The organism is Comamonas humi (assembly GCF_054782535.1).
In genome coordinates this window covers 111811-166895 of sequence record NZ_BAAGSH010000007.1, presented here as the reverse complement: position 1 = coordinate 166895, position 55085 = coordinate 111811, and the positions used below count along the sequence as shown (strand labels likewise).

At 67.2% G+C, this 55085-nt stretch carries 56 protein-coding genes (2 of these 56 only partly in view); 32 read left to right on the top strand and 24 right to left on the bottom strand.

Annotated elements, in window-relative coordinates; genetic code table 11:
• The 10 genes from ACYVKR_RS07940 to nagZ all read left to right on the top strand — a co-directional run.
• A protein-coding gene (locus ACYVKR_RS07940) for a Do family serine endopeptidase (RefSeq protein ID WP_460480266.1) crosses the window boundary here: on the top strand, positions 1-468 show its final stretch. It extends 1005 nt beyond the left edge of the window; 468 of the gene's 1473 nt are visible here — the last part of the coding sequence; its start codon lies beyond the left edge, outside the window; its stop codon occupies positions 466-468.
• Positions 469-573: 105 nt separating this feature from the next.
• Positions 574-2382: an elongation factor 4 gene (gene lepA / locus ACYVKR_RS07935; protein WP_460480265.1), complete on the top strand. Its 1809-nt coding sequence runs from the start codon at positions 574-576 to the stop codon at positions 2380-2382.
• Between the two features lie 14 nt (positions 2383-2396).
• On the top strand, positions 2397-3362 hold the full coding sequence (lepB, locus tag ACYVKR_RS07930; protein WP_460480264.1) for a S26 family signal peptidase: 966 nt from the start codon (positions 2397-2399) through the stop codon (positions 3360-3362).
• A gap of 18 nt (positions 3363-3380) precedes the next feature.
• Positions 3381-3746 carry a DUF4845 domain-containing protein gene (locus ACYVKR_RS07925; protein WP_460480263.1) on the top strand — a complete coding sequence of 122 codons (366 nt, stop codon included), beginning with the start codon at positions 3381-3383 and terminating at the stop codon, positions 3744-3746.
• Positions 3747-4433, top strand: a complete 687-nt coding sequence (rnc, locus tag ACYVKR_RS07920) for a ribonuclease III family protein (protein WP_460480262.1) — start codon at positions 3747-3749, stop codon at positions 4431-4433.
• Between the two features lie 7 nt (positions 4434-4440).
• Positions 4441-5469 carry a GTPase Era gene (era, locus tag ACYVKR_RS07915; RefSeq protein WP_460480261.1) on the top strand — a complete coding sequence of 343 codons (1029 nt, stop codon included), beginning with the start codon at positions 4441-4443 and terminating at the stop codon, positions 5467-5469.
• A 122-nt stretch (positions 5470-5591) separates the two neighbouring features.
• Positions 5592-6353, top strand: coding sequence for a DNA repair protein RecO (gene recO, locus ACYVKR_RS07910; protein WP_460480260.1), 762 nt, complete (start codon positions 5592-5594; stop codon positions 6351-6353).
• Positions 6350-7135 (top strand): pyridoxine 5'-phosphate synthase, encoded by a 786-nt coding sequence (locus ACYVKR_RS07905; protein ID WP_460480259.1) that lies wholly within the window; start codon positions 6350-6352, stop codon positions 7133-7135. Before recO ends, ACYVKR_RS07905 begins: the two co-directional genes overlap by 4 nt.
• A gap of 52 nt (positions 7136-7187) precedes the next feature.
• Positions 7188-7580 carry a holo-ACP synthase gene (acpS, locus tag ACYVKR_RS07900; protein WP_460480258.1) on the top strand — a complete coding sequence of 131 codons (393 nt, stop codon included), beginning with the start codon at positions 7188-7190 and terminating at the stop codon, positions 7578-7580.
• A gap of 70 nt (positions 7581-7650) precedes the next feature.
• Positions 7651-8733 carry a beta-hexosaminidase gene (nagZ, locus tag ACYVKR_RS07895; RefSeq protein ID WP_460480257.1) on the top strand — a complete coding sequence of 361 codons (1083 nt, stop codon included), beginning with the start codon at positions 7651-7653 and terminating at the stop codon, positions 8731-8733.
• Positions 8734-8836: 103 nt separating this feature from the next.
• On the opposite strand, the gene ACYVKR_RS07890 is transcribed toward nagZ, so the two are convergent.
• The gene (locus tag ACYVKR_RS07890) at positions 8837-9442 is read right to left on the bottom strand and encodes a mechanosensitive ion channel domain-containing protein (protein WP_460480256.1); all 606 of its coding nucleotides are present in this window, start codon (positions 9440-9442) and stop codon (positions 8837-8839) included.
• 32 nt (positions 9443-9474) lie between these two features.
• On the bottom strand, positions 9475-10902 hold the full coding sequence (locus ACYVKR_RS07885) for a CHASE3 domain-containing protein (RefSeq protein ID WP_460480255.1): 1428 nt from the start codon (positions 10900-10902) through the stop codon (positions 9475-9477).
• An 84-nt stretch (positions 10903-10986) separates the two neighbouring features.
• On the opposite strand from ACYVKR_RS07885, the gene ACYVKR_RS07880 reads away from it, so the two are divergent.
• Positions 10987-11619: a response regulator transcription factor gene (locus ACYVKR_RS07880; protein WP_460480254.1), complete on the top strand. Its 633-nt coding sequence runs from the start codon at positions 10987-10989 to the stop codon at positions 11617-11619.
• A 5-nt stretch (positions 11620-11624) separates the two neighbouring features.
• Here ACYVKR_RS07880 and ACYVKR_RS07875 read toward each other — a convergent pair whose 3' ends face one another.
• The 4 genes from ACYVKR_RS07875 to gpmA form a co-directional block, all read right to left on the bottom strand.
• Positions 11625-12023 (bottom strand): response regulator, encoded by a 399-nt coding sequence (locus ACYVKR_RS07875; protein WP_460480253.1) that lies wholly within the window; start codon positions 12021-12023, stop codon positions 11625-11627.
• Between the two features lie 105 nt (positions 12024-12128).
• A complete protein-coding gene (locus tag ACYVKR_RS07870; protein WP_460480252.1) occupies positions 12129-12890 on the bottom strand; it encodes a HesA/MoeB/ThiF family protein in 762 nt (253 codons plus the stop codon).
• 70 nt (positions 12891-12960) lie between these two features.
• A complete protein-coding gene (locus ACYVKR_RS07865; protein WP_460480251.1) occupies positions 12961-14454 on the bottom strand; it encodes a S41 family peptidase in 1494 nt (497 codons plus the stop codon).
• Positions 14455-14564: 110 nt separating this feature from the next.
• Positions 14565-15308 (bottom strand): 2,3-diphosphoglycerate-dependent phosphoglycerate mutase, encoded by a 744-nt coding sequence (gpmA, locus tag ACYVKR_RS07860; RefSeq protein WP_460480250.1) that lies wholly within the window; start codon positions 15306-15308, stop codon positions 14565-14567.
• Positions 15309-15476: 168 nt separating this feature from the next.
• Here gpmA and ACYVKR_RS07855 point away from each other — a divergent pair, with 168 nt between their 5' ends.
• The 4 genes from ACYVKR_RS07855 (at position 15477) to ACYVKR_RS07840 (ending at position 17819) form a co-directional block, all read left to right on the top strand.
• On the top strand, positions 15477-15884 hold the full coding sequence (locus tag ACYVKR_RS07855) for a rhodanese-like domain-containing protein (protein ID WP_460480249.1): 408 nt from the start codon (positions 15477-15479) through the stop codon (positions 15882-15884).
• A gap of 13 nt (positions 15885-15897) precedes the next feature.
• Positions 15898-16155, top strand: a complete 258-nt coding sequence (gene grxC, locus ACYVKR_RS07850) for a glutaredoxin (RefSeq protein ID WP_460480248.1) — start codon at positions 15898-15900, stop codon at positions 16153-16155.
• A gap of 97 nt (positions 16156-16252) precedes the next feature.
• Positions 16253-16708, top strand: coding sequence for a protein-export chaperone SecB (secB, locus tag ACYVKR_RS07845; protein WP_460480247.1), 456 nt, complete (start codon positions 16253-16255; stop codon positions 16706-16708).
• Positions 16709-16817: 109 nt separating this feature from the next.
• Positions 16818-17819 (top strand): NAD(P)H-dependent glycerol-3-phosphate dehydrogenase, encoded by a 1002-nt coding sequence (locus ACYVKR_RS07840; protein ID WP_460480246.1) that lies wholly within the window; start codon positions 16818-16820, stop codon positions 17817-17819.
• A gap of 6 nt (positions 17820-17825) precedes the next feature.
• On the opposite strand, the gene ACYVKR_RS07835 is transcribed toward ACYVKR_RS07840, so the two are convergent.
• The 4 genes from ACYVKR_RS07835 to ACYVKR_RS07820 are packed head-to-tail and all read right to left on the bottom strand — an operon-like array spanning position 17826 to position 20585.
• Positions 17826-18254, bottom strand: coding sequence for a pyrimidine dimer DNA glycosylase/endonuclease V (locus ACYVKR_RS07835; protein WP_460480245.1), 429 nt, complete (start codon positions 18252-18254; stop codon positions 17826-17828).
• Positions 18255-18260: 6 nt separating this feature from the next.
• Positions 18261-19148: an NAD(P)-dependent oxidoreductase gene (locus ACYVKR_RS07830; protein ID WP_460480244.1), complete on the bottom strand. Its 888-nt coding sequence runs from the start codon at positions 19146-19148 to the stop codon at positions 18261-18263.
• Positions 19149-19173: 25 nt separating this feature from the next.
• Entirely contained in the window at positions 19174-20430 is a 1257-nt protein-coding gene (gene lysA, locus ACYVKR_RS07825; RefSeq protein ID WP_460480243.1) for a diaminopimelate decarboxylase family protein, read from the bottom strand.
• Positions 20427-20585, bottom strand: a complete 159-nt coding sequence (locus tag ACYVKR_RS07820; protein ID WP_460480242.1) for a hypothetical protein — start codon at positions 20583-20585, stop codon at positions 20427-20429. Before ACYVKR_RS07820 ends, lysA begins: the two co-directional genes overlap by 4 nt.
• On the opposite strand from ACYVKR_RS07820, the gene ACYVKR_RS07815 reads away from it, so the two are divergent.
• On the top strand, positions 20584-21522 hold the full coding sequence (locus ACYVKR_RS07815) for a LysR family transcriptional regulator (protein WP_460480241.1): 939 nt from the start codon (positions 20584-20586) through the stop codon (positions 21520-21522). The two genes, ACYVKR_RS07820 and ACYVKR_RS07815, sit on opposite strands and share 2 nt — an antisense overlap.
• A 111-nt stretch (positions 21523-21633) precedes the next feature.
• On the opposite strand, the gene panC is transcribed toward ACYVKR_RS07815, so the two are convergent.
• Both panC and panB read right to left on the bottom strand, forming a co-directional pair.
• Positions 21634-22491, bottom strand: coding sequence for a 4-phosphopantoate--beta-alanine ligase (gene panC / locus ACYVKR_RS07810; RefSeq protein WP_460480240.1), 858 nt, complete (start codon positions 22489-22491; stop codon positions 21634-21636).
• Between the two features lie 21 nt (positions 22492-22512).
• On the bottom strand, positions 22513-23385 hold the full coding sequence (panB, locus tag ACYVKR_RS07805; RefSeq protein WP_460480239.1) for a 3-methyl-2-oxobutanoate hydroxymethyltransferase: 873 nt from the start codon (positions 23383-23385) through the stop codon (positions 22513-22515).
• Positions 23386-23533: 148 nt separating this feature from the next.
• On the opposite strand from panB, the gene pabB reads away from it, so the two are divergent.
• Positions 23534-24688: an aminodeoxychorismate synthase component I gene (pabB, locus tag ACYVKR_RS07800; RefSeq protein ID WP_460480238.1), complete on the top strand. Its 1155-nt coding sequence runs from the start codon at positions 23534-23536 to the stop codon at positions 24686-24688.
• On the top strand, positions 24688-25314 hold the full coding sequence (locus ACYVKR_RS07795) for an aminotransferase class IV (RefSeq protein WP_460480237.1): 627 nt from the start codon (positions 24688-24690) through the stop codon (positions 25312-25314). Before pabB ends, ACYVKR_RS07795 begins: the two co-directional genes overlap by 1 nt.
• 3 nt (positions 25315-25317) lie before the next feature.
• Here the strand turns inward: ACYVKR_RS07795 and ACYVKR_RS07790 are convergent, their stop codons facing one another.
• From ACYVKR_RS07790 to rpsU, 4 genes are all read right to left on the bottom strand, one after another.
• Positions 25318-25686 (bottom strand): 5-carboxymethyl-2-hydroxymuconate Delta-isomerase, encoded by a 369-nt coding sequence (locus ACYVKR_RS07790; protein WP_460480236.1) that lies wholly within the window; start codon positions 25684-25686, stop codon positions 25318-25320.
• Positions 25687-25849: 163 nt separating this feature from the next.
• Positions 25850-28036, bottom strand: coding sequence for a hypothetical protein (locus tag ACYVKR_RS07785; protein ID WP_460480235.1), 2187 nt, complete (start codon positions 28034-28036; stop codon positions 25850-25852).
• A gap of 100 nt (positions 28037-28136) precedes the next feature.
• Entirely contained in the window at positions 28137-28583 is a 447-nt protein-coding gene (locus ACYVKR_RS07780; RefSeq protein ID WP_460480234.1) for a GatB/YqeY domain-containing protein, read from the bottom strand.
• Between the two features lie 102 nt (positions 28584-28685).
• Entirely contained in the window at positions 28686-28898 is a 213-nt protein-coding gene (rpsU, locus tag ACYVKR_RS07775; RefSeq protein WP_007833691.1) for a 30S ribosomal protein S21, read from the bottom strand.
• A 270-nt stretch (positions 28899-29168) separates the two neighbouring features.
• Between rpsU and ACYVKR_RS07770 the strand changes: the two genes are divergently transcribed.
• Positions 29169-30197, top strand: a complete 1029-nt coding sequence (locus ACYVKR_RS07770; RefSeq protein ID WP_460480233.1) for a BMP family protein — start codon at positions 29169-29171, stop codon at positions 30195-30197.
• 5 nt (positions 30198-30202) lie between these two features.
• Here ACYVKR_RS07770 and ACYVKR_RS07765 read toward each other — a convergent pair whose 3' ends face one another.
• Positions 30203-31450, bottom strand: a complete 1248-nt coding sequence (locus ACYVKR_RS07765; protein WP_460480232.1) for a BaiN/RdsA family NAD(P)/FAD-dependent oxidoreductase — start codon at positions 31448-31450, stop codon at positions 30203-30205.
• A 35-nt stretch (positions 31451-31485) separates the two neighbouring features.
• Positions 31486-32370 carry a DUF3626 domain-containing protein gene (locus ACYVKR_RS07760; RefSeq protein ID WP_460480231.1) on the bottom strand — a complete coding sequence of 295 codons (885 nt, stop codon included), beginning with the start codon at positions 32368-32370 and terminating at the stop codon, positions 31486-31488.
• A gap of 116 nt (positions 32371-32486) precedes the next feature.
• Between ACYVKR_RS07760 and ACYVKR_RS07755 the strand changes: the two genes are divergently transcribed.
• On the top strand, positions 32487-32963 hold the full coding sequence (locus ACYVKR_RS07755; RefSeq protein WP_460480230.1) for an acyl-CoA thioesterase: 477 nt from the start codon (positions 32487-32489) through the stop codon (positions 32961-32963).
• Between the two features lie 7 nt (positions 32964-32970).
• On the opposite strand, the gene cobA is transcribed toward ACYVKR_RS07755, so the two are convergent.
• The 3 genes from cobA to ACYVKR_RS07740 all read right to left on the bottom strand — a co-directional run bounded on the left by cobA (position 32971) and on the right by ACYVKR_RS07740 (position 35226).
• The gene (gene cobA, locus ACYVKR_RS07750; RefSeq protein WP_460480229.1) at positions 32971-33756 is read right to left on the bottom strand and encodes a uroporphyrinogen-III C-methyltransferase; all 786 of its coding nucleotides are present in this window, start codon (positions 33754-33756) and stop codon (positions 32971-32973) included.
• 2 nt (positions 33757-33758) lie between these two features.
• Entirely contained in the window at positions 33759-34712 is a 954-nt protein-coding gene (ybiB, locus tag ACYVKR_RS07745; protein WP_460480228.1) for a DNA-binding protein YbiB, read from the bottom strand.
• Positions 34713-34782: 70 nt separating this feature from the next.
• Positions 34783-35226 (bottom strand): HIT family protein, encoded by a 444-nt coding sequence (locus tag ACYVKR_RS07740; protein WP_460480227.1) that lies wholly within the window; start codon positions 35224-35226, stop codon positions 34783-34785.
• 398 nt (positions 35227-35624) lie between these two features.
• Here ACYVKR_RS07740 and guaD point away from each other — a divergent pair, with 398 nt between their 5' ends.
• The 4 genes from guaD to ACYVKR_RS07720 all read left to right on the top strand — a co-directional run bounded on the left by guaD (position 35625) and on the right by ACYVKR_RS07720 (position 40114).
• Positions 35625-36920, top strand: a complete 1296-nt coding sequence (gene guaD, locus ACYVKR_RS07735; protein WP_460480226.1) for a guanine deaminase — start codon at positions 35625-35627, stop codon at positions 36918-36920.
• 100 nt (positions 36921-37020) lie between these two features.
• Positions 37021-37587, top strand: a complete 567-nt coding sequence (gene dcd / locus ACYVKR_RS07730) for a dCTP deaminase (RefSeq protein WP_460480225.1) — start codon at positions 37021-37023, stop codon at positions 37585-37587.
• Positions 37588-37711: 124 nt separating this feature from the next.
• Positions 37712-38587 carry a neutral zinc metallopeptidase gene (ypfJ, locus tag ACYVKR_RS07725; RefSeq protein ID WP_460480224.1) on the top strand — a complete coding sequence of 292 codons (876 nt, stop codon included), beginning with the start codon at positions 37712-37714 and terminating at the stop codon, positions 38585-38587.
• A 93-nt stretch (positions 38588-38680) separates the two neighbouring features.
• Positions 38681-40114, top strand: coding sequence for a DEAD/DEAH box helicase (locus ACYVKR_RS07720; protein ID WP_460480223.1), 1434 nt, complete (start codon positions 38681-38683; stop codon positions 40112-40114).
• 110 nt (positions 40115-40224) lie between these two features.
• On the opposite strand, the gene ACYVKR_RS07715 is transcribed toward ACYVKR_RS07720, so the two are convergent.
• Positions 40225-41070, bottom strand: a complete 846-nt coding sequence (locus ACYVKR_RS07715; protein ID WP_460480222.1) for a diadenosine tetraphosphatase — start codon at positions 41068-41070, stop codon at positions 40225-40227.
• A gap of 24 nt (positions 41071-41094) precedes the next feature.
• Here ACYVKR_RS07715 and ACYVKR_RS07710 point away from each other — a divergent pair, with 24 nt between their 5' ends.
• The 5 genes from ACYVKR_RS07710 to ACYVKR_RS07690 all read left to right on the top strand — a co-directional run bounded on the left by ACYVKR_RS07710 (position 41095) and on the right by ACYVKR_RS07690 (position 49484).
• Positions 41095-42402 carry a hemolysin family protein gene (locus ACYVKR_RS07710; protein ID WP_460480221.1) on the top strand — a complete coding sequence of 436 codons (1308 nt, stop codon included), beginning with the start codon at positions 41095-41097 and terminating at the stop codon, positions 42400-42402.
• Between the two features lie 85 nt (positions 42403-42487).
• On the top strand, positions 42488-42778 hold the full coding sequence (locus ACYVKR_RS07705; protein WP_460480220.1) for an H-NS histone family protein: 291 nt from the start codon (positions 42488-42490) through the stop codon (positions 42776-42778).
• Positions 42779-43034: 256 nt separating this feature from the next.
• Positions 43035-45932 (top strand): aconitate hydratase, encoded by a 2898-nt coding sequence (locus ACYVKR_RS07700; protein WP_460480219.1) that lies wholly within the window; start codon positions 43035-43037, stop codon positions 45930-45932.
• Positions 45933-46099: 167 nt separating this feature from the next.
• The gene (locus ACYVKR_RS07695) at positions 46100-48217 is read left to right on the top strand and encodes a putative bifunctional diguanylate cyclase/phosphodiesterase (protein WP_460480218.1); all 2118 of its coding nucleotides are present in this window, start codon (positions 46100-46102) and stop codon (positions 48215-48217) included.
• Positions 48218-48275: 58 nt separating this feature from the next.
• Complete coding sequence (locus ACYVKR_RS07690) at positions 48276-49484, top strand: FAD-dependent monooxygenase (protein ID WP_460480217.1); 1209 nt, start codon at positions 48276-48278, stop codon at positions 49482-49484.
• A 41-nt stretch (positions 49485-49525) separates the two neighbouring features.
• Here ACYVKR_RS07690 and ACYVKR_RS07685 read toward each other — a convergent pair whose 3' ends face one another.
• Together ACYVKR_RS07685 and kynA are read right to left on the bottom strand one after the other, a co-directional pair.
• Complete coding sequence (locus ACYVKR_RS07685; RefSeq protein ID WP_460480216.1) at positions 49526-50740, bottom strand: MFS transporter; 1215 nt, start codon at positions 50738-50740, stop codon at positions 49526-49528.
• 84 nt (positions 50741-50824) lie between these two features.
• Complete coding sequence (gene kynA / locus ACYVKR_RS07680) at positions 50825-51682, bottom strand: tryptophan 2,3-dioxygenase (protein ID WP_460480215.1); 858 nt, start codon at positions 51680-51682, stop codon at positions 50825-50827.
• A 130-nt stretch (positions 51683-51812) separates the two neighbouring features.
• Here kynA and ACYVKR_RS07675 point away from each other — a divergent pair, with 130 nt between their 5' ends.
• The 3 genes in view from ACYVKR_RS07675 to pgsA are tightly spaced (at most 38 nt apart) and all read left to right on the top strand, a layout consistent with a single transcriptional unit that may run on beyond the window.
• A complete protein-coding gene (locus ACYVKR_RS07675) occupies positions 51813-52703 on the top strand; it encodes a DNA-3-methyladenine glycosylase 2 (protein WP_460480214.1) in 891 nt (296 codons plus the stop codon).
• A 29-nt stretch (positions 52704-52732) separates the two neighbouring features.
• Positions 52733-54685, top strand: coding sequence for an excinuclease ABC subunit UvrC (gene uvrC, locus ACYVKR_RS07670; RefSeq protein ID WP_460480213.1), 1953 nt, complete (start codon positions 52733-52735; stop codon positions 54683-54685).
• A 38-nt stretch (positions 54686-54723) separates the two neighbouring features.
• Positions 54724-55085, top strand: partial view of a CDP-diacylglycerol--glycerol-3-phosphate 3-phosphatidyltransferase gene (gene pgsA / locus ACYVKR_RS07665; protein ID WP_460480672.1) — the 5' portion only. It continues 205 nt past the right edge of the window; 362 of the gene's 567 nt are visible here — the first part of the coding sequence; its start codon is at positions 54724-54726; the stop codon falls past the right edge of the window.

Genomic DNA, 55085 nt, shown 5'->3' with positions numbered 1-55085 from the left:
CCGCTGGAAAAGCTCGCTGACCTGCCGCGCTGGGTGGGCAACACCAAGCCTGGCAACAAGAGCACGGTGACCGTGTTCCGCCGCGGCAAGTCGCTGGACCTGCCCATCACCATCGTCGAGGTGCCCGCCGAGGGCACGGCCACCGCCAAGGCGGCGCCCAAGCCTTCCGACAAGGCCAAGGCCTCGGCATCGGCCCAGCAGCTGGGCCTGGTGGTGACGGACCTGGCCGATGCGCAGAAGAAGTCGCTCAAGGTCAAGGGCGGCGTGCAGATCGTTTCGGCCGACGAAGGTGCGGCGCGCGCGGGCCTGAAGGCCGGCGATGTCATCCTGGCCATCGCCAACATCGAGATCCACGACACGAAGGAGTTCGAGGCGGCCGTGGCCAAGGCGGACAAGGCCAAGCCGGTGAATGTGCTGTTCCGGCGCGGTGAATGGGCGCAATACGTGCTGATTCGCCCGGTGAAGTAAGGCGTTGCTACAATGCCAGCTTCTGCCGCTTGCCGGGCGGCCCCTGGGAAAGACGCCTTGCGAGGCGTCTTTTTTCGCTAAAGCGTATTTTTTGATCGTTGGTTGATGCAGCACATCCGCAATTTCTCCATCATTGCCCATATCGACCATGGCAAGTCCACACTGGCCGACCGCCTGATCCAGCGCTGCGGCGGCCTGGCCGAGCGTGACATGGAGGCCCAGGTGCTGGACTCGATGGACATCGAGAAGGAGCGCGGCATCACCATCAAGGCCCAGACCGCGGCCCTGCAGTACAAGGCGCAGGACGGCAAGGTCTACAACCTGAACCTGATCGACACCCCCGGCCACGTCGACTTCTCGTACGAGGTGAGCCGTTCGCTGTCCGCCTGCGAGGGTGCGCTGCTGGTGGTCGACGCCTCGCAGGGCGTCGAGGCCCAGACCGTGGCCAACTGCTACACCGCGCTCGACCTGGGCGTGGAAGTGATGGCGGTGCTCAACAAGATGGACCTGCCCCAGGCCGACCCGGACAACGCCAAGGCCGAGATCGAGGACGTGATCGGCATCGACGCCAGCGACGCCATTCCCTGCTCGGCCAAGACCGGCATGGGCATCGACGAGATCCTCGAGGCCGTGGTGGCCAAGGTGCCGCCGCCCAAGGGCAACCCCGACGGCCCGCTGCGCGCCATGATCATCGACAGCTGGTTCGACAGCTACGTCGGCGTGGTCATGCTGGTGCGCGTGGTCGACGGCGAACTCAAGAAGAACGAGCGCTTCAAGATGATGGCCACGGGCGCCGCCTACGAGGCCAACAGCCTGGGCGTGTTCACGCCGGCCAACCAGCCGCGCGACAGCCTGAGGGCGGGCGAGGTGGGCTACATCATCGCCGGCATCAAGGAGCTGAAGGCCGCCAAGGTGGGCGACACCATCACGCTCGAGAAGAAGCTGCCCAACAACCTGGGCCCTGCCGACAAGGCGCTGCCCGGCTTCAAGGAAATCAAGCCCCAGGTGTTCGCGGGCCTGTACCCCACCGAGGCTTCGGAATACGACCAACTGCGCGATGCGCTCGAAAAGCTGCAGCTCAACGATTCGTCGCTGCAGTTCGAGCCCGAGGTGTCGCAGGCACTGGGCTTCGGCTTCCGCTGCGGCTTCCTGGGCCTGCTGCACATGGAGATCGTGCAGGAGCGCCTCGAGCGCGAATTCGACCAGGACCTGATCACCACCGCGCCCAGCGTGGTCTACCAGGTGGTCAAGGGCGATGGCGAGGTCATCGACGTGGAGAACCCCTCGAAGATGCCCGATGTCGGCCGCATCCAGGAGATTCGCGAGCCCATCGTGACCGTGCACCTGTACATGCCGCAGGACTACGTGGGCCCGGTGATGACGCTGGCCAACCAGAAGCGCGGCGTGCAGATGAACATGCAGTACCACGGCCGCCAGGTCATGCTGACCTACGAGCTGCCGCTGGGCGAGATCGTGCTGGACTTCTTCGACAAGCTCAAGTCGGTGTCGCGCGGCTATGCGTCGATGGACTACGAGTTCAAGGAATACCGCGCATCCGACGTGGTCAAGGTGGACATCCTGCTCAATGGCGAGAAGGTCGATGCGCTGTCCATCATCGTGCACCGCAGCCAGTCCACCTACCGCGGCCGCGCCGTGGTGGCCAAGATGCGCGAGATCATCAGCCGCCAGCAGTTCGACGTGGCCATCCAGGCGGCGATCGGCGCCAACATCATTGCGCGCGAGACCGTCAAGGCGCTGCGCAAGAACGTGCTGGCCAAGTGCTACGGTGGCGACATCACCCGCAAGCGCAAGCTGCTCGAAAAGCAGAAGGCCGGCAAGAAGCGCATGAAGCAGATTGGCTCGGTGGAAGTGCCGCAGGAAGCCTTCCTGGCAATCCTGCAGGTCGAAGAATAACAACCCAGATTTCTATGCAAATCCTGACATCGCTGATCCTGGCCGCGTTCGTGGCCTACATGGGGGCCTGGTACGCTGGCGCCATCGAAGGCAACTTCGCGCTGCTGCTGCTGCTGGCCACCGTGGTGACCGGGGCGTACTGGCTGGCCGAGCGTTTCCACTTTCTGCCGCGCCGCCGCGCCGCCGCCGCCGCGCTTGAGGCCTCGGCTGCCAAGCGGCGTGCCGAGCTGGACCAGCAAGGCATCCAGAAAGTGGACACCGACGTCGAGGAAGGCAAGCAGCGCATCCTGATGCAGCCCTGGTGGCTGGACTGGACCGCGGGCCTGTTCCCGGTGATCGCCGTGGTGTTCGTGCTGCGCTCCTTCCTGTTCGAGCCGTTCAAGATCCCGTCGGGCTCGATGATCCCCACGCTGCAGATCGGCGACCTGATCCTGGTCAACAAGTTCACCTACGGTGTGCGCCTGCCGGTGATCAACAAGAAGATCTCCGACGGCACGCCGCCCCAGCGCGGCGACGTGATGGTGTTCCGCTACCCGCCGCAGCCCAGCATGGACTACATCAAGCGTGTGGTGGGCGTGCCCGGCGACGAGGTGGCCTACCTGAACAAGCGCCTGACCATCAACGGCAAGCCGGTGGCCACCGCCAACATGCCGGACTATTTCGAGCCGGATGCGATGCGCTACTTCAAGCAGATCGAGGAACAGCTCGGCGACAAGAAGCACCGCGCCATCATCAACCCCGACGTGCCCAACTTCGTGCAGGGCGCGTCCGACTTCAAGTACAAGGACCAGTGCCGCTACAGCGTGGAAGGCGTGGTCTGCAAGGTGCCGGCGGGGCATTACTTCATGATGGGCGACAATCGCGACAATTCGCTGGATTCTCGCTACTGGGGCTTCGTGCCCGATGAGAACATCGTCGGCAAGGCCTTCTTCGTGTGGATGAATTTCGGCAATCTCAAGCGTATCGGCTCGTTCAATTAAAAAATGGGGGGAGTGGCCATGCATGCAGGTGCGACGGGGCTGCGTTCGCGGCAGAGGGGCATCACGTTCGTGGGGCTGGTGTTCTGGGGATTCCTGATCGTGGCCGGTGCCATCATCGGCAGCAAGGCCGTTCCCATCTTCATCGAGCACCAGGCCATCCACAAGGCGGCGCAGAAGGCGGCGCGCGAAGGCACGACGGTGGTCGAGGTCCGCAACATCTACGACCGGGCCGCGGCGATCGACGACATGACCTCGGTCACCGCCCGCGACCTGGAGATCACCAAGGAAAACAACCAGGTGGTGGTGTCGTACCGCTACGAGCGCGACATTCCGCTCTTTGGCCCGGCCTACCTGGTGTTCCGCTTCCATGACAGCGTGAAGTAGGTGGAAGACGCCAGCCTGCAAGCGCTGCAGCAGCGGCTGCAGCACCCCTTCAAGGACCCGGCCCTGGTGCGCCGGGCGCTGACGCACCGCAGCTTTTCGTCCGAGCATTACGAACGCCTGGAATTCCTGGGCGACTCGGTGCTGGGCCTGGCCGTGTCCACCATGCTGTTCCAGCAGCTCAAGGGCACGCCCGAGGGCGAGCTGTCGCGCATCCGCGCCAACCTGGTCAAGCAGGACACCCTGCACCAGATCGCCAAACGCCTGCAGCTGGCGCCGCTGCTGCGCCTGGGCGAGGGCGAGGCCAAGTCCGGCGGCCGCGAGCGGCCCTCGATCCTGGCGGATGCGGTGGAGGCGCTGATCGGCGCCGTCTACCTCGACGCGGGCTACGGCAGCGCCGAGGCTGTGGTGCACCGGCTGTACGCGGGCCTCGAGATCTCGAAGGCCATGCCCGCCGCTTCGAAGGACCCCAAGACCGCGCTGCAGGAATGGTTGCAGGCCCGCCGCAAGCCGGTGCCGCAGTACGAAGTGGCGAACATCTCCGGCGCGGCCCATGCGCAGACCTTCCATGTGCAGTGCACGGTGCCCGAGCTGCAGGCCCAGACCCTGGGCCAGGGCCCGTCGCGGCGCGCCGCCGAGCAGGATGCCGCCGCCGCCATGTTGCAACAGCTGCAAGCGCAGCACCGATAATGTGTGAATGACTGATCCCAAGCCTCAACCGCAATCCGCCGCCGACCTCGATGCCATGCTGGCCGCCGCCAAGCCCGGTGCGGGCACGGTGCGCGTAGACACTGTCGCCGAGCCCGAGGCGCAGCCCGCCGCAGCGACGGGACCGCAGCGCTGCGGCCTCATCGCCATCGTGGGCAAGCCCAACGTGGGCAAGTCCACGCTGATGAACGCGCTGGTGGGCCAGAAGATCAGCATCACCTCGCGCAAGGCGCAGACCACGCGCCACCGCATCACCGGCATCCGCTCCGAGGGCAACACGCAATTCGTGTTCGTCGATACGCCGGGCTTCCAGACCAAGCACAGCACGGCGCTGAACAAGTCGCTGAACAAGACGGTGATGGGCGCGATCGGCGACGTGGACCTGATCCTCTTCGTGGTCGAGGCCGGCAACTTCACGCTGGCCGACGCCAAGGTGCTGTCGCTGTTCAAGCCTGGCATCCCCACGCTGCTGATCGCCAACAAGCTCGACCAGGTGCACCGCCGCGCCGAGATCGCGCCGTGGCTGAAGAGCATGCAGGAGCGCCATCCCTTCGCCGAGTTCGTGCCCATGTCGGCCAAGAACAAGGGCGACATCCAGCGCCTGTTCGGCATCTGCGAGAAATACCTGCCCGAGCAGGCCTGGTGGTACGCCGAGGACGAGCTGACCGACCGCAGCGAGAAATTCCTGGCCAGCGAAACCGTGCGCGAGAAGCTTTTCCGCTTCACCGGCGACGAGCTGCCCTATACCTCCACCGTGGTCATCGACAAGTTCGACGAAGAGCCCAGCAAGCTGCACAAGCGCTTCATGCGCATCGCCGCGACCATCGTGGTCGAGCGCGACGGCCACAAGGCCATGGTGATCGGCGAGAAGGGCGAGCGCCTCAAGCGCATCAGCACCGAGGCCCGCCAGGAGCTGGAAAAGCTCCTGGATGCCAAGGTCTTCCTCGAGGTCTGGGTCAAGGTGCGTTCCGGCTGGGCCGACGACGAGGCCCGCGTGCGCTCCTTCGGCTACGAATGAACGATGGCCCCCACGCTTCCTCACTGCGTGTAGTCGCTGCCCCCCGAGGGGGCCGCGTTTCGCCTTGGGGCGGCCCGGCGCCGAAACCACAGCGCCCTCTGGCACACACTGCGCCGTAGCTTATGGCGATCAAACGCGTCTCCGAAGAGCCGGCCTTCATCCTGCACCGCTACGACTGGAGCGAGTCCAGCCTGATCCTGGAGTGCTTCACCCGCCACCGCGGCCGGGTGGCGCTGGTGGCCAAGGGGGCGAAGAAGCCCACGTCCAGCTTCCGCCCGGTGCTGCTGGCGCTGCAGCCGCTGCGCCTGTCCTATGGCATGGCTGCCGAGGGCAGCTCCGACATCCACACGCTGAAAAGCGCCGAATGGGCAGGCGGCCATGTGATGCCCAGCGGCGACAGCCTGCTCGCCGGCCTGTACCTGAACGAGCTGCTCATGCGCCTGCTGGCGCGCGAAGACCCGTTCGCCGCGCTGTTCGACGTGTATGCCGGCGTGGTGCGCGTGCTGGCCAGCGACCATGGCGACGCCCTGGAGCCGGTGCTGCGCGCCTTCGAGCTGCTGCTGCTGCGCGAGCTGGGCCTGCTGCCCGCGCTCGATGCGCAGACGCTGTCGCTGCAGGCGCTCGCGCCCGCGCAGCGCTACGTGATCACGCCCGAGGCCGGGCTGCGCGCCGCCGGCGATGCCGAGCGTTCGGGCCTGGCCGGCGCGCGCTGGCTGGAACTCGAGGCGGCGCTGGCGGCTCCAAATCCCTATCCGGCCGTGCTGCGGGCTTGCGCGTTGTGTGCCGGCGAGTTAAAAGCCCAATTGAGGACCTTGCTGCAACACCACTGCGGACAGACGGTGTTGCGCACCCGCCAGCTGATGATGGACATTCAATCGCTATGACGCCTACTGCTTCCAAGACCGCCAGGACTGCGCTGTCGGTCAATCTCAACAAGGTCGCCCTGGTGCGCAATACGCGCCACCTGGGCATTCCCAGCGTGACCCGGGCCGCGCGCCTGTGCCTGGAGGCCGGTGCGCAGGGCATCACCGTGCACCCGCGGCCGGACGAGCGCCACATCCGTCCCGACGACGTGTACAAGCTCGCCGAGGTGCTGGCCACCTGGCCCGAGCCGCGCGAGTTCAACATCGAGGGCAACCCCTTCCACAACCTGATGGACTTCGTGCGCGAGCTGCGGCCCTCGCAGGCCACCTTCGTGCCCGACAGCGAAGGCCAGTTCACCAGCGACCATGGCTGGAGCTTTCCGCAGGACGCCGAGCGCCTCAAGCCCCTGATCGCCGAGTGCAAGGCCCTGGGCGTGCGCGTGAGCCTGTTCATGGACCCGGCGCCCGAGCAGATGGCCGCGGCCAAGGCCGTGGACGCGGACCGGGTCGAGCTGTACACCGAGCCCTATGCCGCGGCCTTCGGCACCGCGCAGCAGGCGGTCGAGCTGCGCCGCTATGCCGAAGCGGCCAAGGCCGCGCAGCAGGCCGGCCTGGGCGTGAACGCCGGGCACGACCTGAGCCTGCGCAACCTCACGCCCTTTGTCTCGCAGGTGCCGGGCGTGCTCGAGGTGTCCATCGGCCATGCCTTCGTCGCCGACGCGCTGGAGATCGGCTACGCCGAGGCCGTGCGCGCCTACCTGCGCTGCCTGGAGGCGCGGCCGGACGGCGTGCTACTGGGTTGATAGCTGCTGGCGCTTGCTGCATGGGCACCAGAGGCCAATTTCCTTCAAAACCATGATCTACGGCATAGGCACCGACATCTGCGACATCCGCCGCATTCGCGCGGCGCTCGAGCGCAACGGCGACCGCTTTGCACGCAAGGTGCTGGCCGAGGGCGAGTGGCAGGTCTGGCAGGCGCGCTCGGCGCGCTGGCCCGAGCGCGGCGTGCGCTACCTGGCGACGCGCTTCTCGGCCAAGGAGGCGTTCTCCAAGGCCGTGGGCCTGGGCATGCGCATGCCCATGACCTGGCGGCTCTGCGAGATCATCAACCTGCGCTCGGGCAAGCCTGAGATCCGCCTGCACGGCGAACTCAAGACCTGGTTCGAGGCCCAGGGGCTGAAGGCGCACATCACCGTCACCGACGAGTCCGAGTACGCCGCCAGCTTCTGCGTGGTCGAGAAGGATTGATAGCCAAATCGACCGATGGCGCTTATCCAGCAAGCGTCAATAGCTCATTTTTTCATAGTATCCATCTGCCATGACTTTGCACGCGCCCCTGATCATCGACATTGCCGGCACCGCACTGACCGACGCGGACCGGCGGCGCCTGGCCCATCCGCTGGTGGGCGGCATCATCCTCTTCGCCCGCAACTGGAGCAGTCGCGCGGCGCTGGTGCAGCTGTGCGCCGAGATCAAGGCCATCAAGCCCGACCTGCTGGTCTGCGTGGACCACGAAGGCGGCCGCGTGCAGCGCTTTCGCACCGATGGCTTCACGCACATCCCGGCGATGCGCGCCTTCGGCGAGCTGTGGATGCAGGACGGCAAGGCCGGCGCGGGCAGTGGCGCGATGCGGGCCATGAACGCCGCCACCGCCGCCGGCTACGTGTTGGGCAGCGAGCTGCGCGCTTGCGGCGTGGATTTCAGCTTCACGCCCGTGCTCGACCTCGATTACGGCGAGAGCAGCGTCATCGGCGACCGCAGTTTCCACCGCGACCCGCGCGTGGTCGCGGCGCTGGCCAAGAGCCTGATGCACGGCCTGCTGCAGGCCGGCATGGGCAACTGCGGCAAGCACTTTCCCGGCCACGGCTACGTCAAGGCCGATTCGCATGTGGACATTCCCGTCGACCGGCGCAGCCTCTCGGCCATCCTGGCCGAAGACGCGGCGCCGTACCCCTGGCTGTCGTCCGTGCTCACCGCAGTGATGCCGGCGCACGTGGTCTATCCCAAGGTCGATGCGCGCCCCGCGGGTTTCAGCGAGAAGTGGCTCAAGGACGTGCTGCGCGGCCGCCTGGGCTACGACGGCGCAATCTTCAGCGACGACCTGAGCATGGAGGGCGCGCGGCGCATCGGTGGCCAACTGATCGGCTACACCGACGCGGCGCTGGCCGCGCTCTCGGCCGGCTGCGACCTGGTGCTGTTGTGCAACCAGAGCCTGGGCTTCGGCGAGCACCTGGACGGGCTGCTGGCCGGCATGGAAGATGCCCAGCGCAGCGGCCGCTGGACGCCCGACGAGGACAGCGAATCGCGCCGCCTGGCGCTGCTGCCCGACACCCCGCCGCAGGTGTGGGACGAGCTGATGGTGCAGCCGGCCTACATGCGCGCGCTGGACCTGCTGCCCTGAGCCAGGGCGGGCGCTTCAAAACAAGGAGCTGCTGGCGCTTGATAGATAGGGATTTCCAATGCATTTGTATTGGAAATCCTTGTGCATCAAGCGCTGGCAGCTCTTATTTTTGAATGATCTCACCCACCGGCGACAAGGTGTGCGGCGCGGGTGGGTGCTTCCAGCGGCGCACGGTCTTCTGGAAGATCTGCGTGTTGGGCACCTGCAGGAAGGCGGCGCCGCCATGCTCGGCGCTGCCGTCCTCGATGGTGGTGTAGAGCATGTTGATGTCGACCACGCGGCCGCGCGCGCCGGGCTTGTCGAAGGTGTCGATGACCTCGATGTGGTCGCCCAGGCGGAAGGGCCGGGCGGTGAAGATCAGCAGCGCGCAGAAGAAGTTGGACAGCACGCTCCAGGCCGCGAAGAAGGCGACCGCGCCCACGGCGGCAAAGCCCGAGATGGCGGTCCACAGCACGCTGGCGCTCACGCCCACGCGCTCGAGCACCAGCAGGAAGCTGATGCCCACGATCAGCCAGCGCAGCACGCCCTTGACCGGCACCTCCAGCTCCAGCGGCCAGTCGTAGCGCTGCGCGATGCGACGCGTGAGCTTGCGCAGCAGATAGTGCAGCAGGGCGGCGATGGCGACGATGAGGACGATCTGCAGGCCGGGGACGATGATGTCTCGCCATTCCTCGGCCCAGACGGGCAGCAGGGATTTCAAATGCAACATGGGTAACGGATGGAGCGGCGGCCGCAGGCCTTTCAGGGCAGGGGCGGCACGGGGGGCGCGAGGGGCGGCGCGGCCGGCGTCACGCCCACCCGCATGGTAGCGGAAGCGGCAACCGGCTTGGCGGAGTCGTGCGGCAGCACGGCGGTGATCTGTGTGCCCTGGTTGCGCACCGAGGCCACGGTCAGGCGTCCGCCCGCGGCCTCCACCCGGTGCTTCATGCCGGCCAGGCCGTGCGAGCTGGGGCGCACCTGCTGCGCATCGAAGCCCACGCCGTCGTCGCGCACCTGGATGGCGATGTGGCTGGGGTAGTTCTGCACGTTCACCAGCACGTTCCTGGCCTGGGCGTATTTGCCGATGTTGGTCAGCGACTCCTGCACCAGGCGGTAGATGGTCAGCTCGGTGGCCTCGGCCAGTTCCATGGATTCCATGTTCAGGTCCACGGTGATGTTGCTGCTCTTGGCGAACTCCTCGGTCAGGATCTCCAGCGAGGCCGCCAGTCCCAGGTTGGACAGCGACGAGGGCCGCAGGTCCTCAATGATGCGGCGCTTGAGCGCGATGCCGCTGTTGAGCGTGTCGGTGAGGTGCTTGATGCGGTCGGCCACGTCGACGGACTGCATGTCCACCCGCGACTTGAGGCGCGCCACGTCGAGCTTGGCCGCCGTCAGCAGCGCGCCCAGTTCGTCGTGCAGTTCGCGCGCCAGATGGGCGCGTTCGTCCTCGCGCACCTGCTGCAGGTGCGTGGCCAGCTCGCCCAGCGTGGCGGTGCGCTCGCGCACCAGGGCTTCGAGCCGGTCGCGCTCCTGCTCCAGCGACTTCTGCTCGCGGATCATGAACTCGGTCAGCGTGCCGCTCTGGCGCAGGTAGAGGTAGAAGGCGATCAGCCCGATGACGGTGACGATGGCGATGCCCAGGCGCGCCAGCATCAGCGAGCGCACGATCTCGGCCTCGTTGGTGGCGCGCTGGTTGTCGCTGTGCTCCACCAGCTGGCGCGCGAGCTGGCGGATGCTGTCCATGTTGTCCTGCGCCGAGGGGTGGGAGATGATGTATTTCCACGCGCCGTCGAAACCCTGGTCGTGCAGCTGGATGCTCATGTCCAGCTCGGCGATCTTCTTGGACACCTCCAGCCCCAGGCGCGACGAGGCCAGCTGGTCCTCGGAATGCGCGCCGTAGGCCTTGCGCAGGTTGTCGATGGTGCTGTTGATGTTGGTGACCGAGGCCTTGTATGGGTCGAGGTAGCTGTTGTCGGAGGTGAGCAGGTAGCCGCGCACGCCGGTCTCCGCATCCACGATCTGCTGCAGCAGCTTGTCGATGGCGGTGCGGGTGTGGAAGCTCCCGTTCAGCGTCTCCAGTGCCTGGTGCGAGCGGAAGTACCCGATTTCGTTGATGCCGATCAGAATGGCTGCGGCCAGGAAGGCGGCAGGCAGGCTGATGGCCCACTTGCGCAGGTGCGACCAACGCATGCTATTTCCTTTGTTTGGATGTATCGGAGATTTGTGAATAATAGAGCAGTCGGGTTTGTACCGACGGCAAGAACAGGAGTCTGAATGATCAAGGTCGGGATTGTGGATGACCACGCCATTGTGCGCTCCGGACTCAAGCAGTTCTTCGGCGAGCATGTGGACCTGCGGGTGGTGGGCGAGGCGGCCAATGGCCGCGAGGCCATCGACCTGGTGCGCAACGAAGAAATCGACGTGCTGGTGATGGACCTGTCCATGCCCGGCCAGAGCGGCATCGACGCGCTCGCCATGCTGCGGGCCAAGGCGCCCGACATGGGCATCCTGATCCTCAGCGGCTACCCCGAGGAGCACTACGCCATCAACCTGATCCGCCAGGGCGCCAGCGGCTACCTGAACAAGGAATGCGATCCGCTGGAGATCGTCGAGGCAATCCGCACCATCTCGCTGGGCAAGCGCTACCTGACGCCCACCGTGGCCGAGCTGCTGGCCCAGCAGCTCAACCGCAAGGACGACGTGCCACCGCACGAGCAGCTGTCCGAGCGCGAGTTCCAGGTCTTCCTCAAGCTCGCGCGCGGCGAGACCGCGGGCGACATCGCCAAATCACTCTCGCTGAGCGTGAAGACCGTGAGCACCTACCGCACCCGGCTGATGGAAAAGATGGCACTGTCGTCCAACAGCGACCTGACGTACTACGCCCTCAAGAAGGGCCTGATCGACTGAGGGCGCTACTGCTTCGGCAGGTTGCCGCTCTGGGCATACTCGACGCAGAAGTCGATCAGCGCGTCGATGTCCTGCGACTTGTCGAACACCCGGTCGGCGCCCAGCTGGGTGCAGCGGGCGCGGATGCTGGGCGTGGAGTAGTTGCTCAGCACCACCATGTGCTGGTGCGCGCCGCGCTGCTGCAGGTGCTCGAGCACGCCCAGGCCGCTGCCTTCCTGCAGGAAGATGTCCACGATCGCCAGGTCCCAGGAGTCTTCGTTGGAGCGCAGCCAGGACTTGGCGGCGGTTTCGGTTTCCGCATAGCCGATGGCGACCACCTCGGCCAGGTCTTCGAGCGTGGCGATGAGGTTGTCGCGGATGGTGGGGTTGTCCTCCACCAGATAGGTTCTCAGCTTATTGGGCATACCGGCAGCACAATCGGTACCTGTGTCACACTGTAACGATCATAGCAGCGCCCTATGGGGCGAAAGACAGTCCGGGACCGCTCCGCAGGTAGGACAAATGCCAATTCAGCCGGGCGTGCGCCCGGGGCCGCACACGGGGCAATCCGGGTTGGCGCCCACGGTCATGCGCGTCCATTCCATGTGCTTGGCGTCCAGCATCAGCAGGCGTCCGTCGAGCGACTCGCCGACCCCGGCGAGGATCTTCAGCGCCTCGCAGGCCTGCATTGCGCCGATGATGCCCACCAGCGGCGCGAACACGCCCATGGTGGAGCAGCTCACTTCCTCGAACTGCTCGTCGGGCGAGAACAGGCAGGCGTAGCAGGGGCCTTTGGACGAGCGCCGGTCGAACACCGAGATCTGCCCGTCGAAGCGGATCGCCGCGCCGCTGACCAGCGGCTTGGCGTGCTCCACGCAGGCCCGGTTGATGGCCTGGCGGGTAAGGTAGTTGTCGGTGCAATCGAGCACCACCGAGGCCTGGGCCACCAGCGCGCCCAGCTCATCCTGCGCCACCCGTTTCTGGACCGGGTGTACGACGACATCGGGGTTGATCTCGTGCAGCGCCGCGGCGCAGGACTGCACCTTGGGCATGCCGATGCGCGCCGTGGTGTGCGCGATCTGTCGCTGCAGGTTGGTCAGGTCCACCGCGTCGTCGTCCACCAGCGTGATGGTGCCCACGCCCGCCGAGGCCAGGTACAGGGCCGCCGGGCTGCCCAGGCCGCCGGCGCCGACGACCAGCGCATGCGCGGCCCGCAGCCGCTCTTGGCCCTCGATGCCGATCTCGTCCAGCATCAGGTGCCGGGAGTAGCGCAGCAGTTGTTGGTCGTCCATGGCAGTGCAGTGCAAAGAAAAGGCTGGTGCGCGCTTGCGGCACCAGCCTGGGGTGGGGGAGCGGTGGCCGTTACTTCTTCTGGATGGTACCGCCGGAAGGCTTGTCCTCCTTGGGGGCGGGGGTCTTGCCGTCGTCGTCCTTCTTCTCTTCGGGGCGCTCGGTCTTGGTCTGGCTGACCTTGACCGGCTGGCCCTTGAGCTGGAGCAGGGCCTGCTGCAGCTGGAAGTCCTTGTCGGAGCCCAGCTCGGGCGGGCGCCGCTCGGACTCGGGCTTCTTCGCCTCATCCTCCAGCCGCTTGCGGGCGGCTTCGCGGGCCTTTTCACGGGCTTCGTCCTTCTCTTCGGCACCCTGGCCGCTGGCCAGGTGCTTGTCCAGGTCGGCCTCGCGCATGCGCAGCGCCGCGAACAGGTCGCCTTCGGCGGTCTCGTCCACCATGATGTCGGGCACGATGCCCTTGGCCTGGATGGACTTGCCGCTCGGGGTGTAGTAGCGGGCCGTGGTGAGCTTGATGCCGGTGTCCGGGCCCAGCGGGCGCACGGTCTGCACCGAGCCCTTGCCGAAGGTCTGCGCGCCCATCAGCACGGCGCGCTTGTGGTCCTGCAGCGCACCCGCCACGATCTCGCTGGCCGAGGCCGAGCCTTCGTTGACGAGCACCACCATCGGCACGCTCTTGAGCGCCGCCGGCAGCGAGCGCAGCGGATCGGCGCCGCGGCGCGCGTAGAACTCGGGGCTGGCGCGGAAGATGGCCTTGCTCTCGGCCAACTGGCCGTTGGTGGACACCACGGTCACGTCCTTGGGCAGGAAGGCTGCGGAGAGGGCCACGGCCGCATCCAGCAGTCCGCCGGGGTCGTTGCGCAGGTCGAGCACCAGGCCCTTGATATCGGGGTTCTGCTTGTACAGGTCGTCCACCTTGCGCACGAAGTCATCCACCGTGCGCTCCTGGAACTGCGAGATGCGCACCCAGGCGTAGCCGGAGTCGACCATCTTGACCTTGACCGACTGGGTCTTGATCTCCTCGCGGGTGATGGTCACCGGGAAGGTGCGGCTCTCGTCCTTGCGGAAGATGGTGAGCGTGACTTTGGTGTTGGGCTGGCCGCGCATGCGCTTGACCGCGTCGTTCAGCGACAGGCCCTTCACGGCGGCTTCGTCGATCTTCGTGATCAGGTCGTTGGTCTTGAGGCCGGCGCGGTCGGCGGGCGAGCCCTCGATGGGCGAGACGATGCGGATCAGGCCGTCTTCCTGCGTGATCTCGATGCCCACGCCGACGAACTTGCCCGAAGTGCCTTCCTGGAATTCCTTGAAGGTCTTCTTGTCGAAGTACTGCGAGTGCGGATCCAGCCCCGAGACCATGCCGGAGATGGCATCGGTGATGAGCTTCTTGTCGTCCACCGATTCGACGTAGTCGGTCTTGATCAGGCCGAAGACGGCAGACATCTGCTGGATTTCCTCCAGCGGCATCGGCGACAGCGAGCCGCGAGCCACGGTCTGCAACGAAACGGTGGTGAGCGCGCCAGCCACCACGCCCAGTGACACCCAGCCGGCAATCTTGAGTTTCTCGCCCATATATCCCATCAATTCAATAGCGCTCCAATATACACCCTAGAGCCCCGCCGTCGGCAGGGGTTCCGGAGTGCTGGAGCTTTTGCACGGTCTTTACCTGGGGCTTGGGCCGGTCAGGCCTTGCCCTGGTTGGCGACGGCGTTGGCGGCCGCCTGGGCCGCCTCGGCGTCGCCCAGGTAGTAGCGGCGGATGGGCTGCAGCTGTGCGTCCAGCTCATACACCAGCGGAATGCCGTTGGGGATGTTCAGGCCCACGATCTCGTCGTCGGAGATCTTGTCCAGGTACTTGACCAGGGCGCGGATGGAGTTGCCGTGCGCGGCGATCACCACGCGCTGGCCGCTCTGGATGGCGGGGGCCACGGCCTGGTTCCAGAACGGCAGCACGCGGGCGACGGTGTCCTTCAGGCACTCGGTCAGCGGCACGTCGCCGTCGGCCAGGCCAGCGTAGCGGCGGTCGCCGCGCTCGCTGCGCGGATCGCCGGCTTCCAGCACCGGCGGTGGGGTGTCGTAGCTGCGGCGCCAGACAAGCACCTGCTCGTCGCCATATTTCTTGGCGGTCTCGGCCTTGTTCAGGCCCTGCAGGCCGCCGTAGTGGCGCTCGTTCAGGCGCCAGCTGTGCACCACGGGCAGCCAGGTGCGGTCCATTTCGTCCAGCACATGCCACAGCGTGCGCGTGGCGCGCTTGAGCACGCTGGTGTAGGCGATGTCGAAGTCATAGCCCTCGGCCTTGAGCAGTTGCCCCGCCTGTTTGGCTTGGGCGATGCCGGTGGCGGTCAGGTCCACGTCGGTCCAGCCGGTGAAGCGGTTTTCCAGATTCCAGGTCGATTCGCCATGGCGGATCAGAACGAGCTTGTGCATGAATTTCCTCGAGGATGCTAGTGAAAACGGGTCGCCGGGTGGGCGTATTGGGGCCACATTGTAGAGGGCCGGTTTCATGGCACTGTCACCGAAAAGGCCCATTTGCCGGCGTGCTGCTGCAGGGCTTCTAAAATGCAAGGCTTTTTGCGGCTTTGTACAAGGATTGGTGTGAGCTTCTTTATCGACAACTGGTATCTGATCGTGCTGGCCATTGGCTCGGGGGCGTTGCTGCTGATGCCCGCCATGAAGGGCATGGGCGGCGGCTCCCTGTCCGCGGCGAACGCGGTGCAGCTCATCAACCGCGAGAAGGCCGTGGTGGTGGACGTGCGCGACGAGGCTGAATTCGCCGAGGGCCACATCGTCGGTGCGAAGCACGTGCCGCTGACGCAGCTGGAGGAAAAGCTGCCCCAGGTGGCCAAAAACAAGGCGCTGCCGGTGGTGCTGGTCTGCGCCCAGGGCCAGCGTGCGCAGCGCGGCGTGGCCGTGGCGCAGAAGCTCGGCTATGCCAATACGCAGGCCCTGGCCGGCGGCATGAAGGCCTGGCGCGATGCGCAGATGCCCATCGAGAAGGCCTGAAAGGAGTAGCGCCATGCAACCCGTGAAGATGTACACCACGGCTGTCTGCCCCTATTGCATCCGGGCCAAGCAGATCCTCAAGTCCAAGGGCGTCGAGGCGATCGAGGAGATCCGCATCGACCAGGACCCCGGCCAGCGCGCCCACATGATGGAAGTGACCGGCCGCCGCACCGTGCCGCAGATCTTCATCGGCGACACCCACGTGGGCGGCTGCGACGACCTGATGGCGCTGGACCAGCGCGGCGGCCTGGTGCCCCTGCTGGGCAACTGATCGCGCAGGGCTGCGCGCTGCATAATGCGCGCTGGCGCTCCGGCGGCTTCCAGATTTTTCCCATTTCTCAACGGTTTTCATCGAAAGACATCAACACATGGCCGACCAAGACAATCCCGTGTTCCAGATCCAACGCGTGTACCTGAAGGACGCGTCGCTGGAGCAACCGAACTCGCCTGCCATCCTGCTCGAGCAAGAGCAGCCGAGCGTGGACATCCAGCTGGGCGTGGAAGCCACCCCGGTGGCCGAAGGCATCTTCGAGGTGGCCGTGACTGCCACCGTGCAGACCAAGATCCAGGACAAGACCGTGTTCCTGGTCGAGGCCAAGCAGGCCGGCATCTTCGAGATCCGCAACATCCCCGAAGACCAGATGGGTGCCGTGATCGGCGTGGCCTGCCCGCAGATCATCTACCCCTACCTGCGCGGCAACGTGGCCGACATCGTGACCCGCGCGGGCTTCCCGCCGGTGCACCTGGCCGAGATTAACTTCCAGGCCATGTACGAGCAGCAGCAGGCTGCCGCCAACGGCGCCACCGAGTCGCTGCCCCAGTAAACGGGCGGCATCCGCCTCGCGCAAGGCCTCTTGCCCCACGGGCACGAGGCCTTTGTCATCTATACGCCCTATGATCGGGCTGGCGCAGATTGGATAAAGGTAGTTTGCTATGAAGATGGTGGTCATTGGCGCGGGCGCCTGGGGCACGGCGCTGGCCATGAATGCGGCGGCCCGGCATGAGGTTCGCCTGTGGGCCCGCGACGCGGCCCAGGCGCAGGCCATGCAGGCGCAGCGCGAGAACACGCGCTATCTGCCGGGCATAGCCTTTCCGCCGGCGCTGCAGGTCGTGGGCGGTGATGTGCAGGCGTTGCTGGCAGATGCGGATCTGGTGATCCTGGGCACGCCCATGGCGGCGCTGCGCGGCTGGCTGACCGAGCTGCGCGACTGCCTGCTGCCGCTGGCCTGGCTGTGCAAGGGCTTCGAGGCCGTGCCCGCCGATGCACCTGCCGGCACCTACGGCCTGCTGGCCAGCGAGGTCTGCGCGCAGGTGGCGCCGCGGCTGCAGGCCGGCGTGCTCAGCGGCCCCAGCTTTGCGCAGGAGGTGGCGCGCCACCAGCCCACGGCGCTGGTGGCGGCCAGCCCGCATGCCGCCGTGCGCGATGCGCTGGTGCAGGCCTTCCATGGCGGCAACCTGCGGGTCTATGCGAATGCCGACATCACCGGCGTCGAGGTGGGTGGCGCCGTCAAGAACGTGCTGGCGATCGCCACCGGCCTGTGCGATGGCCTGGCGCTGGGGCTGAATGCGCGTGCCGCGCTCATCACCCGCGGCCTGGCCGAGATGACGCGCCTGGGCCTGGCGCTCGGCGCGCAGGCCGACACCTTCATGGGCCTGTCGGGCCTGGGCGACCTGGTGCTCACGGCCACCGGCGACCTGTCGCGCAACCGCAAGATCGGCCTGCTGCTTGCGCAGGGCCAGAGCCTGGAGCAGGCCGTACAGTCGCTGGGCCATGTGGCCGAGGGCGTGTACAGCGCGCGCACCGTGCTGGCCCGCGCGCAGGCGCTGCGGGTGCAGATGCCCATCACCGAAACCGTGGTGGCCCTGCTGGCCGGCACGCTGCCGGTGCACGAGGCCGTGCAGGCGCTGATGGCGCGCGAGCCGCGGGCAGAGTAGTGTTATCTATGGGCGTTCCCACGGCTCGATGGGGCCGGGGTGGACCTCGAACAGCGGGTGTGGTTCGGGTGTCTCCACACCCTGCCAGCGCTCACGCACCGCCGGATTGCGCTGCCGCAGCTTGGCCTGCAGGTGCGTCCATTCGAAGGCCATCTGGCCGGACGTGACCGCCAGCAGGCCGGCGTCTGCGGCCGGCTTGATCTTGCCCTTGTCGAACGAATAACCGCGTGCCTCGGCCTCCGTGTGGATGGCCCGCAGGTACCGCGACATGGCCGCCAGCGGATCGGCGTGGCGCTTGAAGCGGTCGAGCTGCGGATGGTGGCGGTAGCCGCGCGTCTCGCCGTGCAGCACGGCCTGCGCGAGCAGGGTTTCGCGCCACCAGGCCACCAGGCCTTGCGGGTCCAGATACTTCGGGTGCAGCGACCACAGGCGCATGGCGGATTACCTGTCGGTGGCCAGCAGCCGGATCAGCTCTGGCAGCATGGCCGCGCCATGCCCGGCATCGACCTGCGACTGCAGGTTGGCCGCGGCCGCGTCGGCGATGCGGCTGGTGGCCTGGGCGTCGTGCGCCATCGTGCTGTAGTAGCCCAGGTCCTTGGCGGCGTTGGCGACCGAGAACGCGATGCCCGAGGGATCGTCGCGCAGGATGAAGGACGACAGGCGCTGCAGCGCCACGCCCGCACCGCCGCCGCCGGCCAGCACGTCGTGGAAGACCTGCATGTCCATGCCGGTGCCGCGCGCGCAGGCGGTGGCTTCGGCGAGCAGGGCCATGCTGCCCACCGAGACGAAGTTGTGCAGCAGCTTCATGCGGTGGCCGGCGCCGATGGGGCCGACATGGGTCAGCGTCTCGGTGAAGCTGGCGAGCACCGGGCGCACCGCGTCGAGCACGGCGGCGTCGCCGCCGACCAGCAGGTTGAGCGTGCCGTCGTGCGCCTGTTGCGCGGTACGGGTCATGGGCGCGTCGATGAAGCGGCCGCCGGCGGCCTGCACGGCCTGGGCCATGCGCTCGGTGGAGGCGGGCACCGAGGTCGAGCAGTCCACGACGATGGCGCCTGGGCGCAATTGGCGCAGCACGCCGTCGCCGCCGGTGAGCACGGCCTCGACCTGCGGCGAGCCGGTCACGCAGAGGATGATGACGTCGCAGCGCGCCGCCAGCTCGGCCGGCGTGCGGCAGGTCTGGGCGCCCAGCGAGAGCAGTTCATCGAGCGGCTGGTTGCCGGGGTGCTCCAGCACCTGGAGCGAGAAGCCCTTGCGGGCCACGTTGCGGGCAATGCCGTGGCCCATCAGGCCGACGCCGATCAGGCCCACCACGGGCTGCGCTGCTGCCATATCCAGTCTCCTTGTCGTTGGGTGCTTACAGGCCCAACTCTAGCGCGAGCAGCTCGTCCACGGTCTGGCGGCGGCGGATCAGGCGCGCCTGGCCGCCATCGACCAGCACCTCGGCCGCCAGCGGACGGGTGTTGTAGTTGCTGGACATCGAGGCGCCGTAGGCGCCGGTGTCGTGGATCACGAGCAGGTCGCCCACCTGGGCATCGCCCAGCGTGCGCGGCAGCACCACGCCGCCGTCGCCTTGGGTGAAGACGTCGCCCGATTCGCACAGCGGCCCGGCCACCACGGCGTCGCGTGCGTCGGGGAGAACGCCCGCGCCGCGCCGCTGGATGTGCATGGCATGGTGGCTGCCGTACATGGCGGGGCGCATCAGCTCGTTGAAGCCGGTGTCCACCAGCACGAAATGGTTGCTGCCCGCGTCCTTGGTGGCGCGCACCTGGCCCAGCAGCACGCCGGACTCGGCCACGAGGTAGCGGCCCGGCTCCAGCTCCAGCGCCAGCGCGTGGCCGACGATGGCCTCGGCCTGCTTGCGCGCGGCGTCCCACAGGCCGAAGTAGTGCTGGGTGTCGATGGTGGCGTCGCCCGGCTTGTACGGGATGGACAGGCCGCCGCCGGCCGAGATGGCGTGCAGGTCGTGGCCGGCATTGCTGGCGGTCTGCACCAGCTGCACCATGGCGCCGCAGACCTGCTGCAGGTGGCTGTAGTCCACGCCCGAGCCGATGTGCATGTGCAGGCCTTCGAGTTTGAGGCCGCGTTCGGCGATCACCGCCAGCGCCATCGTCAGGTCGGTGTGCCAGATGCCGTGCTTGCTGTGCTCGCCGCCGGTGTTGGTCTTGTTGCTGTGGCCGTGGCCGAAGCCGGGGTTGATGCGCAGCCACACCGCATGGCCGGGCGACGCGGCGCCGAGCTGGTGCAGCATGTCGATGGAGCCGGCGTTGACCGGCACGCGGTGCTCGACCACGGTGGCCAGCGTGGTTTCGTCCATCACGTCGGCGGTGAAGACGATGCCGCTGGGCGCACCACCGGCGCTGCCTGCGGTGTAGCCCGCGGCCAGCGCGCGCAGGATCTCGCCGCGCGACACGGCATCGACCTGCACGCCTTGCTCGCGCATCAGCTTGAGGATGTGGATGTTGGAGCAGGCCTTCTGCGCGAAGCGCACGGTGTCGAAGGCCGAGAGCTGGGCGATGCGCTCGCGGATGGTGGCGGCGTCGTAGACCCACAGCGGGGTGCCGTACTGGTCGGCCAGCTGCCACAGCAGGTCGGGAGAGAAAGGATTGCTCATGGGTTTGCTCTTGAATGAATAGCTACCAGCGCTTGATGGTAGGGCGCTGGATGCCAAAAATGCTTGAAATCTACCGGTCCATCATGCCCGGCTTTGAGTATTTGGTCGAATACTTTTTTTTGGTAGATGTATTCATGTTTGATATGCTGAGCCATGTCTTCGCCATCCAACCCGGCCGATGCCGCCGGCCGTATTGCCCACCGGCACATCGAGGTGTTCCGCGCCATCATGCTGGCGGGCGGCGTCAGCAGCGCCGCGCAGCTGCTGCACACCTCGCAGCCCACGGTGAGCCGCGAGCTGGCGCGGCTTGAAAGCCTGCTGGGCTACGCGCTGTTCGAGCGCGGCGGCGGCCGGCTGCGCCCCAATGCGCGGGCGCTGGCGCTGTGGGACGAGGTGCAGCGTTCGTGGCAGGGGCTGGAGCGCGTCGTGGCCCGCGCCCAGGCGCTGGCCCAGGCCACGCCGGCGCGGCTCGAGGTGCTGTGCCTGCCGGCGCTCTCGCACGCGCTGCTGCCTGCGGCATTGGCACGTCTGCCGGCCGAAGCCGCCGCGCTGCAGATGGCCATCACGCCGCAGGAGTCGCCGCTGCTGGAGGAGTGGATGAGCGCCCAGCGCTTCGACCTGGGGCTGGCCGAGGCGGCCGAGCCGCCGGACCCGCCTGCAGGCACGCGCGCGCTGCCGCTGCCGCCGCTGGACGAAGTGGCGGTGCTGCCCGCCGGCCATCCGCTGGCCGCCAAACCCGTGCTGGCGCCGGCCGATTTTGCCGGCCAGCCCTTCATCAGCCTGGCCGAGGGCGACCCCTACCGCGCGCAGATCGATGCCGTGTTTGCCGCCGCCGGCGTGCAGCGCCAGCTGCGGCTGCAGACGCACAGCGCCGTCGCCGTCTGCGCCATGGTGCAGCAGGGGCTGGGGCTGGCCATCGTCAACCGCTTCACCGCCCAGGCCTGCGCCGGGCCGCAACTGGTGCTGCGGCCGCTGGCGTTCTCGATTCCGTACCGGGTGCAGATGCTGTTGCCGCTGCACCGCCCTGCGGTGGCTGAGGTGCAGTGGCTGCTGCAGGCGCTGGAGCGGGCGGCGCTGGCGCTGCGGCCCTAAAAAGATAGCTGCTGGCGCTTGCTAATTCTGGATTTCAAATATATTTCTATTTGAAATCACCAAGCAGCAAGCGCGAGCAGCTATTGTTTTTGTGGCTGAGCGCGAGGCGCGTCAGAACTCCAGGTTGTCGATCAAGCGCGTGCCGCCCAGGCGTGCCGCGCCCAGGGCCACCAGCTGGCCGGCGCCGTCGGCGCTGCCGGCGGGTTGCAGGTCGGCGCGGCGGCGCACGGTTAGGTAGTCGGGCTGCCAGCCGCGGGCCTGCAGCGCGGCCAGGGCCTGCTGCTCCAGCGCGGCCGCCTGCTGCGGCGCGCTGGCGCCGGCCTGCAGCCACTGGTCGGCCAGGCCGCGCAGCGCCTGCGACAAGGCCATGGCCTCGTGGCGCTCGCCGGCATTGAGGTAGCCGTTGCGCGAGCTGAGCGCCAGGCCGTCGTCGGCGCGGGCCGTGTCGGCGGCGATGATCTCGATGGGCAGCGCGAACTGCTGCACCATGCGGCGGATCACCATCAGCTGCTGGTAGTCCTTCTTGCCGAACACCGCCGCGCCGCCGCCGGTGGTGGCGAAGACGCAGGAGAACAGCTTCATCACCACGGTGCTGACGCCGGTGAAGAAGCCGGGGCGGAAATGCCCTTCGAGCAGGTCGGCCAGCACCGGGTCGGGCTGCACCTTGAAGGTCTGCGGCTCGGGGTAGAGGTCGGCCTCGCGCGGCGCGAACAGCACATCGCAGCCGGTGGCCTCGAGCTTGGCGCAGTCGGCATCCCAGGTGCGCGGGTAGCTGTCGAAATCCTCGTGCGGCAGGAACTGCAGCCGGTTGACGAAGATGCTGGCGACGACCACGTCGCCATGCTGGCGGGCGGTGCGCACCAGCGACAGGTGGCCGTCGTGCAGGTTGCCCATGGTGGGGACGAAGGCAGGGCGGCCGCGGCCAGCCAGGGCGGCGCGCAGGTCGGCAATGGTGTGGACGATTTGCATGGAAAGGTTCTGCGGAAAGGATTACCAGGCGTGCACCGCGTCGTCGGGGAACTGCCCGTGCTTGACGGCCTGCACATAGGCCTCGATGGCGCCGCGCACGCTGCCGGCGTCTTCCATGAAGTTGTGCACGAACTTCGCCATCTTGCCCAGGTTCATGCCCAGCATGTCGTGCAGCACCAGCACCTGGCCGGCGGTGCCGCTGCCCGCGCCAATGCCGATGGTGTGGCAGTGCGGCAGCTCGTCGGTGAGCGTGCGCGAGAGCTGGGCGGGCACCATCTCCAGCACCAGCATCGACGCGCCGGCGTCCTGCAGTTCGTGCGCATGGCTGCGCATCACGGCGGCGGCGGCGTCATCGCGGCCCTGCACGCGGTAGCCGCCGAGCGCATGCACGGTCTGCGGCGTGAGCCCGAGGTGCGCGCACACGGGCACGCCGCGTTCGACCAGGAATTGCACGGTGGGCGCCGTCCAGCCGCCGCCCTCGAGCTTGACCATGTGGGCGCCGGCCTGCATCAGCTGGCAGGCGCTGCGCAGCGCCTGTTCGCGCGATTCGTGGTAGCTGCCGTAGGGCAGGTCGGCGATCAGCCAGGCCGTGCCCTGCACCCGGTGCAGGCCGCGCGCCACGCTGGCCGTGTGGTAGGCCATGTCGTCGAGCGACACGCCCACGGTGCTGGGCAGGCCCTGGCAGACCATGCCGAGCGAGTCGCCGACGAGGATGCACTCCACGCCGGCGGCATCGGCCACGGCGGCAAAGGTCGCGTCGTAGGCGGTGAGCATGGTGATCTTCTCGCCGCCGGCGCGCATCTGCGCCAGGCGCGGCAGGCTGATGGGCCGGCGCTGCGGCAGCGGCGAGGCCGGCGGGATGGTGCCGTAGGGCGTGGCGGAGGCAGACGTCATGGCGGCTGGAAGCTGGGGGCTGTGCAAAGTGCCGCGAGTCTATACGATGTGCGCTGGCGGGGGTATAGGGTCGTGTCGCTTAAAATTGTGTGCTCTTATATATGTAGCTTGTTGCGCAACATACATCTGCGCCAGAGCCTGATTTGACGTGAATTCCTGCATCGATTTCCCTGATCCGCGCGATGCCGCCGCACCGCGGCTGCGGCGGCGTTTCGGCGCTCCGCAGGCCGTGCTGGCCGCCTACCGTCCCGAGGAGGTGGCGCCGCTGCTGGACGCGGTGGAGCAGGCGGCGCGCGCCGGAAACTGGTGCGTGGGCTGGCTGCGCTACGAGGCCGCGCAGGCCTTCGACGCGGCCTTTGCCGGTGCGCTGCATGCGCCGGCGGCTGGCGAGCCGCTGGCCTGGTTTGGCGTGCACGAGCAAGCCCTGGATTTTGCAGAGCCCGATGCGGCGGCGCAGCCGCCCCGGGTGCGCTGGCAGCCCGGCATCGGGCGGGCCGCGTTCGATGCCGCCATCGCCGAGATCCTCGCGGCCATCGCCGCCGGCGACTGCTACCAGGTCAACCTCACGACGCAGCTGCTGGGCGAGATGCAGGGCGACATGCCAAGCGATGTAGCGGCGCTGTTCGCCGCGCTGCGCCAAGCCCAGCCCATGGGCTATGTGGCCGCCATCGACAGCGGCGCCGAGCAGGTGCTGTCGGTATCGCCCGAGCTGTTCTTCGACTGGGACGGCGCGCGCATCCTCACCCGGCCGATGAAGGGCACGGCCGCGCGCGGCGCCACGCCCGCCGAGGATGCGGCCAGCGCCGAGGCCATGCGCGCCTCGCCCAAGGAGCGCGCCGAGAACGTGATGATCGTCGACCTGCTGCGCAACGACCTGTCGCGCATCGCGCTGCCGCACAGCGTGCAGGTGCCGCGACTGTTCCATGCCGAGGCCCTGCCCACGGTCTGGCAGATGACCTCGGACGTGGTGGCGCAAACCCGGCCCGGGCTGCGGCTGGCGGAGGTGTTTGCCGCGCTGTTCCCCTGCGGCTCGATCACCGGCGCGCCCAAGCGCCAGGCCATGCGCTGGATCCACCGGCTGGAGAACGGCCCGCGCGGCGTGTACTGTGGCGCGGTGGGCGTGGTGCGGCCGGGTGCCGAGACGGGCGGCCTGCATGCCACCTTCAACGTGCCCATCCGCACCGTCGTTGCACGCGGTAGCGAGCTGCGCTGCGGCATCGGCAGTGGCATCACGGCCAGCAGCAGCGCCGAGGCCGAGTGGCAGGAATGGGGCCACAAACGCATGTTTCTGGAGAAGGTCTGATGGCGGATTTCGATATCGTGGAAACCCTGGCGCTCAAGGAGGGCCGGTTCGTGCACCTGCCGCTGCACCTGGCGCGCATGCAGGGCGCGGCGCAGCACTTCGGGCGCGCCTGGCCCGAGGCGGCCATCGATCAGGCGCTGGCAACGCTGCGCGAGCAGCACGGGCAGGGCGATTGGCGGGTGCGCCTGGCCCTGGCTGGCGATGGGCGCGTGGCGCCGCAGGCCCAGCCGCTATTGCCCACGGCCACGCCGGTACGGCTGCAACTGGCCCGCGCGCCGCTGGCCAATGCCGTGGCGCGCGGCGACTGGGTGCGCTTCAAGACCTCGCGGCGCGAGCACTACGCGGCTTTTGAGCCGGCCGATGCCACGGTGTTCGACACCGTGCTGTTCAACGAGGATGGCGAGCTGACGGAGACCACGCGCGGCAATGTGGCCGTGCGGCTCGATGGCCGCTGGGTAACGCCGCCGCTGCACTGCGGCCTGCTGCCGGGCGTGGGCCGGGCCGTGCAGCTGCAGCAGGGGCGTGTGGTGGAGCAGGTGGTGCGGCTGGACGACGTGCCGCGCGCGCAGGGCTGGGCCTTTGTCAACAGTCTGCGCGGCTGGCTGGACGCGCAGCTGGTTGGTTAAGGATTACAGCTTGTCCTTGCTGTAGGCGGCGCGGTCCATATCGACGATGTCCACGCTCAGCTGCACCAGCATGCCGGCGGGGTGCGGGCTGTGCTGGCGCAGCACGGCGGCGATGCGGTCCGACAGGTCGCGCTTGATCTCGGGCGTGCGGCCCGACAGCAGGCGCAGCTCGGCATGCACGAAGCCGCGCGGCTCGGCCTGGTGGGCGCTGGCACCGATCACAAAGCTGCCGCTGCGCACGCAGCGGCTCTTGAGATCGTGCTCGATGGCAATCTGGCCGCTGGCGATGACGGCATCGTTCAACTCGGCCAGCAACTGCGCTTCGGGGAAATCGCCCAGGTTGGCGGTGTATTCGACGATCAGGTGGGGCATGGTGGATGCTCTGGAAGTGAAAAACAAGCGGCCCACCGCGTGCGGTGAGCGTGCACGGAGTGGGCCGTGGACCTGCAAGCACCACGAACAGGTGATACAGGCTTGTGGGCGTCGGTCCTGTTGAAAAAGCCCAAGAGGCAGCTGGGCGTCTTGGGCTTCGGGATTAGCGGGTCACCGCCGTACTGAGGTTGGAGGTGTAGCGGAAGCGCTCACTCGTCTCCCCAATGATGAAGGTGTATTGCACGTTGATCATGCGGCCACCGGTGTAATCGCTGCGCAGCTTGAAGTTCACGGCTTTGCCGGCGGGGATCACCTGGCCCTCCGTCAGGCCCTCGAACCGTACGCGGATTTCGGCAGCATTGGCGCTCCGGTTCTGAGCGGACAGGTTGGTGATGGTGTAGCTCTTGCTTTGGGCCGCGAGCTTGAAGGAGGCGACCTCGTAGTCCGCGGGGCAGCCGCCAGTGCACTTCACGGTGGCGTTGATGGTGGTGCCCACCTCGTAGGGCAGGGGGTGCTCGGTTTCCGTCACTGCGCCCGTGCTGGAGCTCTCCACCTCATACAGCTGAAGGTCGGGCGTAGGCGTAGGCGTGGGCGTAGGAGTAGGTGTGGGCGTTGGGGTGGGCGTTGGGGTGGGCGTAGGAGTTGGGGTGGGTGTAGGAGTTGGCTCGGTCGGGGTACCGGGCTCGGGCGTGGTGGGTTCCGTCGGTTCCGGGTCGACGGCATTGGCGTCAGGCAACAGGGGGCCTGCCTGCACGAGTTGGCCATCCTTGTCGGTGATGCGCATCACGGCCAGTTCGGGCGACGAGTTCGGATTGGGGCCACCATCGCCAGTGATGCCGCGGCCGGCGGTGAAGAAGCCGGTGGAGAAGCGGATGGTCGGATAGTCCGATGCACCCGTGCTGGAGTTGCAGCGGAAATTGAAGTCCAGCCAGTTATCCTGCACGCAGACATAGCCGCTGTCTTTGTCGATGACGGAGCCGCCAGTGTTCTTGACAAAGTTGAAGATCCGGCTCTTCATCACGCCACTGTGGGCCAGCACCACCCATCGGCCAAGCAGGGCATCGGAGCTTACAGAATTGATGCCGAAGTAGTACCGCTGTGTGGGCACGTCATACTCATCCGGGAACTGCACCGTGCCCCGGTAGGAGGAGGTGAACTGGAGGTAGGCATTGCCGACATAGTTGGAGAATGTGGCCGACAGATCGCCGCTGCCGAAATAGCGACCGCCCTTGTACTGATTGAGGGCCAGGTTGGGCCTGCTGGGCGACGGGATGGTGCTGGGAATATGGGGGCCGAATGCCAAGTGGAAGGTGGCGTCGCCATTGCGGGCATAGTTGTAGACCGGCATGAACAGCAGGGGGTCTGCACTGTTCACCGGCTTCTGCAGGTCGATCGACAGGCCGCGGCCGGCCTTGCCGGTGATTTCGGAACTGACGACCCAGGTGCCAGCTTCCGGTGCATAGTCCGGCCGGAAGTAGGTGGAGAGCACAGGCTGGCCATCCTCCTTCTGCTTGTAGGCCGAGCGCGTGATGCGGGCGCCGATGATGCGGTGCTTGTCGCCCTCGGCGCCGAACTGGATGGTGCCGCTCAGCTGGTCCAGGCTGCGCTGCAGGCTGATCTCCACCGGGGTGCTGGTGCGCTTGCTGTCGATGGCATTGCCTTCGCAGACAAAGGTAAGGTCGGCACCGCTGTAGTCGCACTGCGCGAAGAGCGAAGCGTTCAGCGAGCCTTCGGAGCCGTAGATGGTGTGCTTGGTGCTGGTCTTGTAGGGCCAGGGCAGGGAAGCAGATGCGCTGTACGACAGATTGATCTGCGTGCCCAGGCCGATGTCGGCCCACCAGGTGCTGACGGGCTTGTTGTTCTCGTCCAGCTCCACCATGGCCCAGCGGTCCACATAGGCCGGATCGGAGAACTTGTCCTCGGGCGTGCTTTCGTAGTTGAAGCGCTGCATGGGCTTGGCTTCTTCGCCGGGGAACTTGATGGTGCCCGTGGTGCGGCTGGTGAAGGTGACCTCCACATTGCCGGCATCGCCGGCTTCCTCGCCGTCGGTGGGTCCGCTGCCGAAGGAGCGGCCGCCTTCGTAGAACTTCAGCGGTGCGACCACCTTGTTGTTGTCCATCGTGCCAGCGGCCATGTGGAAGGTCGGCGCGCCGGTCTTGGTGTAGTCGTACACCTGCATCAGGAACATGCCGTCCTGCACGTCAATGCCCATGCCGCGGCCGGGCTTGCCGTTGATTTCCGAAGTGATGATCCAGTTGCCGTTCTGGGGCGCAATGGTGTTGGCGGCCCAGGTGGCCTGGCCCACGCACGCCAGGGCGGCGGCGGCAAGCGCATTCAGGATGACTCGCATATTTTTCCTAAAAAAATTTACGGGTGGTGAAAGAGGGGCGTGGGCCGCTTGCGGAGGCTGGCAGGGCGGAACACGAAATCGGGGCTGGCTATGCCGAGGCTCAGGCGCTCAGCGCGGCCTTGACGGCCGCAGACACCTGCGCCATCTCGGCCTTGCCGGCGAGCTGCGCCTTGGCTGCGCCCATGACCTTGCCCATGTCGCCGGGGCCGGAGGCGCCGAGCTCGGCAACGATGGCCTTCACGGCAGCGGCGACAGCTTCGGCGGACATGCGCTCGGGCAGGTAGGCCTGGATCACCGCGATCTCGGCCTTTTCCTTGTCGGCCAGGTCCTGCCGGTTGGCCCCTTCGTAGGCGGCGATGCTGTCCTTGCGCTGCTTGATCATCTTGTCCACGATGGCGATGACCATGGCATCGTCGAGTTCCACGCGGTCGTCGACCTCCTTCTGCTTCATCGCGGCCTGCAGCAGGCGGATGGTGGACAGACGGTCGGCGTCCTTGGCGCGCATGGCGCTCTTCATGTCTTCGGTGATTTGTGCCTTCAGGCTCATGGCGATTTTCTCGAAATCCAGAAACGACAAACCCGCGCTTGGCGTCCCGAGCGCGGGTCAATCACCAGCATTGCCCTTGTGTGAACAACGTGGTGCAGCTGCTTAGTACAGCTTCTTGGGCAGTTGCATGCTGCGAACGCGCTTGTAGTGGCGCTTCACGGCAGCAGCCTTCTTGCGCTTGCGCTCGGCGGTGGGCTTCTCGTAGAACTCGCGTGCGCGCAGGTCGGTCAGCAGGCCCAGCTTTTCGATGGTGCGCTTGAAGCGGCGCAGAGCAACGTCAAAGGGTTCGTTTTCTTTTACACGGATGGTGGTCATTAGCTAATTTCCAAAGTTGCCAACAGCGGGTTTTCGGGAAGATCGGGCCCGAAAGCCTTGAATGGCGGTTGTGCCCCGTCGTATCGACTAGTATTGGCAGGCGGGGCCATTGCCAGCAAAGCCCAGCATTATAAATGAGCTTTCAGGATATGCAAGCAGTGGCAGAAATCCCACTGCCGCGGGCACCGCGCCTTGGTAGAAGTCTCGATGGATGTGTATGCGTATTTTGTATACGATTTCTGCGATCTTCTCCTCTGCAAAGGTATACGCATGTCTGAGTTTTCTGTTTCGCGCCGTCTCTTGATGGGCATGGCCGCTGCTCCCGCGCTGGCGGTGCTGGGGGCCTGCTCCACGCCGGCTTCCAAGCCACAGGCCGGCAAAGGGGGGCTGATCGTGGGCGGCCTGTTTGCCGGCTCGCGCAGCGACAAGGGTTTCATGGAGGCCGGCTGGCGCGGCCTGGAGAAGGCCCGCACCGAGCTGGGCGTGCAGACGCGCTTCATCGACGGCATTGCGCCCAAGCGCGAGCTGCTGGTGCCGGCGCTGGAGCGCCTGGCGAGCGAGGGCGCGCAACTGGTGATCGCCCATGGCGGCCAGAACAACGAGGCCTGCGCCGACGTGGCGCGGCGCTATCCGCAGACCCGCTTCGTGGTGACGCAGGGCGCGGTGCAGGCCGCCAACCTGGCCAGCTACGACGTGCTGCAGGAAGAGTCGGCCTACCTGGGCGGCGTGCTCGCGGCCATGACGACCAAGACCGGCGTGGTCGGGCACATGTCGGGCATCCGCGTGCCGCCGGGCCTGAAGGGCCGCGCGGCCTATGCGGCCGGCGTGCGCGACACGAACCCCTCGGTCAAGCTGCTGACCAACTTCTCGGGCGACCAGGACGACAACGCGCTGTCGCACCGCATCGCCAGCGCGCAGATCCAGGCCGGCGCCGACGTGATCTTCACCATGCTCAACGCTGGCCGCGACGGCGTGACGCGCGCCTGCCGTGAGCGCGGCGTGCGCCAGGTCGGCAACGTGATCGACTGGACCCAGGTGGACCCGGCGGTGTTCGTGGCCTCGGCCTGGGCCGACGTGGGCATTGGCGTGTACCTTGCGGTCAAGGATGCGCTGGAGCAGGGCGCGCCCGGCCCCGGCATCCGCAAGATCGGCCTGAAGGACCCGGCCGCCGTGCGCCTGACGATGGCACCCGACGTGCCGGCCACGGTGCGCGAGCGCGTGGCCCAGGCGGGCGCTCGCATCGCCGCGGGGCAGCTGCATGTGCCCGAGGGCTACGACGGCCCCGAGTTCAAGGCCTGACGCCGCTAGGCCGGCAGCGCATCGGCACAGGCCGCTGCGCTGGCCCAGGCCCACTGGAAGTTGTAGCCGCCCAGCCAGCCGGTGATGTCCACCACCTCGCCGATGAAGAACAGGCCGGGGTGCTGGCGGCTTTCCAGCGTCTGCTGCGACAGCTCGGTAGTGGCCACGCCGCCCACGGTGACCTCGGCCTTCTTGTAGCCCTCGGTGCCGGTGGGCGTCAGCTCCCAGCGCGACAGGCGCTCGGCCAGGCGCAGCAGGGCCTTGTCGCTGGCCTCGGCGATGGGGCGCTGCCATTGTTCGTCCTGCTGCACCCAGGCCTGGGCCAGGCGGGCGGGCACGGCAGTGGCCAGCTCGTTGGCGATGGTCTTGCGCGACTGCTGCTTGGCGCGCAGCAGCCACTCGGCCATGTCCAGCTCGGGCGCGAGGTTGACGGCGATGGGCGTGCCCGGCTGCCAGTAGCTGGAGATCTGCAGGATGGCCGGGCCGGACAGGCCGCGGTGGGTGAACAGCAGGTCTTCGTGGAATTCGACGCGGTTCTTCTTGCTGCCGGTGCTGACGATGACGGGCAGCGCCAGCCCGGCCAGCTCGGCATACGGCTGCCAGGCGGCGCCGTCGAAGGTCAGCGGCACGAGGCCTGGCGTGCGCGGCGTGACTGCCAGGCCGAACTGCTCGGCGATGCGGTAGCCCAGGTCGGTCGCGCCGATCTTGGGGATGGACAGCCCGCCGGTGGCCACCACCACACTGCGCGCCTGCACCGTGCCATGCTCGGTATCGATTTGATAGCTGCTCGCGCTTACTGTGTCAGCGCTAGAGGCTGATTTGGCTATATTTTTTACGCGGCAAGGCTGCCAGCGGGCCACGCCGCCGCGCTCGCATTCGGCCAGCAGCATGGCGATCAGGTCCTCGGCCGAGCGGTCGGCAAAGAGCTGGCCCTTGTGCTTCTCGTGGTAGGAGATGCCGTGCTTCTCGACCATGGACACGAAGTCCGCCGGCGTGTAGCGCGACAGCGCCGAGCGGCAGAACTGCGGGTTGAGTCCCACGAAGTGCTTGTGCGGCTGGCGCACGTCGAGGTCGCGGTTGGTGAAGTTGGCGCGCCCGCCGCCGGAGATGCGGATCTTCTCGGCCACCTTGGGCGCATGGTCGACCAGCAGCACCTTCAGGCCCCGCTGCGCCGCGCGGCCGGCGCAGAACAGGCCGGCGGCACCGGCGCCGAGGATGGCGACGTCGTAGAAGGGAAGGGCGGGCTGGTTCATGGCGGGGCAGGCGTGGCGCAAACAGCCCGCGATTATCACGGAAGGCTGGAATCGCCGAGGCCTGCGATGCAGTGCCAGACCTTTTTGAGCACGGCCGGCTCCCAGTCGCCCCCCGCTTGCGCCCGGCCTAGCGCGGCAGGCGTCAGGGCCGGCGCGCCGCAGTCCCGCAGCATGCGCAGCGCCGCGGCCTGGATGTCGGCGCCGCGGTATTCGCCGGCGCCCGCCAGCGCGGCGGCATCGGCGCGAAAGCCGGCGTGGTACTCCACCGGCACGCCGCAGCGGGCCGCCCAGGCGGCCACCGGGGTGCCGGCATGGCTGGGGTCGAGCACGAGGGCGGCCACGTCGCGGTGCATCAGCAGGTCGCCGTGGATGTGCGCTTCCACATAGCGGTCCAGCGGATCGGCCAGCGCCAGGCACTGCAGCCGCGCCCAGTCCATCTGCGCGTGGCTGCCCCAGTGGGTGGGCTGCCAGAAGCTGTCGGGGTCGCAGAAGGTGCTGCGCAGCGCTACATCGTGGTGCAGGCGCAGGTGGGCTGAACCAAAACGGGGCGCGGCGCCGGTGGCGCGTTGGGCCACATCCGGCGCACCGTATTTGGGGCGTTCGCCGGCGGGCGCCTGGTCGTAGGCGCCGCCGAACCAGTCGTGCTCCCACTGCCAGCGCTGGCCGCCCGTGGCCGGGCTGTAGCTGCCGTTGCTGGTGCCGGTCTCGAACTGCGAGCGGTAGCGGCCCTGCATGGCCAGGTGCTCGATCACCATGCGGCCATCCACCAGCCAGTCGGGGTGGAAGTGCACATGGATGGGCCTGGGCGGCGCGGGTTCGCCCGGCGGCGCCGCCTGCATCGCTGCGCGCCGCGCATGCACGGCCTGCCAGGCCTGGCGCTGGGCGGCGGTCAGCAGCGGGGGCGGTGGTGGCGTTGGCATGGCGATTGCAAGGGTGTGCGGGCGGCTGGCGCCCAATATACCTGCGCCGCCATTTGCATGAACTTTGCCCTCTGGCAGGCTATGCCGGCGGGCGTTCCCTCTCTACAATGCCTCGCATGCGACTCCCTGACCACCAACTCACGATGACGGTGCTGATGTCCCCGGACATGGCCAATTTCTCGGGTAACGTGCATGGCGGCGCCATCCTGCGCCAGCTCGACAACGTGGCCTATTCCTGCGCCAGCCGCTATGCCGGCCGCTACGTGGTCACGCTGAGCGTCGACCAGGTGATGTTCCTGGAGCCCATCCACGTGGGCGAGCTGGTCACCTTCCTGGCCAGCATCAACTACACCGGCACCTCGTCGATGGAGGTGGGCATCAAGGTGGTGGCCGAGAACATCCGCGAGCGCAGCGTGCGCCATGTGAACAGCTGCTTCTTCACCATGGTGGCTGTGGACGACCAGCGCAAGCCGGCCGCCGTGCCGCAGCTCCAGCCCGAGACCGATGAGGAAAAGCGCCGCTGGCAGGCGGCGCTCACGCGCAAGGAGCTGCGCAAGGAACTGGCCAAGCGCTTCGCGCAGACGCGCCAGTAAACCGCCTTTACCCGACCTTGCGGGCCTGCTCGCAGGCCCGCGCCGCCAGCGATACGCAGTCCACCACCGAGCCCACCACGATCACGCTGGGGCTGGCCAGGTGCTCGTCATGCAGCGTGTGCGGCAATTGGGCCAGCGTGGTGATGGCATGGCGCTGCTTCGGCAGGCTGGCATGCTGCACGATGGCCACCGGCGTGTCGGCCGGCAGGGCCGTCTGCAGGCCCGTGGCAATCGCCTCGGCGCTGCCCACGCCCATGTAGATCACCAGCGTGAGCCGTGCGACCTTGGCGGCCTGCGCCAACTGCGCCCAGTCGGGGCCGGCATCGCCGGGCTTGGCATGGCCGGTGATGAACACCACGCCATGCGCATGCTCGCGGTGCGTGAGCGGCGCGCCCAGCGAGCTCAGCCCTGCCAGCCCGGCGGTGATGCCGTTGACCACCGTGGGCTCCACGCCGTGGGCGCGCAGGTATTCCACCTCTTCGCCGCCGCGGCCGAAGATGAAGGGATCGCCCCCCTTGAGGCGCACCACCTGCTCGCCCTGCTGCACGGCCTGCAGCATCAGCTTCTGGATGAAGGCCTGCGGCGTACTCTTGCAGCCGCCGCGCTTGCCCACGTGCACGATGCGGGCCGTGGGCGCGGCATAGGCCAGCACTTCGTCGCCCACCAGGTCGTCCACCAGCAGCACGGTGGCGCGCTGGATGGCCTTGATGGCGGCCAGGGTGAGCAGGTCCGGGTCGCCCGGGCCCGCGCCCACCAGTGTGCAGCCGCCTGCGGTCAAAGGTGTCTGTGCCATGTTCAAGCTCCGATGGATGTAGGAATGCCCTGGTCCGCATGCAAGCCGCGTGCCACCTCTTGCGCGAGTTCGGCGACGAGTTGCACCTGCTGCGCCAGGCCGGCGGGCACCGGCAGCTGGCCGGCGAGCACTGCCTCGGTGTAGCGCGCGGTGGTGTCGGCGTCGTTCTGCTCGGGCAGGCCGGGCACACCGGATTCGGTGCCGCTGGCGCGCGCCTGCAGCAATCGGTGCTGGCCGGCCACGAAGCCGTCGTACTGCGGCGTGCGGCGCGGGTCTGCGCAGACCTCGCCTTCGAGGCCGCGCGAGAGCAGGGCGTTCAGCGCCAGTCCGCCCAGCGTGGCCTGCAGCATCGGCAGGTATTCGGGATGGGTGTAGCTGCCCAGCAGGATGCTGCGCGCATCGCAGGGCTGCAGCAGCTTGGCCACGCTGTGGCCGGGGTTGCGCAGGCCGATCACCTGGCGCACGGCCAGCAGCCGCGCCAGCGGCGGCAGCAGGCTGGCGGTATGGACGGCGGCCACGCTGCCGTCGGCAATGGTGCCGGGCGTGTGCGCGAGCGGCACGCCCAGCCGCTCCAACACCGCGAAGGCGCTGACCCGGCTCGGCTCGGTGCCCATGCCGTGCACCAGCACCGGCAGGCCTTCGCGCGCCAGCAGCAGGGCCAGCAGCGGCGTCAACGTGGGCAGGCGGCGCGAGCCGTTGTAGCTGGGGATGACGATGAGCGGCGCGGCCGTGGGGGCAAAGCGCCGGATGCGCTGCTGAACGGCATCCCAGAAACCGCACATCTCCTCGGCCGTCTCGCCCTTGATGCGCATGGCGATGCAGAAGGCTCCGACCTCGTAGTCGCTGGCCTGTTGGTCCAGCACCTGGCCCATCAGGTCAGCGGCTTGCGCGCGCGACAAGGCCTTGGCGCCCCGCGCGCCGCGCCCGATTTCCTTGATGTAGTGGCTGATACCCATGCTGTCGCTCTGTGTTGGACGGCATATTATTCGCCATTTATCAGACGATTTGGTAATAAGGCGAATACGTTCAGGGGGCCAGCGCCTGGCGCAGGCGCTCGGCGTAGTCCTGCAGCACCGCTGCGCCGGGCTCCTTGCGCGGCCAGCTGAAGCCCACGCCGTCGCCCGCATGGCGCGGCAGCACATGCAGATGGAAATGCGCCACGGTCTGGCCCGCCACCGCGCCGTTGAACTGCACCAGGTTCAACCCTTCGGGCTCGAAGGCCGCCTGCGCCGCGAGCGCCACGCGGCGGGCGGTCTGCATCACCGCGCTCGCTTCTTCGGGGGTGATGTCGAACAGCGTGGCCGCATGGCGCTTGGTGGCCACCAGCACATGGCCGGGGTTGACCTGGCCGATGTCCATGAAGGCGATGGTGAGTTCGTCCTCATGGATCTTGGCGGACGGGATCTGGCCCTGGACGAGTTTGCAGAAGATGCATTCGCCGGGCGGCGAGGTGTCTACGAAGGCAGGCATGGGCGCATGGAAAAGTAAGCCAAAACAGGCCCAGTGTAGAAGATCGCTGCCGGCGCGAGTTATACCCGCCTGTTGTGGGCCATCCTGTGGAAAACCCTTGGGGTAACTCTCGAAACCCGCGCCAGGCTTGGGTTTGCGGGCGATGCCTGTTTTTTGGGCATGATTGTCAGGTGGCGAGACTGGTTTTGTTCAACAATCCGTGCAGTATGGCCTGTGGCTGGAAGGTGCGATGGGTTCAATGAGAAATCCGGGTTTTTTCCTTTACAGATAAGCGCTAGCAGCTATCAAAATTGAATGATTCACCGACCTGCTCGGGGAAACCCTAGGCGCATCGCTACGGATGGTGGCTATAGCGAAGCCTATATACCCGCGGCAGGCGGCTCCAGTAAGCTTGCCGCATGCACATCTACCGATCCTCCCTGTTGCGCTTCGCCGAAGACGGCCAGGCGCTGTACGACGAAGACGGCCTGCTGGCCGTGCAGCCGGGTGCCGACGGCCGCGAGCGCGTGGTGGCCGCGGGCAGCTGGCAGGCGCTGTCGCCGCAGCTGCTGGCACAGCCGGGCGTGCAGCTCACGCACCTGCCGGGCCGCATCCTCGCGCCGGGCTTCGTCGACCTGCACATCCACTACCCGCAGACCGATGTGATCGGCTCGCCCGCCGCCGGCCTGCTGCCCTGGCTGGAGAACTACACCTTCCCGCACGAGTCGCGCTTTGTGGACGAGGACTACGCCGCCGCGGTGGCGCGCTTCTTCGTCGACGAGCTGCTGCGCAACGGCGTGACCACCTCGCTCACTTTCGCCACCTCGCACCCCACCTCGGTCAACGCGCTGTTCGTCGAGGCGCAGCAGCGCCAGATGCGCCTGATCACCGGCAAGGTGCTGCAGGACCGCCACTCGCCCGACGGCGTGCGCGACGACACCGAGCAAAGCCTGGTCGACACCGAGGAGCTGATCCAGCGCTGGCACGGCGTCGATCGCCTGGGCTACGCCATCACGCCGCGCTTCGCGCCCACCAGCACCGATGCGCAGATGCGCGGCGCCGGCGAGCTGGCCGCGCGCTACGGCGATGTCTGGATCCAGTCGCACGTGGCCGAGAATCTCGACGAAGTGCGCTGGGTGGCCGAGCTGTACCCGCAGTCGCGCAGCTACCTGGCCGTGTACGACGATTTCGGCCTGATGCGCGAGCGCGCCGTGTATGCGCACTGCATCCACTTCGACGCGGCCGACCGCGCGCTGATGCGCGAGCGCCGCACGGCCGCCGCCGTCAGCCCCACGAGCAACCTGTTCCTGGGCAGCGGCTTCTTCGACTACCAGGGCGCCGACGAGGCCGGCTACGCCTACGGCCTGGCCAGCGACGTGGGCGGCGGCACCAGCTTCAGCCCCTTCCGCACCATGCTCGCGGCCTACTACGTGGGGCGCGAGGGCCAGACCAAGCGCGGCCTGAGCCTCTCGCCCGCGCAGCTGTGGTGGCAGCACACGGCGGGCGCGGCGCGCGCGCTGGGCCTGGGCGGCGTGGTCGGCAACCTGCAGCCGGGCTGCGAGGCCGACTTCGTGGTGCTCAACCCCCGCGCCACGCCGCTCTTGGCGCGCAAGGCCGACCAGGCGCGCAACCTCGACGAGTTGCTGTTCGGCATGATCGTGCTGGGCGATGACCGTTTGATCGAACGCACGGTGATTGCCCGGAAAATTGGATGAAATTGGCCTGTAGCGCAAACGGTATCTGCGCTACGAGCTATTCATTTGATAGTGTCTGTAGGGGCGCCTGCGGCTACAATCGCGCCGCAGGAGTAGCGACATGACAATCAAGAGCGACAAGTGGATCCGCCGCATGGCCGAGCAGCACGGCATGATCGAGCCTTTCGAGCCCGGCCAGGTGCGCGAGGCCGACGGCAAGAAAATCATCAGCTACGGCACCAGCAGCTACGGCTACGACATCCGCTGTGCGCGCGAGTTCAAGGTGTTCACCAACATCCACAGCACGGTGGTCGACCCGAAGAACTTCGACGAAAAGAGCTTCGTCGACTTCGACGGCGACAGCTGCATCATCCCGCCCAACAGCTTCGCGCTGGCCCGCACCATGGAGTACTTCCGCATCCCGCGCAACGTGCTCACCGTCTGCCTGGGCAAGAGCACCTATGCGCGCTGCGGCATCATCGTCAACGTCACGCCGTTCGAGCCCGAGTGGGAAGGCTACGTGACGCTGGAGTTCTCCAACACCACGCCGCTGCCCGCGCGCATATACGCCGGCGAGGGCTGCGCCCAGGTGCTGTTCTTCGAAAGCGACGAGGAGTGCGAGGTCAGCTACAAGGACCGGGCCGGCAAGTACCAGGGCCAGGTCGGCGTGACGCTGCCCAAGGCCTGACGGCACTGGCCCATTGCAAAAGATGGTAAATCTTCGGCCCGCCTGTGGCGGATCTTGCGCGGTGCGGCGTTGAGTGTCGTGAAATACGGCCAACACAACGCAGATACAACGAAGGAGTAATGCCATGAGATGGGAAGGCAATCGCGAATCGGACAACGTCGAGGACCGGCGTGATGGCGGTGGCGGAGGAGGCGGCCCGGTGTTCGGCGGGCGCAGCATTGGCCTCGGCACCATCGTGCTGGCGCTGATCGGCGGCGCCGTGTTCGGCGTCAACCCGCTGACCATCCTCGGCTTCCTGAGCGGCGGCGGCGCGCCGCAGGTGCAGCAGCAGGCGCCGGCGCACAAGCCGCCGGCCGACGACCAGGGGGCGAAGTTCGTCTCCACCGTGCTGGCTTCGACCGAGGACGTGTGGGGCGACATCTTCCGCCAGGCCGGTGCGCAGTACCGCGCGCCCAAGCTGGTGCTGTACCGCCGCATGACGCCCACCGCCTGCGGCACCGGCCAGTCGGCCATGGGGCCGTTCTACTGTCCGGGCGACCAGAAGGTCTACCTGGACATGGACTTCTTCGACACCATGAGCCGCCAGCTCGGCGCGCCGGGCCAGTTCGCCCGCGCCTACGTGGTGGCGCACGAGGTCGGCCACCACGTGCAGAACCTGATCGGCACCTCGGGCAAGGTCGACAGCATGCGCGGCCGCGTCAGCGAGCGCGAGCAGAACGCGCTGTCGGTGCGGCTGGAGCTGCAGGCCGACTGCTTTGCCGGCATCTGGGCCGCCAAGTCGCAGCAGGCCAAGAACTGGCTGGACCAGGGTGACATCGAATCGGCGCTGAACGCCGCACAGCAGATCGGCGACGACAAGCTGCAGCGCGAAGCCACCGGCACGGTGCGGCCCGACAGCTTCACCCACGGCAGCAGTGCGCAGCGCCAGCGCTGGTTCACCACGGGGATGAAGACCGGCAGCGTGCAGGCTTGCGATACCTTCAACACCAATAGCCTGTAGGCCATGCGCCACTGCCTGAAAAGCCAGCCTTTTAGGGCTGGTTTTTTTGCATTTCGAGGGCGAATTCGGGAAATGCGACAATAGCAGGTTCAAATGACAAGTTCTTTTTCAAATCTTCAACTGGCCGAGCCCCTGATGCGGGCGATTGCCGAGATGGGCTTCACGTCCATGACGCCGATCCAGGCCCAGGCCATTCCCGTGGTCCTCACGGGCAAGGACGTCATGGGCGCGGCGCAGACCGGCACCGGCAAGACGGCGGCGTTCTCGCTGCCGCTGCTGCAACGCATGATGGCGCACGAGAACAGCTCGGCCTCGCCCGCGCGCCATCCGGTGCGCGCGCTGGTGCTGCTGCCCACGCGCGAGCTTGCCGACCAGGTGGCCCAGCAGGTCGCGCAGTTCGCCAAGCACACCAAGCTGCGCAGCGCGGTGGTGTTCGGCGGCATGGACATGAAGCCGCAGACCCTCGAGCTGAAAAAAGGCGTCGAGATCCTGGTGGCCACGCCTGGCCGCCTGCTGGACCACATCGAGGCCAAGAACGCGGTGCTCAACCAGGTCGAGTACGTGGTGCTGGACGAGGCCGACCGCATGCTCGACATCGGTTTCCTGCCCGACCTGCAGCGCATCCTGTCGTACCTGCCCAAGCAACGCACCACGCTGCTGTTCAGCGCCACGTTCTCGCCCGAGATCAAGCGCCTGGCCGGCAGCTACCTGCAGAACCCGGTGACCATCGAGGTGGCGCGTCCGAACGAGACGGCGTCCACGGTGGAGCAGCGCTTCTTCAGCACCGTCGATGACGACAAGCGCCGCGTGGTGCGCAAGATCCTGAAGGACCGCGAGATCCGCCAGGCCTTCGTCTTCGTCAACAGCAAGCTCGGCTGCGCACGCCTAGCGCGCGCGATGGAGCGCGACGGCCTGCGTGCCGCGGCGCTGCACGGCGACAAGAGCCAGGACGAACGCCTGAAGGCGCTCGAAGCCTTCAAGCAGGGCGAGGTCGACCTGCTGGTGTGTACCGACGTGGCGGCGCGCGGCCTGGACATCAAGGATGTGCCGGCGGTGTTCAACTACGACGTGCCCTTCAACGCCGAAGACTACGTGCACCGCATCGGCCGCACCGGCCGCGCGGGCGCATCGGGCCTGGCGGTGACGCTGGTGACCTCCAGCGATGCGCGCAACGTGTCCGACATCGAGAAGCTGATCAAGAAGAAGATCGAGGTCGAGCCCTTCGCGCTGGAAGGCGAACGGCGCGAGCGCCACAACGACGGCCACCGCGGCGAGCGGGGTGAGCGCGGCGACCGCGAGCGCCGGCGCGACCACCGTGGCGGCGACGACGAGGGTGGCGACCGCCGCGAGCGCTACCGCCCGGCACCGGTGTCGCGCGACCCCTTCTTCGACAAGCCCTACGAGCCCAGCGCCGCCGAGGCGCCGCCGACCTGGGATGCCACCAAGCCCGCACCGGCGCGCGGCAACTCGACGAACATCAAGTCGCGCCGCAAGGTGGCCGCGCTGTTCAAGCCCGTGCCACGCTGATCGCGGAGAGTTGTAAAAAAGAGAGCTGCCAGCGCTTGATACGACTGGTTTTCAGATATTTTTCTATCTGAATTCCTTATGTATCAAGCGCTGGCAGCTCTCTTTTTTGATTAAGCGCCAGGCACCTGCGCCTGGTCGCAGTGCACGCTGATGAGCTCGCGCTCCTGCAGGTTCGCGCCGAAGCGCACGGCGCTCAGGCACCCGCCCCAGACGCAGCCGGTGTCGAGCCCCAGCAGCGTGGGGCGGTTCAGCAGCCCCAGCGTGGACCAGTGGCCGAAGGCGATGGTCGTCTGCTCCGCGCAGCGGCCCGGCACGTCGAACCAGGGCATCAGGCCCGGCGGCGCGGCATCGGCGCCCTCGGCGCTGTCAAAATCCATGCGGCCATCGGCGGTGCAAAAGCGCATGCGCGTCAGCACATTGGTGATCACGCGCAGCCGCGGCAGGCCGGTGAGGTCTTCGCTCCAGCGGTCGGGCTCGTTGCCGTACATGGCCTGCAAAAACTCGGGCAGCGCCTCGCTTTGCAGCACCTGCTCGACCTCGTGCGCATAGCGCAGCGTGTCGGCCTCGCTCCAGTGCGGGTGCACGCCGGCATGCACCATCAGCAGCGTCTCGCCGGCCAGCGCGTGGCTCTGCGCCAGCGGCTGGCGCCGCAGCCAGGCGAGCAGGGCATCGGCATCCGGCGCGTCGAGCACGTCGCGCAAGGTGTCGCGCCGCGACGATTTGCGCCGCCCCTGGGCAGCCGCCAGCAGGTGCAGGTCGTGGTTGCCCAGCAGCACGCGGATGCTGCCCTCGTGCCGCATGCAGCGGCGCAGCGTTTCGGCCGATTGCGGGCCGCGGTTGACCAGGTCGCCCAGCAGGTACACCGTGTCGCGGCTGGGTGAAAAGGCTATGGCTTGCAGCAGGCGCTCCAATGCGCCGTCGCAGCCCTGGATATCGCCGATACAGTACAGTGACATGCTCTGAAACTCTGATCTATTTCGATGGACTTATTGCTGATTGCATTTTTGACGCTGCTCAACGGCGTGTTTGCCATGTCGGAACTGGCGCTGGCTTCCAGCCGCAAATCCCGGCTGCTGGCCATGTCGGAGAGCGGAGACAAAGGTGCCGCCGCCGCCCTGAAGCTGATGGACAACCCGACCCAGTTCCTGTCCTCCATCCAGGTCGGCATCACGTCCATCGGCATGCTCAACGGCATTCTGGGCGAAGCCGCATTCAGCGATGACCTGGCCGCCTGGCTCCTGACGCTGGGCGTCCCGCCGCAGGCGGCCTCGGTGGGTGCCACGGCGGTGGTGATTGCCGTGATCACCTTCGTGACCATCGTCTTCGGCGAGCTGGTGCCCAAGCGCATCGGCCAGATGTACCCCGAGGCGTCGTCGCGCATTATCGCCTTGCCACTGGCCTGGGTGGCGCGCGTGGCCAAGCCTTTCGTCTGGCTGCTGGCCGTGTCCACGCAGGCCATCCTGCGGCTGCTGCGCATCAAGGATGAATCGGGCCGCGCCGTCACCGAGGCCGAAATCGTCGCCAGCCTCGACGAGGGGCGCGACGCCGGCGTGATCGAGCGCCAGGAGCACCAGATGGTGCAGAACGTCTTCCACCTCGACGACCGCCCGCTGATCTCGATGATGGTGCCGCGTGTCGATGTGCAGTGGCTCGACGCCGAGCTGACGGTGGCCGAGGCGCTGCGCGCGGTCGGTGCCACCGGCGGCAAGGGCGCGCATTCGTGGTATCCGGTGTGCCGCGAATCGCTGGACAACGTCGTCGGCCTGATCGGCGTGGCCACGCTGCTGGATGTGCGCGAGCCTGACGAGGCGCGCATCGAGGACCATATGCAGGCTGCCACCTACGTGCCCGAGACGCTGAGCGGCTTCGAATTGCTGGAGCAGTTTCGCGCGCGCGCGGGTCGCATGGTCTTCGTGGTGGACGAATATGGCGTGGTGCAGGGCATTATGACGCCGCGCGATTTACTCGAGGCCATTACCGGCGAGCTCAAGCCCGGCGCCTCCAGCGCGGCCTGGGCCGAGAAAAATGACGACGGATCGTGGCTGCTCGAAGGCGTGATGCCGGTATCGGAGCTCAAGGCTCGGCTGGAAATCAAGGAGCTGCCCGACGAGGATAAGGGCCTGTATAACACCCTGGCCGGCATGCTGATGTCCGAGACGGGCCATATGCCGGTGGTTGGTGAAAAAATATATGGTGCTGGATGGGTATTCGAGGTGCTGGCGCTGGAAGGCAAGCGCATAGACAAGGTCATTGCTCGGCTGGATGAAGAGCAGCACAGCGTGGAGTAGATAAGCCAATATCGCCATTCGCTGTATTGCCGATATTGATTTTTATGTATACTCGGCCGCACCGAATCCATTTGTTTTAATGACCATGACTGCTACCTACCAACAGCTCACCGAACAGATCAAGGCCTTGCAGCAGCAGGCGGAAGATGCCCGCAAGCGCGAATTGCGGGCTGCCGTGGAGCAGGTGCAGGACCTGATTCGCCAATATGGCCTGACGCAGGATGACGTATTCCCGCCGGCGCGCGGCAAATCGGCTGCCTCCGGCAGCAAGGTGGCGCCCAAATACCGCGACCCGGCTACCGGTGCCACCTGGACCGGCCGCGGCAAGGCTCCTAAATGGATTCAGGACCAGGATCGCGAGAAGTTCGCCATTTGAGTACGTAGAAATACGCTGAAAACCCGCCGAGTGCGGGTTTTTTTTGTGGGCGCCATGTAAACAAATATTGATTTTTATTTTGTATTGTTTCTTCGGTATGAAATATATAGGGCCAATCGTGCCGGCAATGCTGCCCATCGCTTGCCATGGCACCGATGGCCCTGAGTGCACCCTGCGGTGACATCCGCAGATCACACGGCGGGAGTAGACTATGGCGATCTATCCCACGATGTCGGTATTTTGAACAGGAGCAGCCATGAGTTCACCTTCCCCCTCGCTGGCCGTTGATGCTTTTGCGGGTACGTTGAAATCCTTCGCCGTCGGCGAGGGCAAGAAGGACAAGGGGCAGTTCCATTCGTTGCCCGAACTGGCCAGGCTGTATCCGAATATCCTGCGCATGCCGGTGTCGCTGCGCATCGTGCTCGAATCCGTTTTGCGCAATTGCGATGGCCAGCGCGTGCTGCCCGAGCATGTGGAGCAACTGGCCAATTGGCAGCCCAATGCACCGCGGGTCGAGGAAATCCCCTTTGTGGTTTCGCGCGTGGTGCTGCAGGATTTCACCGGCGTACCGCTGCTGGCTGATCTGGCCGCCATGCGCAGCGTGGCCGAGAAGCTGGGCGCCAATCCGCGCAAGATCGAGCCGCTGGTGCCCGTGGACCTGGTGGTGGACCACTCCATCATGGTGGACTACTACGGCACCAAGAAGGCGCTGGACCTGAACATGCGGCTGGAGTTTGCGCGCAACAAGGAGCGCTACCAGTTCATGAAGTGGGGCATGCAGGCCTTCGACACCTTCAAGGTCGTGCCTCCGGGCTTCGGCATCGTGCACCAGGTCAACCTCGAGTACCTGGCGCGCGGCGTGCACCGCAACAAGAAAACCGACGTCTATTACCCTGACACGCTGGTGGGCACGGACAGCCACACCACGATGATCAACGGAATCGGTGTGGTGGGCTGGGGCGTGGGCGGCATCGAGGCCGAGGCGGCGATGCTCGGCCAGCCCGTGTACTTCCTGACGCCGGACGTGGTCGGCTTCGAGTTGACGGGCCAGCTGCGCGAAGGCGTCACCGCCACCGACCTGGTGCTGACGGTGACGGAAATCCTGCGCCGCCACAAGGTGGTCGGCAAGTTCGTGGAGTTCTTCGGAGAGGGCGCGCGCACGCTGTCGCTGCCCGACCGCGCCACCATCAGCAACATGGCGCCGGAATATGGCGCGACCATGGGCTTCTTCCCGGTGGACGAGCGCACCATGGACTATTTCCGCGGCACGGGCCGCAAGAAGTCGGAGTGCGAGGCCTTCGAGCGCTACTTCAAGGCCCAGGGCCTGTTCGGTATCCACTCTGCCGGCGCGGTGGACTATTCGGAAACCGTTCGCCTGGACCTGGGCGATGTGACGCCCAGCCTGGCCGGTCCCAAGCGCCCGCAGGACCGCATTGAGCTGGGCCATGTGTCCAGCCAGTTCCGCACGCTGTTCAGCAAGCCGAATGCCGACAACGGCTTCAACCTGCCGGCCGAGCAGCTGTCGCTGCGCGTGCCGCTGGCGTCGCGCGCCGCTGAGATCGAGGTCGAGGCCGTGCCGGCAACCGTGCCCGGCGATGCCGGCCGCTCGACCGTGGAGATGGTCGCCAACAAGCCGGAGCCGGTGGTGGCCACGGCCGTGGGGTCCGCCGAGGCGAAGCCGTCGGGCATCACCATCGGCAACGGCGACGTGCTGATCGCCGCCATCACTAGCTGCACCAACACCTCCAACCCCGGCGTGCTGCTGGCCGCGGGGCTGCTGGCCAAGAAGGCCGTGGAGGCGGGGCTGCGAGTGCAGCCGCACATCAAGACCTCGCTGGCGCCCGGCTCGCGCATCGTCACGCAGTACCTGCAGGAAACCGGGCTGCTGCCCTATCTGGAGAAGCTGGGCTTCGACGTGGCCGGCTACGGCTGCACCACTTGCATCGGCAATGCGGGCGACCTGACGCCGGAGATCAACGAGGCCATCACCAGCAACGATCTGGTATGCGCGGCCGTGCTGTCCGGCAACCGCAACTTCGAGGCGCGCATCCACCCGAACATCAAGGCCAACTTCCTGGCCAGCCCGCCGCTGGTGGTGGCCTATGCCATCGCCGGCACGGTGCTGACCGACCTGATGACCCAGCCGGTGGGCCAGGGCAAGAAGGGCAAGGACGTCTACCTGGGCGATATCTGGCCGACCAGCGACGAGATCTACGCCTTGATGCGCTACGCGATGAACGGCAAGGCCTTCCGCGAGAACTACGACAAGGTCACGACCAAGCCCGGCGCGCTGTGGGACAAGATCAAGGGCGTGCAGGGCCTGGTCTACTCGTGGCCGCAAAGCACCTACATCGCCGAGCCGCCGTTCTTCGACGGGTTCGAGCTCGCGGGCAAGAGTCAGGACGCAGCACCGGCGGAGCATGCCGTGCATGGCGCCCGCGTGATGGCGCTGTTCGGCGACTCCATCACCACCGACCACATCTCGCCGGCCGGCTCCATCAAGGAGAACTCGCCGGCGGGCCAGTGGTTGCAGGCCCATGGTGTGATGAAGCAGGATTTCAACAGCTACGGCTCGCGCCGCGGCAACCACGAGATCATGATGCGCGGCACCTTCGCCAACGTGCGCATCAAGAACCTTATGCTGTCCGCTAAGGACGATGGCTCGCGCGAGGAAGGTGGCTACACCATCTACCAGAACGCCGGCGAGGACGCAGGCCGGAAGCTCTTCATCTACGACGCGGCCATGCGCTACCAGGCGGCGAAGACGCCGACGGTCATCTTCGCGGGCGAGGAGTACGGAACCGGCTCGAGCCGCGACTGGGCCGCCAAGGGCACGCAACTGCTGGGCATCAAGGCCGTGGTGGCGCGCAGCTTCGAGCGCATCCACCGCTCCAACCTGGTGGGCATGGGCGTGTTGCCGCTGCAGTTTGCGGAAGGCGAAAGCTGGGAAAGCCTGGGCCTGCGCGGCGACGAGGAGATCGACATCATCCCCGACCCTGCATTGACGCCCCGCAGCCAAGCCAAGCTCGTCGTGCGCCGGGCCGATGGTTCGCGTGCAGAAAGCTCGCTGATGTTGCGTATTGATACGCCGATCGAGGTGGAGTACTACCGATCTGGCGGTATCTTGCCTTTCGTGCTGCGCCAGCTGCTTTAGAACAAACAGCAACACTTTGCTGTTGTAGATGTGCAGCAGCCTCTCGAAAAAGAGGCTTGTTTGCATTTATTATAAATTATGATTACATTCAATATATCTATTAAGAGGCCCGTGGCCCCCTGGGGCCGCACCCCTGGGTGAGCGTCATGCGCTTGGAGGAGTTTCTGTTGGAGAACAGGTTCGGTAACGACGGCATTGCCCGCATGGCAATGGGCAATGGCGCTGCAGTGCCGACCGACCTGGCCATTCTGGATGGACTCACGGCCGGCGTGGCCTGCATCGATGCCACCGGGCGGGTGGTTTATGCCAACCGGCAGTGGTGCGCCTGGCTGGGCGCCCCGGCCTTGTCCTGGTTCGACTGGCCCTGGGAGCCCCCGTTCTCCGAGACAGCCTTTGTCTCTACGCTGATGCACCAGGCGCTCTCCATGGGACGGGTGGTCTTCGATGCCCGGCTCCATGCGGCCCAGGCGCCGCTGCAATTGCAGTGCACGCTGAGCTGCCTGGGGGGCGAGGCACCGGTATTCCTGCTGCTGGCGAACGATTTCACCGCCTTGCATGAGCAACTGCAGCATGCGCAGCAGCAGCAGCGCCAGCTGTCGAGCCTGATCGATGCCATTCCCGCTGCCGTGGCCTGCAAGGGCGTGGACGGCCGCTACCAGCAGTGCAATGCGGCCTTCGAGCGGCTGGTGGCGCGGCCGCAGGCTGCAATCATCGGCAAGACCTCCGACGAGCTGGGTATCGAGGACGGCCTCGCCGACGACGGGGACCGCGATGCACTGGTGCTGCAGACGGGCCGGCCGGTCGTCTACGAAGAGGCCTGGAGCCTGGGTGCCGGCGAGCACCAGACACGGCTGGAAACTACCAAGACCGCGATCCGGGACGGCGAGGGCCGAGTGACCGGCGTGCTGCGGCTGTCGCGCGACCTCAGCGATCCCGGGGCCGAGCGCAGCGAGATGGAGCGCCTGGCCTACTTCGACACCACGACCGGGCTGCCCAATCGCAGCACCTTGCTCGACCGCCTGAAATGGGCCGTGGAGGACAGCCGCCAGCGCGGCTCGTTCTGTGCCCTGCTGTTCATCGACCTGGACCACTTCAAGAACCTGAACGATTCCCAGGGGCACCGCCATGGCGACCAGTTGCTGGCCGAGGTTGGCAAGCGCCTGATGACCTGCGTGCGCAGCGGCGACATGGTGGCCCGCTTCGGCGGCGACGAGTTTGTGATCCTGGTGGAGCACCTGGGGCACGAGCGGCAGGAGGCCATGGCGCATGTGCGCTCGGTGGTGGACCACCTGATCCTGCGCCTGCGCCAGCCGTTCGACCTGTTTGGGCACTGGTACTACACCACGCCCAGCGTGGGCGTCACGGTCTTCGGCGACGACGAAGTGCCGGAGGTGGAGGAACTGCTCAAGCGCGTGGACATGGCGATGTACGAGGCCAAGTCCGCCGGCCGCAATACGCAATGCTTCTTCGATCCGCAGATGCAGACGGTGGTCAACGCCCGCGCCAGCATGGAGGCGGACCTGCGCCAGGCCCTGCTGCATGGCGAGCTGTGCGTGCACTACCAGCCTGTCACCGACCAGCAGGGCGCTCTGCTGGGGGCGGAGGCGCTGGTGCGCTGGATGCACCCGGTGCAGGGCATGGTCGGCCCCACGGACTTCATCGAGCTGGCCGAGCAGACCGGGTTGATCGTCGAGCTGGGGCGCTTCGTGATGCGCACCGCCTGCGAGCAGCTCGCGCGCTGGGCGCGCGTGCCCGCCACGGCCGCGTTGACGATGTCGGTCAACGTCAGCCCCCGGCAGTTCCGCCACCCGAAGTTCGTAGACGAGGTGCTGGCCCTGATCGACAGCACCAGAGTCGACCCGCGCCGGCTCAAGCTGGAGCTGACCGAGAACCTGCTGCTGGGCGATCTGGCCGAGACCGTGCAGCGCATGGGCGAGTTGAAGGCCCGCGGCGTGGGCTTTGCGCTGGACGATTTCGGCATCGGCTATTCGTCGCTGCGCTACCTCAAGGCCTTGCCGCTGGACCAGCTCAAGGTCGACCGCAGCTTCGTCAACGACGTACCGACCGACCCGAACGGCGCCGCCATCGTCCGCGCCATCCTGACGCTGGCGCAGAGCCTGAACATGGAGGCCCTGGCCGAAGGGGTGGAAAGCGCCGCGCAGGTGGAGTTCCTCACCAGCCATGGCTGCACGCGTTTCCAGGGCTTCCATTTCGGCCGCCCGATGCCCATCGAGGACTTCGAGCGCTCGACGCTGTTCCAGGCCACGGCTGCCGCCGTGCACTGAGGGCCTGGTTTGACCTGGCTGCGGCCGGGCGTGGCGTGATCGGCGGCACAATCTCGGCATGCAAAAGCAGATACTGATCGCGGGGGGCGGCATCGGCGGTCTGGCGGCCGCGCTGGCGGCATCGCAGGCCGGCATGGCGGTGCGCTTGTTCGAGCGGGCCGAGGCCTTCGGCGAGATCGGCGCCGGCGTGCAGCTGGGGCCCAACGTGGTGCGCTGCCTGCAGGCCTGGGGCCTGCGGCAGGCCCTGCAGGACAGCGCCGCATTTCCGCAGGCGCTGGTATCGCGCAATGCCATCACCGGCGCCGAGCTGGCGCGCATGCCGCTGGCGGGCGAGATGGAGCGGCGCTATGGCGCGCCGTACGCCACCATCCACCGGGCCGATCTGCACCAACTGCTGCTCGCTGCCGTGCAGCCGCGCGACGGCATCCAGCTCAACCTGGGCTGCGCCGTGGAGTCCCACACCGACGATGGGCGCGTGGCGACCCTCGCCCTCTCGCCGCGCAAGGCCGTGGAAGGCGATGCGCTGATCGCGGCCGATGGCGTCTGGAGCCAGACGCGCCAGCGCCTGCTGGGCGATGGGCCGCCGCGGGTGACCGGGCATCTCGCCTACCGGGGCGCGGTGCGCCAGGCAGACCTGCCGGCGGCTTGGCGCACTCAGGTGGTCACGGCCTGGATGGGGCCGCATTTCCATGTGGTGCACTATCCGGTGCGGCGGGGCGAACTGCTGAACGTGGTGGTCATCGTCGAGGGGCCCGTCCCCGAGGACCGCGAGCAATGGGACCACGCGGCCCATGCCGCTGACATGCAGCGTGGCCTGGCCGGCGCGCACGGCACGCTGCAGGCCATGCTGCAGGCGGTGACGGATGCCGGCGCGACCTGGCGGCTCTGGCCGCTGGCCGATCGCCCGCCGGTGGCCGGCCCGCAGCAGATGGCGCAGGGCCTGGTGGCGCTGCTGGGCGATGCGGCCCATCCGATGCGTCCCTACCTCGCGCAGGGCGCCGGTATGGCGATCGAGGATGCCTTCGAGCTGCAGGCGGCGCTGGCCCTGCAGGAGCTGGACCTGCCGCTGCGGCTGCGCCGCTACGCCCTCAACCGCTGGCAGCGCAATGCCCGGGTGCAGGCCCGCTCGCTGCGCAATGGCGCCATCTTCCACGCCACCGGCGCCATGCGCTGGGGGCGGGACTGGTCGCTCAGGCTGGCGGGCGCCCGGTTGATGGACATGCCCTGGCTGTACGGCCCGGCACAGGCGCGGCCAGTGGGCTCTTGATGCTATTTAAATAATAGCTATTGGCGCTTGCTGCATAAGCGCTAGAGGTCGATTTGGCTTGTATTCCGGGCGGCGGTGTTCAGCAGCGGTGACTTCGGCATCCAGGCGAAGGCCGCGCTGCCGGCCAGCAGCAGGGCGGCCACCAGCAGCATCACGCACTGGTAGCTCTCCCAGCCATGCTGCGTGGCCAGCGCCGCCACCAGGCCCGACAGCCATTGCATCAGCGCCACGCCGAGGAACATCGCCATGGTGTAGACCGACAGGGCGCGGCCGGTGAGCTCTGGCGGGTACGACGAGCGCACGTCGGCATAGAGCAGCACCGAGTAGCCCGAGATCATGCCCATCAGCAGGATCAGCGCCACGCTGGCTGCGGCATGGTGCACCAGGCCCAGCGCGACGAAGGCGCCCGCCATGGCGACGGCCACGCGGATGATGCGCGGGCGGCGCCGGCCGGGGCCGGGGTCCAGCCGGCCGAAGACCGACGGGCTGAACAGCGCGATCACCGACACCACCAGCGCCACGTTGCCGGTGGCCACCAGCGAGAACCGGTAGCGGTCCATCAGCATGGTGCTCAGCCACAGGCCGCGCACGGTCAGGAAGGAGGCATAGCTCACCATGCCCATCAGGAAGATGCTCCAGGTCTGCGGCAGCAGCAGCAGGCCGCCAAAGCCCTTGGCGGCTTCCAGCCAGCTGGGCTTGGGCTCGTGGTCCGAGGCCAGCGCCGGCTCGTGCACCCGCCAGAAGATCAGCAGCCACGACAGCGCGCACAGCACCGCCAGCAGCCAGAAGCCCGTGCGCCAGCCATGGTGCTGCACCAGCCAGGCCAGCGGCGTGCCGGTGAACAGCAGGCCCAGCCCGCCCACGCCCATGCCCACGCCCGACAGGAAGGCAAAGCGTTCGCTGGGAAAGTGCCGGGTGATGAACATGGTGCAGGCCAGGAAGGCGGGCGAGCAGCCCACGCCGATCAGCAGTTGCCCCAGCATCAGCCACGGATAGCTGGGCGCCATGGCCGATAGCGCCGAGCCGGCGATGGTCAGCGGAAAGGCGGTGAGCACGGTCTTGCGCAGGCCATACAGGTCCATGCCCACGCCCATGAAGAACTGCGTCACGCCGAAGGCCAGCCCGAACAGGCCGGCGAACGCCCCCAGCGATTGGGCCGACAGGCCGAAATCGGTGCGCAGCCCGTCGGCGATGATGGCGGTGATGGTGCGAAAAGCCTGGCTCAGCGCAAAGCCAGACAGCAGGGCCAGCAGCATGGCCCACAGCACGCGCGGAGCGGGCTCGGGCTCGGGCGCGCGTGGGGTGGGGGCGGTGCGGGAAATGGCGGTCGTCCTGGTGGCTCAGAGCTCGGTGCGCAGGCTCCAGATTTCGGGGAACAGCACCACGTCGAGCATCTTGCGCAGGTAGCTCACGCCGCCGGTGCCACCGGTGCCGCGCTTGAAGCCGATCACGCGCTCCACCGTGGTGACGTGGCGGAAGCGCCATTGCCGGAATGCGTCTTCGATGTCGGTGAGCTTCTCGCCGAGCTGGTACAGATCCCAGTAGCTATGCGGGTCGCGGTACACGGTGAGCCAGGCCTGCTGCACGCCTTCGCTCGCGGTGTAGGGCTGGGTCCAGTCGCGCGACAGCCGGTCCGCCGGCACGGCGATGCCCTGGCGCGCCAGCAACTGCAGCGCGATGTCGTACAGCGAGGGCGCGCGGTACGCGGCCTCGACCTGGGCGAGCAGGTCGGGGCGGTGCGCATGGGGCTTGAGCATGGCTGCATTCTTGTTGCCGAGCGCGAACTCGATCCCGCGGTATTGCGCGCTCTGGAAGCCGCTGGAGCTGGCCAGCCAGGGCCGCATGGCGGTGTACTCGGGCGGCGTCAGCGTGGACAGCACGGTCCAGGCGCTGACGAGCTGTTCCATGATGCGCGTGACCCGCGCCAGCATCTTGAACGCGTCCTTGAGCTGGTCGCCGGCCACGGCCCGCATGGCGGCGTGCAACTCGTGCAGCATCAGCTTCATCCACAGTTCGCTGGTCTGGTGCTGGATGATGAACAGCAGCTCGTCGTGCGCGGGCGACAGCGGGTGCTGGGCGTTCAGCACCTCGTCGAGGTGCAGGTAGTCGCCATAGCTCATCGCCTGGCTGAAGTCGAGCTGGGCGCCCTCGGTCTGCACGATGGACTCGGGGCTGGGGGTGTCGCGGTGTTGGGGCATGACGCGGGGTGGATAGGTGCGCAAGAATGGAGGTGCGGCGCGGCTGCGGGCCGCGTAGCGTTGCGGCATGCATTGTAAGGAGCAGGCGGATGAAAGGATGCGGTCCATGGCGGTGGTGATGCAAAGGCGCATGCGCCTTCCCCTGGCTTTTCGGGTGGACGATGCGCTGGCCATCCACCGGCGCGATCCAGCGTCGCTGGCCGAGTCGGTGCAGGGGCAGGTGCTGAACAAGGGGCTGTGCTGGCAGGGCCGGCCGGCGCGGCTGCAACTGCGCTTCACGCCGCGCATGGCGCTGGCCGAGCTGGCGGTGGATACGCCGGCGCGCTGCCCGGCGGACGCGGAGCTGTCGGCCTTTGCCGCCATGCTGGAGCGCATGCTGGGCCTGCAGATCGATGCCGACGCGTTCGAGGGACTGCATGCCTCCCATCCTGTGCTGGGCCCTCTGTTGCGCCAGCAGCAGGGGCTGCGTCCGCCGGCCATGAGCACGCCCTTCGAGGCCCTGGTCTGGGCGATTGCCGGCCAGCAGATCAGCGTGGCGGCGGCCACGGCATTGCGCCGCCGCATGCTCGCAGCCTGTGGCCTGCGCCACAGCAGCGGCACGCTGTGCTTTCCCGACGCTGCCGCGCTGATGCGCCTGGCGGCCGAGGATCTGCGCGCCGCGGGCTTCTCGGCCAGCAAGATCGCCAGCGTGCGGGCGGTGGGGGCCGCGGTGCTGGACGGCAGCCTGCCGCTGGAGGACTGGGCCGTGTCCGCCACCGTGCCCGTGGCGGACATCGAGGCCCGGCTGCTGGCCATCAAGGGCATAGGTCCGTGGACGGTGCACTACACCTTGCTGCGCGGCTTTGGCTGGCTGGACGGCAGCCTGCATGGCGATGTGGCCGTGCGCAACGCGCTGGCCCGGCTGCTGCAGGTGGAGTCGGTATCGCCGCTGCAGACCCAGCAGTGGTTGAACGAGTTCTCGCCGTGGCGTGCCCTGGTGGCGGCCCATTTGTGGGCCAGCCTGTCGGCGAAGTCGTTCTGACGCTGGCGCCGGCGCGCGACAATGCGGGCATGAGCCACTCCGAAGACTTGCTGGCCCAGGTGGCTGCACTGCCGCAGCTGCCGGGCGTATACCGCTATTTCGATGCGAGCGACGCGCTGCTGTATGTGGGCAAGGCGCGCAACCTGAAGCGCCGCGTGGCCAGCTATTTCAGCAAGAACCATGGCGGCACGCGCATCGGCCACATGGTGGGCAAGATCGCTCGCATGGAGACGACGGTGGTGCGCTCGGAGGCCGAGGCGCTGCTGCTCGAGAACAACCTCATCAAGACGCAGCACCCCAAGTACAACATCCTCTTTCGCGACGACAAAAGCTACCCGTTCCTCAAGATCACCGGCGTGTCGGACAAGGATGGGCGGGGCGAGATGCCGCCCGGCCAGCAATACCCCCGGCTGGCCTACTACCGCGGCTCCATCGACCGCAAGAACCGCTACTTCGGTCCGTACCCGAATGCCTGGGCCGTCAAGGAAACCATCCAGCTGCTGCAGAAGGTGTTCCGCCTGCGCACCTGCGAGGACACGGTTTTCGCCAACCGCACCCGGCCCTGCCTGCTGTACCAGATCAAGCGCTGCACGGGGCCCTGCGTGGGGCTGATCTCCGGCGCCGACTATGCGCGCGACGTGGCCAGTGCCGAGGCCATGCTGCGTGGCGAGGCGGACGAACTGCTCAAGGACTTGGAAGTCCGCATGATGGAGCACGCCGAGCGCCTGGAGTACGAGCTGGCCGCCGAGGTGCGCAACCAGATCAAGGCCCTGGCCAACGTGCTGCACCAGCAATCGGTGGAGACTGCCGCTGACAAGGACGCCGACATCCTGGCGGTGCGCGTACAGGGCGGCCGGGCCTGCGTGAACCTGGCCATGGTGCGCGGCGGCCGGCATCTGGGCGACCGCGCCTACTTTCCGGTGCATGTGGATGACCACGCCGTCATGGCGCAGGCGGAGCTGGATGACAGCGCTGCCGGGCCGGTGCAGCAGCCGTCGGTGGAGTCGCAGGTGCTCGAAGCCTTCGTGGCCCAGCACTATCTGCAGGTGCCGCCGCCGCCGACGCTGATCGTGAGCGCGCCGGTGCAGCCCGGGCTGCTGGAGGTCTTGTCCGAGCAGACCGGGCAGCGCATGACCGCCGTCTCGCAGCCCCGCGAGCAGCGCCGCCTCTGGCTGGAGATGGCGCAGAAGAACGCCGAGCTGCAGCTCGCCCGCCTGCTGGCGGAAGAGGGCTCGCAGCAGGCGCGTACCCGTGCCCTGGTCGAGGCGCTGGACCTGCCGCAGGACGACATCGACACGCTCGGCATCGAGTGCTTCGATATCTCGCACACCGCGGGCGAATCGACCCAGGCCTCGTGCGTGGTGTTCCACCACCACAAGATGCAGAGCAGCGAATACCGGCGCTACAAGATCGAGGGCATTACCGGCGGCGACGACTACGCCGCGATGCGGCAGGTGCTGACCCGCCGCTACAGCAAGGTGGCCGAGGCACAGCGCGATGCCGGCGGGGCGGAGGTGGCGGCGGGCCAGGCCCGGCTGCCGGACATCGTGCTGATCGACGGCGGCAAGGGCCAGGTCAGTGTGGCGCGCGAGGTCTTCGAGTCGCTGGGGCTGGACCTGTCGCGCATCGTCGGGGTGGAGAAAGGCGAGGGCCGCAAGGTCGGGCTGGAGGAGCTGGTGTTTGCTGACGGCCGGGACAAGGTCTACCTGGGGCGTGACTCGGCTGCCTTGATGCTGGTGGCGCAGATCCGTGACGAGGCGCACCGCTTTGCCATCACCGGCATGCGCGCTGCCCGGGCCAAGGTGCGTGTCGGGGGCAGCAGCCTGGAGGAAATCCCCGGCGTAGGACCCAAGAAAAGGGCGCGGCTGCTGCAGCGCTTTGGCGGGGTGCGAGGAGTGGGCAGTGCCAGCGTGGAAGACCTGATGACAGTGGACGGCATCTCGGCCGCGCTGGCGCAGGAAATCTACAACGCCCTGCATTGATTCGAAACTGCCATCGCACCATGCCACAATCCCTGTCCATGTTCTTCACCATTCCAACCCTGATGACCTGGACGCGCATCGTCGCGATCCCCTTGATCATCGGGGTGTACTACGCGCCCTTCGAGCTCGCGACCCAGAACCTGGCCGCTGCGCTGATGTTCATGGTGTTCGCCTTCACCGACTGGCTGGACGGCTTTCTGGCGCGGCGGCTGAACCAGACCTCGGCGTTCGGCGCCTTCCTAGACCCAGTGGCCGACAAGTTCCTGGTGTGCGCGGCACTGCTGATCCTGGTGCACCTGCAGCGGGCCGATGTCTTCGTGGCGCTCATCATCATCGGCCGCGAGATCGCCATCTCCGCGCTGCGCGAATGGATGGCCCGCATCGGCGCCAGCAAGAGCGT

Coding starts and splice junctions, on each gene's coding strand:
- lepA (WP_460480265.1), top strand. CDS start 574: ATGCAGCACATCCGCAATTTCTCCATCATTGCCCATATCGACCATGGC.
- lepB (WP_460480264.1), top strand. CDS start 2,397: ATGCAAATCCTGACATCGCTGATCCTGGCCGCGTTCGTGGCCTACATG.
- ACYVKR_RS07925 (WP_460480263.1), top strand. CDS start 3,381: ATGCATGCAGGTGCGACGGGGCTGCGTTCGCGGCAGAGGGGCATCACG.
- era (WP_460480261.1), top strand. CDS start 4,441: ATGACTGATCCCAAGCCTCAACCGCAATCCGCCGCCGACCTCGATGCC.
- recO (WP_460480260.1), top strand. CDS start 5,592: ATGGCGATCAAACGCGTCTCCGAAGAGCCGGCCTTCATCCTGCACCGC.
- ACYVKR_RS07905 (WP_460480259.1), top strand. CDS start 6,350: ATGACGCCTACTGCTTCCAAGACCGCCAGGACTGCGCTGTCGGTCAAT.
- acpS (WP_460480258.1), top strand. CDS start 7,188: ATGATCTACGGCATAGGCACCGACATCTGCGACATCCGCCGCATTCGC.
- nagZ (WP_460480257.1), top strand. CDS start 7,651: ATGACTTTGCACGCGCCCCTGATCATCGACATTGCCGGCACCGCACTG.
- ACYVKR_RS07890 (WP_460480256.1), bottom strand. CDS start 9,442: ATGTTGCATTTGAAATCCCTGCTGCCCGTCTGGGCCGAGGAATGGCGA.
- ACYVKR_RS07885 (WP_460480255.1), bottom strand. CDS start 10,902: ATGCGTTGGTCGCACCTGCGCAAGTGGGCCATCAGCCTGCCTGCCGCC.
- ACYVKR_RS07880 (WP_460480254.1), top strand. CDS start 10,987: ATGATCAAGGTCGGGATTGTGGATGACCACGCCATTGTGCGCTCCGGA.
- ACYVKR_RS07875 (WP_460480253.1), bottom strand. CDS start 12,023: ATGCCCAATAAGCTGAGAACCTATCTGGTGGAGGACAACCCCACCATC.
- ACYVKR_RS07870 (WP_460480252.1), bottom strand. CDS start 12,890: ATGGACGACCAACAACTGCTGCGCTACTCCCGGCACCTGATGCTGGAC.
- ACYVKR_RS07865 (WP_460480251.1), bottom strand. CDS start 14,454: ATGGGCGAGAAACTCAAGATTGCCGGCTGGGTGTCACTGGGCGTGGTG.
- gpmA (WP_460480250.1), bottom strand. CDS start 15,308: ATGCACAAGCTCGTTCTGATCCGCCATGGCGAATCGACCTGGAATCTG.
- grxC (WP_460480248.1), top strand. CDS start 15,898: ATGCAACCCGTGAAGATGTACACCACGGCTGTCTGCCCCTATTGCATC.
- secB (WP_460480247.1), top strand. CDS start 16,253: ATGGCCGACCAAGACAATCCCGTGTTCCAGATCCAACGCGTGTACCTG.
- ACYVKR_RS07840 (WP_460480246.1), top strand. CDS start 16,818: ATGAAGATGGTGGTCATTGGCGCGGGCGCCTGGGGCACGGCGCTGGCC.
- ACYVKR_RS07835 (WP_460480245.1), bottom strand. CDS start 18,254: ATGCGCCTGTGGTCGCTGCACCCGAAGTATCTGGACCCGCAAGGCCTG.
- ACYVKR_RS07830 (WP_460480244.1), bottom strand. CDS start 19,148: ATGGCAGCAGCGCAGCCCGTGGTGGGCCTGATCGGCGTCGGCCTGATG.
- lysA (WP_460480243.1), bottom strand. CDS start 20,430: ATGAGCAATCCTTTCTCTCCCGACCTGCTGTGGCAGCTGGCCGACCAG.
- ACYVKR_RS07815 (WP_460480241.1), top strand. CDS start 20,584: ATGTCTTCGCCATCCAACCCGGCCGATGCCGCCGGCCGTATTGCCCAC.
- ACYVKR_RS07820 (WP_460480242.1), bottom strand. CDS start 20,585: ATGGCTCAGCATATCAAACATGAATACATCTACCAAAAAAAAGTATTC.
- panC (WP_460480240.1), bottom strand. CDS start 22,491: ATGCAAATCGTCCACACCATTGCCGACCTGCGCGCCGCCCTGGCTGGC.
- panB (WP_460480239.1), bottom strand. CDS start 23,385: ATGACGTCTGCCTCCGCCACGCCCTACGGCACCATCCCGCCGGCCTCG.
- ACYVKR_RS07795 (WP_460480237.1), top strand. CDS start 24,688: ATGGCGGATTTCGATATCGTGGAAACCCTGGCGCTCAAGGAGGGCCGG.
- ACYVKR_RS07790 (WP_460480236.1), bottom strand. CDS start 25,686: ATGCCCCACCTGATCGTCGAATACACCGCCAACCTGGGCGATTTCCCC.
- ACYVKR_RS07785 (WP_460480235.1), bottom strand. CDS start 28,036: ATGCGAGTCATCCTGAATGCGCTTGCCGCCGCCGCCCTGGCGTGCGTG.
- ACYVKR_RS07780 (WP_460480234.1), bottom strand. CDS start 28,583: ATGAGCCTGAAGGCACAAATCACCGAAGACATGAAGAGCGCCATGCGC.
- rpsU (WP_007833691.1), bottom strand. CDS start 28,898: ATGACCACCATCCGTGTAAAAGAAAACGAACCCTTTGACGTTGCTCTG.
- ACYVKR_RS07770 (WP_460480233.1), top strand. CDS start 29,169: ATGTCTGAGTTTTCTGTTTCGCGCCGTCTCTTGATGGGCATGGCCGCT.
- ACYVKR_RS07765 (WP_460480232.1), bottom strand. CDS start 31,450: ATGAACCAGCCCGCCCTTCCCTTCTACGACGTCGCCATCCTCGGCGCC.
- ACYVKR_RS07760 (WP_460480231.1), bottom strand. CDS start 32,370: ATGCCAACGCCACCACCGCCCCCGCTGCTGACCGCCGCCCAGCGCCAG.
- ACYVKR_RS07755 (WP_460480230.1), top strand. CDS start 32,487: ATGCGACTCCCTGACCACCAACTCACGATGACGGTGCTGATGTCCCCG.
- cobA (WP_460480229.1), bottom strand. CDS start 33,756: ATGGCACAGACACCTTTGACCGCAGGCGGCTGCACACTGGTGGGCGCG.
- ybiB (WP_460480228.1), bottom strand. CDS start 34,712: ATGGGTATCAGCCACTACATCAAGGAAATCGGGCGCGGCGCGCGGGGC.
- ACYVKR_RS07740 (WP_460480227.1), bottom strand. CDS start 35,226: ATGCCTGCCTTCGTAGACACCTCGCCGCCCGGCGAATGCATCTTCTGC.
- guaD (WP_460480226.1), top strand. CDS start 35,625: ATGCACATCTACCGATCCTCCCTGTTGCGCTTCGCCGAAGACGGCCAG.
- dcd (WP_460480225.1), top strand. CDS start 37,021: ATGACAATCAAGAGCGACAAGTGGATCCGCCGCATGGCCGAGCAGCAC.
- ypfJ (WP_460480224.1), top strand. CDS start 37,712: ATGAGATGGGAAGGCAATCGCGAATCGGACAACGTCGAGGACCGGCGT.
- ACYVKR_RS07720 (WP_460480223.1), top strand. CDS start 38,681: ATGACAAGTTCTTTTTCAAATCTTCAACTGGCCGAGCCCCTGATGCGG.
- ACYVKR_RS07715 (WP_460480222.1), bottom strand. CDS start 41,070: ATGTCACTGTACTGTATCGGCGATATCCAGGGCTGCGACGGCGCATTG.
- ACYVKR_RS07710 (WP_460480221.1), top strand. CDS start 41,095: ATGGACTTATTGCTGATTGCATTTTTGACGCTGCTCAACGGCGTGTTT.
- ACYVKR_RS07705 (WP_460480220.1), top strand. CDS start 42,488: ATGACTGCTACCTACCAACAGCTCACCGAACAGATCAAGGCCTTGCAG.
- ACYVKR_RS07700 (WP_460480219.1), top strand. CDS start 43,035: ATGAGTTCACCTTCCCCCTCGCTGGCCGTTGATGCTTTTGCGGGTACG.
- ACYVKR_RS07690 (WP_460480217.1), top strand. CDS start 48,276: ATGCAAAAGCAGATACTGATCGCGGGGGGCGGCATCGGCGGTCTGGCG.
- ACYVKR_RS07685 (WP_460480216.1), bottom strand. CDS start 50,740: ATGCTGCTGGCCCTGCTGTCTGGCTTTGCGCTGAGCCAGGCTTTTCGC.
- kynA (WP_460480215.1), bottom strand. CDS start 51,682: ATGCCCCAACACCGCGACACCCCCAGCCCCGAGTCCATCGTGCAGACC.
- ACYVKR_RS07675 (WP_460480214.1), top strand. CDS start 51,813: ATGCGCCTTCCCCTGGCTTTTCGGGTGGACGATGCGCTGGCCATCCAC.
- uvrC (WP_460480213.1), top strand. CDS start 52,733: ATGAGCCACTCCGAAGACTTGCTGGCCCAGGTGGCTGCACTGCCGCAG.